Raw genomic sequence first — 54,164 nt, 5'->3', positions numbered from 1 at the left:
GCCTGGCACGCTGCTGAGTTGGACCACGGTGGGCAGCGGAGGCCGTGTGTATGGCGATTATGCGGGCACCTGGGGTTTTATTCGCTGGCTGGAGCAGGGGAAGCGTCAGCAACTGGATCACAGCCAGTGGATGCTGAGCTTTGCCACGGCCGATAAACGCCACCTGCAATGGGTATTACGCACGCAAATGCGCGATGGCCCTTTGGCGTTACTCCGCCTGCGCGGCTTCACCTTACCGGATGCGATCTTTAGCGTCGATGCCGGCTTGGCCGCACAGGTGCTGGCGCGAGATGAATAACTCAAGGACGGAGCAGTATCATGACAGGGATTGCGGTGTTAATCAGCGCCTGTGGCGCAGAAGACGTTGCCTTACGGGCAGAAGCAGAGCCGCGTATCCACGCCTGGGCGGGCTGGATCGCGCCGATCACCGATTTGGCCCCCACCGGGCAAGATCCGACGTATGACGACCATTTCCAGCAAATGCTTGCCGAGGTCAACAAACTCTCCGGTGTGGATACGGCGCTCATCATTGCGCTGGCCGAGCCGTTGCTGATCTCAGTCAGCAAAGATATTCGTGTGATCACATTTTACCTGTGGGCGCGGCTTCATCAGCAGGGAGAACAGGGTCTGGCCGAAGGTCTGGAACTGCTGGCCGCCGCATTGCAGCAATACGGTGAATTGTTGCATCCGCAGCGGCCTCGTAGCAGGCAGGGTGCATTGAGCTGGCTCAGCAGCGGCAGAATGCTGAACAGTCTCGCACTGTGGCCGGCAGTAGATGTGACGCTCATCCGGCGCATCTGCGCCGTGCTGTTGCGGGTACATGACCTGATCCGTGAAGAGGAGCGTCAGGCGCTGGTGCCGCTGATACAGGCCCTGGAGGTCCGACTGGCGCGCAGCGGCGGTGCGGATGCGCTGGTGCCGCAAAACAGCAGCGCACCGACAGAGGCTGACAAAAACCTTACGCCAATGTTGGCCCCCATTTCGTCGGGGCGCGATCTGCTTGACCAGGTCAGGCTTCTGGCACGTTATCTGCGTGAACAGCCCGAGGGATGGCTTGCCGCGCATCATCTGATGAAAAGTGTACGCTGGGACACACTTCATCATCTGCCGCCACTGGATGCCAGCGGCCGGACGCGTCTGGCTCCTCCGAAACCTGAGCATCTGGCACATCTGAAACGTCTGTGGTTGCAACAACGCTGGCAGGAGCTGCTGGACCTGACCGATTCACTCTTCGCGCAAAGCGTCAATCATGTCTGGCTGGATGTGCAATGGTACGTCTGGGAAGCGCTCAGCCGGGGCAACACCGACTCCCGGCTGGCAACCGTGGTTGAGCAGGATTTGTCGGCGTTGTTATTGCGTTTGCCGGGCCTGGAGTGTCTGACATTTTCCGATGGCACCCCTTTTGCCGATGAAGTGACGCTGAGCTGGATCGCCCGGCAGGTGAAAAACGATGCTTCTTATCGCGAACCTGTCGCTCAGTCATCTGCCAGTGGGCAGGAGGGAGACCTCCTCGCGCTGGAGAGTGAGGCGCTGACCATCGCCGATACGGAGGGCGCGGAAGCCGCACTTTGCTGGCTACAGCAGCGGCCCGGCGTCACCAGCCAGCGTGCCCGCTGGCTACTGCGTCTGTTGATGGCGAGGGTATGCGAACAGCTGGCTAAGCACGACATGGCGCTACATCTGTTGCGTGAATTAGACCGTAGTGCGGAGAGCCTTACGCTGGTGCACTGGTCGCCTGAATTGCTGTTTGAAGTCAGGGCCAGACGGCTAAAACTGCTCAGAACCCGGGCAGCTCGCAGCGAGAGTGACAAAGCCCGGTTGCAATCCGAGATGGAGAACTTGCTGGCCGGGCTGATTGCCCTTGATCCGGCGCACGCCGCAGTACTTTGCCGCTGACCTCCTCATCGACTCTTAGGCGAATTCCCTATGGAAAACTTAACCCTGCGATATTACGACGCTGAAATGCGCTACCTGCTGGAAGCCGGAGAAGAGTTTGCCCGCGCTCACCCGGAACAGGCAGCGAGGCTTAATCTGGATAAAGCCGGTGCGCGCGATCCTTTTGTCGAACGTCTGTTTGAAGGTTTTGCCTTCCTGATGGGACGGCTGCGGGAAAAGCTGGATGATGACTTACCCGAATTAACCGAAGGGTTGGTCAGCCTGCTGTGGCCACATTACCTGCGCACCATTCCTTCCTTATCTGTGGTGGAGTTTACCCCTGACTGGCGCTTGATGAAGGAACCGCTACGTATTGCTCGCGGCTTTGAAGTGTTGTCCCGCCCGATTGGCGAGCAAGGAACGCGTTGCCGCTATACCACCACCCGCGATATTGAACTGCTGCCGCTGATGCTGGAAAAGGTTGCTCTCACCAGCGACGCGCAGGGGCGTTCCATGATCCGCCTGCGCTTCAAGGGGGGCGAGCTGGCTGACTGGAGCAGCATGGATGTCAGTCATCTCTCGCTTTATCTCAACGCCGACGCGCCGCTGGCTTGTGCTCTGCACGAAGCGCTCACTATGCATGTCGCCAACATCAGACTGCGCCTGCCGGGAGAGAGTGATAGCCGGGTGGTGGCGGGGCATTTTAGCGCGCAAGGTTTTGACCCTGATGATCGGCTGTGGCCAGGCAGTGATAGCAGCTTTAGCGGCTATCAGTTGCTGTTGGAATATTTCACCTTTCGGGAAAAGTTTATGACGGTGGCCCTGCACGGGCTGGAGCAGGCCAGGCTCCCGGCGGTGCTGCCATGGTTTGAGCTGGAGGTGACGCTTGCCAGACGCTGGGAACATGATTTTATCTTTAGCGAAAAGCATTTGCGCTTGCATGTCGTGCCGGTCATCAACCTTTTTACACTGGAATCTGATCCCTTGACCATCGACGGTTTGCAGACGGAATACCTGCTGCGTCCGATGCGTGTGCAGGATGGGCATACCGAAATTTATTCGGTGGATGAGGTGATCTCCTCCCATAACTGTCCCTGGGTGCCGTTCACCAGCTTTCGCCACAAAGGTGGCATGCTGCGTCACACCGCGCCGGAGCATTACTACCATACACGGGTACGTCAGGGGCCATCCGGCTTACATGAAACCTGGTTAATCCTCGGCGGCGAAGCGTTTGATAACCAGAGCGTGCCGCACGACGAAAGCCTGTCGGTTAGCGTAACCGGCACCAACGGGCAATTGCCACGCCGGGCGTTACAAAGCACGTTACTGGATCAGGTGGTGAAATCCACCGCCACTCAAGTACAGGTACGTAATCTTTGTGCACCGACGCTGCCCTGTTATCCCCCCAATCGTGACCGCTTCCATTGGCGGGTTCTGAGTCATCTCGGCTCCAGCTTTCTGTGGATGATGGATAACGCCGACGTGTTGCGTGGCACGTTGGCACTGTATGACTGGACACACAGCGAGATGAACCGTCGCAGGCTGGAGGCCATTGTGCACGTTTGCCACCACGAGGTGTCGCGTTTTGAACAGGGTTATCTGCTGCGGGGGGTACAGATCGAGATCACCCTCGACAGCACCGGTTTTGCTGGCAGCGGCGATATCTGTCTGTTTGGCGAAATGCTCAGCCGCTTTTTTGCGTTGTATACCGATATTCATTTGTTTAACCGCCTGGTCCTGATTCTGCAACCCACCGGAGAACGCCTGCAATGGGAAGAGAAGCACAACCGTCGCATCCCAGGATGACACAATGGCTTGAGAGCGAACTGAACCGCCTGAATTTTTATCGCTTTTGTCAATTGGTTGAACATCAGCACCGTGACGCTCCGCCACTCGGCAGTACCAGCCATCCAGGCGATGATCCCATTCGCCTGTTGCCCCATGCTGGCATGGGTTTTCCTGCCAGCGAACTGAAGGCTCTGGAGTATGGCGAAGGACCACCGGTGGTGCGGACTACCTTTCTCGGACTGTATGGCGTAGATGCACCGTTGCCAGGGCGCTACCTCGATGACATCGCGCAGCACAGTGAAGGACACGAAGCGTTGCAGGGATTTCTCGACATCTTTAACCACCGCGTGCTGACGCAGTTCTACCGAATCTGGCGCAAATATTCTTACCCCGCCACCTTTGAAGAAGGGGGTACGGACAGTACCTCTCAATCCTTGTTGGGATTGATTGGGTTGGGCATTCCCGGCACCGGAAAACACATTGCGACGCCGATATCACGCTTTCTGGCGTTGTTGAGTGTTATGCGCCAACCCGGCAGAACGGCTGAGGGGATTGCGGCGTTGGTGCGCCTGCTTGCGCCACAGACGTCGGTTCAGGTGCAGCCGCATTGCCTGCGTCCGGTGCCGGTCAGCGATCCGCCGATCCTCACTGAGCAAGGATGTTTGCTTGATGGCAATCTCCCGCTGGGCGATGAAGTGATGGATGCCAGCAGCCAGATCCTGATTGATTTACAGACCGAATGTGCAGATGAAGCGCGGGGTTGGCTGCCTGAGGGGCTATTGTACCAGGACTTGCAGGTGATGCTGCGTGTGTATCTTGGCTGGCGTTATACCGCACGCATCAGACTCACGTTACATACCGGGCTGCTCGCGCCGCCAGCCCTCGGCACAACACCTTTCTGGCTGGGAATGACCGGTGTACTTGGCGTGGAGGGTGAATGCTGTCCTGCCGATATCCCCGCCACTTTTACCACCGAATTGGGCAGTTACACCGGCATGGAACCCGCCACCCCCTCACAAGGAAACCGACGTGTCGCCTACCATTTTACCTAACCTGGTGCTGTGCACCGTGGTGTTGAGCCTCTCTGCCTGTGGGTTACAGCAGAAAGTTGTTGATAGCACATCTTCCGCGTTTAACTCTATATTTTACAAACAGATAAAGACCCTGCATCTCGACTTTTCTGCCCGAGAAAGCCTCAACAGCGATAGCCGTGAACACCATCCGCTTTCTGAGCCAGTTATGGTGCGAATTTACCAGTTAAAAGCGCGGAAAACCTTTGATGGCACGGTGTATCAGCAACTGATAGATGAGGCTGCAGAGGTATTGCATGCAGACCTGTTGGCTGAGCGTGAGCTTATTATGACGCCCGGCGGGGATCTCGCGCTGAATATGCCGATGGAACCAGAGACCCGATTTGTCGCTGTTGTTGGCCTGTTTCAGTATCCCGATATGGCAAAAAATAGCTGGCGGCTGGTGCTGGAACGCAACGAGCTTAACCCGGATAAGCCGAGGGTGATTGAGCTGGATAGTCGGCATCTGATGCTGCGTGCGGAGAAGCCATCATGAGCCAGCCTTCGCTCTATGAATTGCTGAAAGGGGGATTTAGTGGTGGTCTGGCGTTGCATCAGGTCAGCGAGCAGAACCAGGTCATATTGTCCGTACTGGACAATATGCAACGCATTCTGAATACCCGTGCGGGATCACTGGCGCATATTCCTGATTATGGCCTGCCAGATATGACGCAAATTTTGGCGGGGATGCCCGCCACAGCCCAGCAGTTGGTTTTCACCTTCGTGCAGGTATTGCTGAAATATGAGCCGCGACTGGCAAAAATCGACGTTGTGGTGTTGGAGTCAAGCCAGCCTGGCGACCTGCGCTATGTTATTGAAGCCGAGATGAAACTGGTCGGGCTGGTGCGATTTGGCACAGTATTTATGCCGGAAGGGCGCGTGCTGATCCAGCATCTGCAACAACAGCAGTTTCTCGAAAACAAGCCTGTGTAACCGGTGCCGTGCAAATCTGGAAAAGGACAATCAACGGATGATGAGTGAACTTTCTCCCCAACGCATCCAGACTGGTGGCGATCCGCGCACCTTCAGTGAATACGCCACGTTGCGTGATGAGATCGGCAAGCTTTCCCACCCCGCCCGGCCTGATGTGGACTGGATACATGTCGAGCAGCTCTGCCTGGCACTGTTTGAACGGAATGGTGTGGAATTACAGAGCGCCGCTTGGTACACCCTGGCGCGAACGCACACCGCAGGCGCATGTGGGTTAAATGAAGGGCTTAGCATTCTGGAGGCGATTATTACACGCCAGTGGACGGCACTGTGGCCTCAGGCCATGCAGGCGCGCACGGATATCATCACTACGTTAGTCCGTCGGCTGCAAAATATTCTGCGGTGCTGGACGTTTCAGCGTGAGGACGAGCTATCCGAGTTATGTCGCAGTAAAAAATTATTAGAGTCACTGCGAGATACACTGACATGCAATGGCATGAGTGAGGCGGGGCAAACTGGCAGCCTTTACGAGCAGGTAAAGTCTGCGATCGCGCATCTTAAGGAAGGGGTGGTCACTATGCCGCAGGTTATCGCCCAACAAGCCCCGGAAATGCTGACCCGGAGAGTTTATGTGATTCAACCAGAGCAGGGAGTATTAAAGCCTTTTGTCAGTGGTGCCTGTTGCGCATTGCTGGCCGGGGCAATGGTACTGGGCGGCTTTGGCTGGCTGAGCTATGAGCAGATGCAGCAGCAGGCTCAACTGGCACAACAGCGCAGGGTAAAAGAAGCTATTCCTCTTGAGCGCCTTCAGAGTTGGCACCAAGGGATGACTGAGTTACAGCACTTGGCCGAACAACTTAATGGCCTGGATAAAACGCGCGGTAAATATCTGACAGTCAGTGAACTGAAATCGAGCATTTTCTCCGCCATGCAGGCATTTAATCAGCATCCGCCGGTTGAGGAACAACTGCGACGCTACGCCGAAGGCGAGGGGAATCAGAGCAGTGAACAGGTACAGACCGGGATGTTATTGAGGCAGTTGGAGTATCGGTATCGGTTGTTGCGGGAGGAGAAGGGGGAGTGATGGGGCGGGGCTGTTTGCTGAATTTAGTGGCCCCTGCTGGGTTTGAACCAGCGATCAAGCGATTATGAGTCCCAATTTGAAGTGAGGGAAAACAGTAACTTGATGATTTTTATGTTTTCTTTAGACTGAATAGAGATGGAAAGTGGCGGATAGCGTTGCGCTCTGCTGCCACTTTGCTGCCAATTCTAAGGGGAGTTAAGTTACTCAAACCTACCTTCAAAGAACGAGGAAACTGAAGATACAAATAAATAGATTGTCAGATAAAAGAAAGATCACGTCGTAAATGATATAATTATACTACAGCACCACGACATGACCTAAAGTTTAGCTTTTCCATTAACCATGGGTCACTAACATGTGCAACCAGTAGTGTTATCAGGGAACCAACCTCCCGCGGTATAATTTAAAATTACATCTTGCTTAATTACTTGGGTGTTACAAACCGTACAGTACTTCGAGTAAGTTAGATTTCTATAATCGGCACATGGTCTGGGATTTTTATTGTATGTAGACTGGCAGGTGTCACTTCTAACGAAGATGGTATTAGGGTTAATATATGGTGCTAGTTTTTGATAAACAATTCTGTTTGCTTCAGCTCCATGGTGAGGTGTCGTAACTATTAGGTTTTGACAATCAGATAAAAAATCAAGTGGTTGCTGAAATGAAAAGTTCGAATCAGCGCAAAAAAGTACACCCGCAGAAAGATCTTCATCATAAGCATAGAAAACCAGACTTTCCACATTAGCTTTTGTTAAACAAAGGAATTCAAGTGCCAATCTCTTTTTAGCATGAAATATTTCAATAGAATTTACAGGGCGAAAGTATTCTAAACCGCCACCGGATTCAGTTTCTGAGTATTCAAACCATCTTACTCTTGCTCCGGAATTGTAAGCTAGGGTAGCCAGCTTTAATATCTTTTTAGCAGCATTAATTGCACTATTAAATATTTCATTTCGACCAAAGGAAATTGTTTGTTGGTTGTTTTTTTATGTGAAAATGGATTTTTAGGGATGAGATGAGTTTCATTGATGAATCGATCGTGGTTTTTTTGATTAAATAATCTTTTCCTTTTTCATGTTCTGATTCCTCTGATTCCTCTGATTCCTCTGATTCCTCTGATTCCTCTGATTCCTCTGATTCCTCTGATTCCTCTGATTCCTTTAGTTTTTCGTTATCTTCTTCATTTTGTTTTATTTCATCAAGTATTTGTTCATCTTGAAGAGAGCTTGTTTCAATTCTAACTTCAGTGTTAATATAAGGTAATATAGGAGAGGGGGTTTCACTATCATCTTCTGATTTTTTATCTTCGGTGGGATTCATTTTGGAAATAATGTTTCCAATATTTTCAAGAGTCTTTGCGTCGTGTATTAAAAAATCATCATCTAGGTCAGAAATATTATCAATAAGTTCTTTAATAAAATCCCTTGGTTCATTTATCATGTCTTCGAGACGAGAGGTCCAACTACCGGGTAACCACACCTCTTCACACGATCTATTACTTTCAAAATAACCAATTAGTCCATTTACATGGTCTTCATCACTATGCGTACATACTAAAATATCGACATCATTTGATGTTGATGCTGAATATAACAGTGGTGGGAGTTTCTTTCTACTTGCACCGCCGTCAACTAAAAATCTTGTATTCTTATTTTCTAAGTAAAATGCATCCCCTTTTCCAACCTTAATTGCAATAAATCTGTTCATTGCTATATCCTTTTGTTTTTAATATGTTCTTCATTATAAATAATAAATTTTCTATTGAGCAGGCTTTCCTTTCTTTGAGGGGCAGTACAGCTAATTTTTCGTGTTTTTTATTTCGTTTCCATCACTAAAAATTGAGTTAAAGGGTTCAGTTTTTTTGCATCATCCAAATGATCAGGTGCAAAATGTGCATAGCGCATTGTTACCTTGATATCTGTATGGCCCAATATCCGTTGAAGCACAAGAATATTTCCACCATTCATCATGAAGTGTGAGGCGAATGTGTGGCGCAAAACATGCGTCAACTGGCCCGCAGGAGTCTCGATACCCGCCCTCTGCATAGCTTTTCTAAAAGCTGAATAGCACGTCGCAAAAAGCTGTTGCGCTTTCCTGCTCGATGGCAGTTCAGCCTGTAATTTTTCAGTTATCGGCACCGCTCGGTTTTTCTTGCCTTTAGTTTTCACGTAGATGATCTGACCGGCGCGAATTTGGTTCCCCTTTAAGCCTTCAGCCTCACTCCATCGTGCGCCAGTTGCCAGGCAGATTTTCACAATGGTAGTCAGATCTTTAGAACGGCTATTCTCACATTCAGCGAGGAGGGCTCTTATTTCCTCAATGGTAAGATAAGCCATCTCCGATTCACTGATTTTAAACTCGCGCACGTTTTCTAACGGGTTCGGTGCGGTCCATTCATCCAATCGGCGTAACTCGTTAAACATCGCCCGAAAGTACGCCAGCTCCAAATTGACCGTGCGAGGCGTTACCGTCTTCACTCGGGTGGAGCGGGTTATCTTCCCGCTTAACCGCTGCTCCCGATAAGACGCAAAAATTTTCGCGTTAAACTCGGTTGCGAGTGGGTTTCCCATCGCCTCGCAGGCGAACGCCATTGTGGTTCTCCGCTTCTCACCATCCGCTAACGTAATGCCATGCGTGTTGAACCACAATTCAACCAGCTCAATTACCCGCCGTTTATCCGCTTTTTCACCCAGCCAAGGCTTATCCTGAGCCTGTTCTTTTACGTATTTCTCATACGACAGAGCTTCCCCTTTTGTCGCGAACTGACGACGGATACGCTTTCCGTCACGTCCGCTGGGGAAAACCTGTGCCTGCCATTTGCCGGAGGGTAATTTACTAACAGCCATTTCTTTCCTTAAAAATATTCAGTGCGAGCGACGACCTTCCCCAGCACTCTGATCTCTTCTGCTTTGCACTCGAACGATGCTTTGCCGTTCTCGACGCGGATACGTCCACCGGGAAAGCGATAAAGCTCTTTCACACTGATAAGCCCATCAATCTCAATCAGCCATAAACCATCAGTGATTTCGGCTTCAGTTTCATCAACCAAGTACGTCTGTTTCTCAAATGTGATCAGCAACGGTGCGTGAATTTCACCTTGCAGAAGCTGTTCATCATACTCAACCCAATTGGATGACGAAAACTTCCCATTTGTGATGTTTTTGAGTTCGATTTTAGTTGATGGGTTATCCTGATTTGTGATGTTAGAATCCCCACGCCCATAAGTTAACCACTCCAAAGACGTACCCGTCTCCATCGCACAAATCAGAACCCAATCGGCAGGAAAATTCCCACGCATTATGCGGTTCGCCATTGTGCTTTGTGACACATCTAAGTGGCGGCACAGGGCCTGACGCGATGAAAAACCATATGCTTGAACGATACGTTCAATGGGATCTTTACCACCCACGGGTAAAGCTGGAGCTTTACGACTCGTAAAATCTTTCGTTGACCTTTCCAATTTGTGATCCTAATATTCACTCGTCGTATCAAGACGTGTTTAATAGTGATTAATAGAGTTGGCTATAACTCAACAGAGGATACTGCATCATGACCCGTAAACTTTCAATGCGCCCATCAATCAATCTTGTGATTTCTGAACCCTACATCACTGTGGAAGAGTTCTGCCGCCGTACTGGCTACAAGGAAGGGACTGTCCGCCAGATGTACCGCGAAAACCGCTTGCCAATCAGGAAGAAAGAGGGGGTTAACGAACTTATCCAAATCAACATGGTTGCTCTCATTATTGAAGCCGCAGCTGGCTGCGAAATCGCAATGCAAGCCTGATGTATCCATATTGGGATAACGAAAGGGAATAATCATGTTTGATTTTCGTGTTTCCACACATAGCCATTTTGATGAGGCGTGCCGGGCTTTTTCCGCAAAGCACAACATCATCCAGCTGGCTAAAAAGGCGGGACTTAATCCCCAAACGATTAGCAATAAGCTGAACCCCGATCAGGTGCACCAGCTTACTGTTCGCGAAATGCTGATTCTTACTGACCTCACTGAAGATTCAACGCTGGTCGATGGCGCGCTGGCACAACTGCAATGCCTGCCATGTGTTCCGGTGAATGAAATGGCGCAGGAAAATCTGCCCGATTATGTGCTCAAGGCAACCGCAGAAGTCGGACAGCTTGCCGCCGGTGTCGTCAGTCAGGAGAAACTAACGCCTGCAAGTCGTCGCAGCTTGGTCCAGAACGTCCATGCTGGGATTCGCTGTCTTACGTTAGCGGCTCTCGCAGTCCAGGCGCGTGTTCAATCAAACCCAGCATTGGCGGGAACGGCTGATGTGCTTAGTGGTCTTGGTGCATCTATCGGCATGGGGTGAATCATGGCTTTTTCCATTGCACCACTTCTCAAACGACAAAGCCCGTCCCATGCATACGGTCACGGTTGGATCGCGGGTGAGCAGGGCAGGCGCTGGCATCCGGCAAACTCTCAGGCCGAGTTGCTGGCAGTTTTAAGCGGAAACAGGAAGCAAAAATCATGGGTTACAAAGCTGAAAACATCACTGTTCAGATGAATGCCGGCCAGCGTGCCAATGCGCTGAATCATATATCAGCGCTGCGCACCATGATGTATGGCGATTGCGGTAATGAGTTAAAGCGTTTTATTAGCGATATGCGTAATAAACGCGATCAACAGTTTGAACAAAATAACCGTGCGCTGGGTGCGTTATTTTTCCTGGCGAATATCAGCAAAGAGCGTCACAGCGTTGAATATAGTGAGCTGACGAGTGACGAGATAGCAGCGCTGATTGGAGCAATGAATCACTTTCGTGCAGTCGTGAGCTTATTTCCCAAAAAGCTGACACTTCCAAATTAATTAACCCAACTCAAATAAATGGCGTAAACCCGCCGGGCATGTTTTTGCCCAAATTCTGGAGAATGAATTATGCGAAATATCGAAACCCGAAAACTCAAAGCTGATGAGGACGCGCTCAACGTTCTACTGAGTAAAGCAAAGAGTGAGCAGCGTAGTGATGATGCGCTGGCTGTTTCTGTTCGTCTTGCTGCTCTTGCAATCCATGCGCGCCAAAAAGAGCTAACGGCGACTGAAATTATTGAACTGCTGGATAAAGAGTCCACGCGTTTTGAAAACCAGTCTCATGAGCTGCACTAATGGCTGACTCAATGGATTTAGTGCAGCAGCGTGTGCAGGAGGAGCTGGCGCGCAATCTCGCAAACGCGACATTACGCCCAGCAGGGGCGAGTGAATTTTTCTGCCTGTCATGCGGTGACGAGATCCCCGAAGCACGCCGTCGTGCGCTGCCGGGTGTCTCAGTTTGTGTCACCTGCAAAGAAATCAGCGAGCTGAAAGGTGCACATTGTAAAAAGGCTGCGCCATGAGAGTGTCTATCAACAGTAGTTACTCTGTGCTAGCACTGGAATCAAACGAGCCAGGTAAGCCGCAGAAGCTGGCGCTGGAAAAGTCCGGTTGGCAGGAGATTGACGGTGTACGTGAGCAAGTGCCGGTCACTATGGCTGTCTATGACAGCCGTATTCTGCTAATCCGAGATCTGGCCTCAGACGTGATCGGTCAGTTGGTTTTCAGGGGCCAGATGAACAATGTCACGAGCTTTGTGGCGGAAACCCGCCGCATTGCCGAACTGGCCGAGTTTGCACTGTTGGAACTGGCAAAATCTCAGGCTAAGAATGGCTGAGTCTCTTTCCGGCTTACTTACTGGTGAACACCACGCCGTTAACCAGCAACGGCGTGATTTTTTTGGTATGTCTGCCCCGGCGGATATGTCCCTATCTGAGCGTCGTCTGTGGAACGTCAATCCTGATGATCACAGTTGGCGCAGTCAATATCTGCACGATATGCCGGACTATCTGGCCGGATACTTTGCTGATCGTTATACCCGCATCCTCTCAGGTAACAATGGCCGACGCCGTGCCAATGCGTTTCTACGCCAGACTATCGGCCAGAGTGTATTGCCACGCCTTCAGTTTGTCCGCAGTCGTTATCGTCTGGATGCCGCTGCACAGCATGAACTCCCCTTTATTAAACAGCTTGATCGCCTGCCTACGCTGGACCGTCAGGATGTTCGGGATCTCGCTTATAAAGTAGCTTCGTTCCTGTCGCTCAGTCTGGCTGAGTTTGTCGATAAGGTTTCTATGCCAAAGGAAACCGATGAACAGACCGTTACCTGTGTGGCTTATCGATATGTGGCAGAGCTGGCCACACTGACGGGAACGCAGCCGCCATACTGGGCCGAATTTAAAGGCTGCAAAGGTGATTTGCCTTTGCGCAAATCGCAATCCGGTTTGCTACGCATGATGGCACCGGAATGGTGGCGTGGACGTCTGAAACAGATGCGCGATCTGCAACGGGAACATATGGCGATTGCGGTTGGGCAGGTGCAGAAATCTGCTTCGCCTTATGTCTCGCGCGGCACCCTGGCGGAATGGGTTGAACAGAAGAAGCGTAACCGTGAGTTTTTTAAACGCTTTGACTTGGTGAACGAAGAAACCGGCGACCGCATTGCACTTGATGAAATGGTTAACCGTAGCACCGCGAATCCGGCCATGCGTCGCCGTGAACTGATGACCAGAATGCGCGGTTTTGAGGACATAGCCAACGAAACTGGCTGTGTGGGGGAGTTCTACACTTTGACCGCCCCATCGCGTTATCACTCGGTATATAGCCAGGGTGGCTTTATCTCTAAATGGAATGGCTCAAGCCCACGGGACACACAGCGTTATCTGTGCCGCGTCTGGTCACGTATTCGTGCTGCGATAGCGCGCGAGGACATTCACGTCTTTGGTTTCCGTGTCGTAGAACCTCACCACGATGGCACGCCACACTGGCACATGCTGCTTTTCATGCTGCCGGAACACCGTGAGCGCGTGCAGCAGATCATGCTTCACTATGCCTGTAAGGAAGACAGTAAAGAGCTAACCACGCCGCAGGCGCTGAAAGCCCGTTTTCATGCTGAACCTATCGACCCCACGAAGGGCAGCGCAACAGGCTATATCGCCAAATACATTTCCAAAAATATCGACGGTTATGCAATGGAGGGTGAAAAGGACGATGAAACCGGCGCGGATATGCGTGAAATGGCAAAGGCTGTTTGCGCATGGGCGTCACGCTGGCGTATTCGACAGTTTCAGCAGATTGGCGGTGCGCCGGTCACGGTATGGCGCGAACTGCGCCGCCTGGGCGATATCCGGTTGCCTAACGCAAAGATGGATGCGGTTCTGGCTTCGGCGTCGGTTGCGAGCTGCTGGGCATCTTACACGATGGCGCAGGGCGGCCCGTTGGTAGCGCGGGAGGATTTAGTGATCCGCCTTTGTTATGAAATCACCGAAATGGGCAACGACTACGCCGAAGACGTGCAGCGCGTGCAGGGGATTTACTCGCCTCATATTCATGACTCTGAAGTGTTCACCCGTCTGGTTAAGTGGGAAAAGGTTGCCAAATTGGCCGACGCGTCAGCGGAGGCTGGCCCTTCTGGCGGCATCGCCGCCCCTTGGAGTTCTGTCAATAACTGTACGGGGCCGCAGCGCCGACGGTTAGAGATGGAACTAAAAGCGCGAGGTTTTGAGGGGAATGAAGAGGAAATCAGCCTTCTCTCCAGAGGTTGTAGCCTGAATGCAGGTGCCAGTCGACGGCTTTTCTACCAAAACGGCAGATTGCAGGAGGCAGCATGGGAGCGGTGAGCTTATCGGGCCAATCCCATTGAAAGATAAAAAAGAGTTTCACATTGTGTCAGGTTTTATATACTGTACGCATATACAGTTATTGTGACGGAAGGAGGGAACATGCAGGATTTTCTTTTGGAGTCGGTCAAGCTCCAGCGTATTGATTTATTTCTAAAACTTGTTGCTCTGAGTGACTGCACTGAATCGGAAAAGAGCATGGCTATCGAATGGGTTGCAGAGCTGACTGATGAGCTTATGGCACGCCTTCGCAATCATGAATACAGCCGCTCAATGAACCAGTTGGAGTAGGAGTTCGTGGGGCTGATGATCCGCCTGCGAGTGTGCATGACTATGCTGCATGAAATCGCATGATCCAAAGAGGATCACATTTGCTTCGGTCCGCCAGAACTGGCGGGCTTTTGCTATGGTCATGCAGGTGCATGAAAACCACTACATAAAGCGGGCAGGCGTGGCGGGGGTACGAGCGCGCGCTCACATGCTTTCTGTTTACTACAGTCGTAATTCATTATATTTTTTAATCCAAGGAATTTTTTATGGGCTTGGAGAATGTAATGCCATTAACAAAAATGTGCTTCGAAAAGGTAAACCTGTCAGATCCGTTCTTCGATTCATTGAAAGATGATTATGAAGAGTTTGAAGACTGGTTCAAACGTAAGAGTGAACTTGAAGCTTATGTCTCACATAATGACTTAGGCTTGATTGATGGATTTCTATATTTAAAAGTAGAAAACCAAGTTTTAGATGACATGGTTCCAATGCATGAGATGAAAACACGTGTCAAACTTGGTACATTTAAAATAGATGCTCATGGCACAAAGCTAGGTGAGAGATTTATAAGGGTGATGTTTGATTATGCATGCAGGAATAGAATTGATGAGATTTATGTCACTATATTTGATAAACATGTTGGACTGATTTCTCTTCTTACTAAATATGGCTTTGAATTTGTTTCCAGGAAAAACAAAACTACAAAAGATGGTCAGGAAGGTGTATACTTTAAAACACTAATCTGGAGATGAGTTGTGAATTTAAAAAATTATCCAATGGTGAAACTTAATGGTAGGAATTTTCTGTTAAGTATATATCCGAGCTGGCATACAAGGTTATTCCCTGAGTCAATATTGAACAATGAAGACCCATCAACCATTAGGGATGTACCTTATACAAATAGTATTTTCAAAGTATTTCTCTCAGGAATAAAAGGTCTTGAAAACCTAAGAGCGGGAGATAACTTGTTAATTTATAGAACTGGCGATGGTCAAGGGCCGGCATTGTACCGTTCAGTTGCTACTTCTGTTTGCGTAGTTCAAGAGGTTAGGCATATAACTGAGTTTAGTTCATATTCTGAATTCAAAAACTATTGTGCACCACATAGTGTTTTTGAAGAGTATGAACTTCAGATGCTCTATAAAAAAAGAAATTATCCAAATGTATTAAAGTTTACCTATAACTTCCCTCTTGAAAAAAGAGTGATTAGGAAGGAGTTAATGGAAATTACAGGATATGGTAATGAACACTACTGGGGTTTTTTGAAGCTTTCAGATGTTCATTTTAAAAATATTCTTCTTGCCGGGGATGTATATGAAAGTCTTATTGTCAATTAAACCTGAGTTTGCTTACCTTATTCTAAGTGGGGTAAAGAAGTTTGAATTTAGAAAGTCCATCTTTAAAAGAAAAGATGTTAAGACCGTTGTTATTTATGCAACTATGCCTGTTGGTAAAGTGATTGGTGAGTTTGATGTTGGTGAGGTGATTTCTCTGGAGCCTCAAAAGCTTTGGCAAATAACAAAACCTTATGCAGGTATTACCAAAGATTTTTTTGATGACTATTTCAATGCTAAGAAGTTGGCCTTTGCAATATCGGTGGAAAACCCAAGAGAATATAAGAATCCAATAGCGATTGATGAGTTTCTTCCGGGAGCAATTCCGCCTCAATCATATAGGTATATTTAGTTGGGAATTTAAACTTATCTGGGCTGCATTATGATTGATTCTGTTTGCCGTTGGTTTCGTTCAAAATCTTTAAGTGTTCTTATTTTCTTAACTATATCTTTGACATTTGTTTGTGCTGGTTTTGCAGTATGGAAATACTGGTATCAGTTCCATGCTTTTGGATTAAGTGATTCCACCGAAAAATGGGGGCAGTTTGGGGACTTTATTGGTGGGGTATTAAATCCTTTATTAGGTTTAGCATCAATTATTATTGTTTGTGTTACACTTTATACAACCTCAAAGTTTGGCGCTAAACAGTCTTTTGAAACCTTACTATTTGAACTAATAAAAATTCATAGAGAAAATTTATTTTCAATAGAAATAGTTTATCCAGAGAACTCCGTCAAAGGCAGGCAATGCTTTGATGATTTCTTGGATGAGATTAGATGGAATTATGATCACGAAGTTTATGATGACACTGGTAACAATAGTGCGAACCGTTTAACTGATTCAGTTAATAAGTTTTTTGATGACTTTAATAATCAGAATGAGTTAGGCCATTATTACCGAAATCTTTATCTGATCTTTAAGCACATCGATGAGAGCTTTGTTCTTTCAAAAGTTGAAAAGACAAAATATGCAAAAATCGTCCGTGCACAGATGTCATCTGCAGAAACAAATTTTCTTTTTTTCAACTGTATGAGTAAAAGAGGTACAGCTTTCAAAAGGTTTATTGAAGAATATTCTTTACTTCAAGGTTTAAATTCCGAATTGCTTGGTAATCTCGGGGTCGATAATACAGTCTTATTCTCACTCTTTGACGGCAAGGCATATGAGGATCATTGAGGGGAAGTTAGAAAAAGACCAGCATCTAAAATGTTGGTCTCAAAAAAATTAAGAACAGGAAAATAGTTCCCACCGTTCTAAAAGAGCTTCAATTGATATTGAATGATTTAATTCTAATTTTACTCTTTCAAAATTTTTATATTCTGTTTTTTCCAAAATTTTAGAAATTTCAACTGTCAAGTCGTTAGGGTTTATCGCAATCAAATTTAGATCAAACAATGTATGGATATCTGCTCTGAGAAGTAAACCATTGCTAATGTGATTATGTGAGCTATTTCTGTAGGGGAATATGTGGGCGGCCTCAAGTATGTCTATTATTTCAGACCTGGTTACTGCGCACTTAGGATGCGATTTGATGAGGTTTTCCCGGAAAGACTTTTGTCCCCTTCTTTGTTTAATGCTTCGGTTAACGATGTCACGATAATCTTCTTTTGAAAAAATTGCAGGCGCTTCCATAGACTCATCCGGCGATAACTCCTCAAGATGATCATCAACTCCATTTAATAAATTCTTTGCCCATTCTAATTTTACTTCCTGAATTGATAGCTGTTTGTTGTGATTTAGTATTTTCCCTTCCAGTAATAGATATGGTTTTTTTATCTTCACAAATGATTTTGAGAAGTTTACTGTGTATTGTGTTACTGGGATGCTCTCTTTGTCTGCTTTTTCAAATTCATGACCATTGCTACATCTCCATTTTGGTGTTTTTTTATCTCTTGTTCTCAGCTTATCTGCATTGCAGCCAGGTGTAGGGCATTTGTTGATTTCTTTGAGAGTGTCTTTTTTTAGTATGGACTCAATTCTGGCTGCGCCTATGATTTCTTTTCTATTATAAATAACAACTAGATCTCCATCGCTTACTCTCTTGTGATTTGCAACTAAGTTGTCGTAAGTATAGCGTTTAGTAGGGTTGTCATCATAGCCGTTATTACCCTTATACCTAAGTTCACGCTTGTTAATTGTTTTAAATGCCCAAGCTTTGGTGATTTCTTTATCCACTTTACATCCCTTTAATCAAGTTTATATTCTTTGAATTTAATTATTTCACTACCTAACCAATTATTTAACTCGAGTAGACGTGATTGTAAAGGTAGTAATTCATTTCTTACGAATACTATACTGGCTTTCTCAATATCACCAAACCCCCCAACATTATTCGGCATGATCCCCATCATCTGCGGCGGCACACGGTGCGCTGCAAGCATGTCATCACGACTCACGTTCTTGATGTTCAGAAACTCATCCTTTGCCGCCACCTCTGACAACGGGATGATCTGAATGCCGTCTTTCTTCCCGCTGGGCGAATACATAAACAGATTGCGGAAGTTACCCGGCCCTTTAGCGCTTTTCATTGCCTTACGGATATTGTCCACGTCTTCCTGATTCTGCGCCGCGTCAGTCATGTACATGATAAAACCGGCGTGGCTGCCATTCAGGTAATATTTGCGGCGGAACAGTGTAGCCGACTCGTTTAACAGAGTGGACGGGATAGCCGACAGATATTCCGGCAGGCCGTACACTTCCTGATTCAAATCCGGCTCCATCAGGTGAAACACGCTGCCTTTCGTAAACTCATAGGGCTGCGTGTTCAGGCCATACTGCACAAACCAGTAGGTATCTAAATCCGTGCCGCGCCGGGTGAATTTCGCCAGTGATGGCTCAAGCGACAACACCCCGCCGAGGCGGTTAGTACGTTTCTCCAGGTACGCATTGCCGAACACCAGATAATCCTGCACAAAACGGCTAAACGCCTGCTGACTCAAAAGCGGGTGAGGGATAAAGGTACTGGTCAGAATATTGCGTTTTACATTGATGGGCGAACTGTGATGTACGGCTGCGCGGAACGTGCGCGCCAGCCCGTCAAAACTCACCGGTGGTTCATACCACCTGTCCATGACCACGCATTCCACGTAGTCCAGCAGTTCGCGGCGGTCCAGTACCGGCACCGGGTCACCGAAGGTAAACGCCTCTGCTGCCGTGCCGCCGCTCATCTGCTGTTGCTGCACGGGCTGCGTGCGCGTGCGGTTCCTGCGTTTACTCATTTAAAAAATCTCCATGATGTTTCGGGTGTGGGCGGCTTCGCCCTGTAGCGGTTCGTTTGCCAGTGCGTGCATGGTCGCCCAGGCTAAATCGGCGTGGCTGGCTTCTTCGCTGCGGCTGGCTTCATAAGTTGGCCGGTTGCCGCTGGCCGTGGTGGTCCGGCGGATTGCCATAAATGACTGCGCGATGTCGAGGTGTCCGGCGTCAAACTCCAGACGCCCACCGCTGATGATGTCAAATGCCTTCAGCACCAGGGCATTTTTGACATTGGGGTTATAGACAAATTCTTTCACCGCCGGGAAAAACATCTTCACGTTCTCGTAAACACCAAGGCCGACGCCGGTGGAGTCGATGCCGATATAGGTCACGTTGTATTGCTGCGTCAGTTTGCGGATGGATTCGGCCTGCGCGCGGAAGTCCATGCCGCGCCACTGGTGGCGCTCCAGAATGCGGAACTTGCCTCCCGGAACAGCAGGCGGCGCGATGACAACGCATCCGGCACTGTCGCCGTTCTGCGTACCCTTCGCCGGGTCGTAACCGATCCATACCTCGCGCCAGCCGAACGGGCGTAGTGCCAGTGCCTCAAAGTCGGTCCACACCTCCCAGCTGTCCACCATGCATTTCTGCAACAGTTGCAGCGGGAACACCGAGGCGAGATCGTCCACAAACTCGCACATCAGCAGGTTCTGGTATTCCGGCGGGCTGTACTCCATGCGCAGCTGGTCGAGGTCAAACAGGTTACATCCCCCACGCACTGCATCCTCCACGGTTACAATCTGGCGAAACTGGCCGTCATCACAGAATCGCCCCGGCGCAAGGTTCGGATGCGTCAGGTCGATGTCCACGCGGTCGGCTTTGGCGCGCCCTCGGTTGAACAGCGCGCCGGACCAGAACGGATAGGCACTGTGCGTCAGGCTCGACGGCGTGGAAAAATAGGTCTGTCGCCATTTTTTATGCAGTGCCATCCCGGACGCCACCTTGCGCAGTTCCTGGAATTTCGGTATCCAGAAATATTCATCCAGGTACAGATTGCCGTGATAGCTCTGAGCGGTGCGGGCGTTGGTGCCGAGGAAGTACAGGCCCGCGCCGTTAAAGAGTGTCATCGGGTCGCCTTTCAACTCCACATCCACCTCTTTGGCGAACTCGATAATGTACTGTTTAAAAACGTGTGCCTGCGCCTTACTGGCTGAGAGGAATATCTGGTTGCGCCCGGTGATCAGCGCGTCAATCAGCGCTTCGCGGGCAAAGTAGTAGGTGGCACCAATCTGGCGGGATTTAAGCACGTTGCGGATGCGGTGCTTATTGCCTGCATCCCACCACTGGCGCTGGTAGCCGAACATCGAACCGTGAAAAATCTCCTGGAGTTTCTCGATCTGTTCGTCGCTGAAAACATTCTTTTCCGGCGGCTTACGTGGCCCGCTGTTGCGGTTTGCCACCTTCGGGTTAAGGTCCGCTTCGTTTCCGCCGTTGTTAAACTTACCGATGCGGGCGTGCCGCTCTGACTGGCGCGCCAGCAGGTCAATTTCCTTGTAGTCCTTCCCTTCTTTCGTCTCCTTCATGACCAGCTGGCAGTAGCGTGCGGCGGTGGTCAGCTGCATCTGATCCAGCGGGCCGTAGTCGCCCCACCTGTCGCGCTTTTTCCAGCTGTGAACGGTTGCGGGTTTCTCTCCCAGCATTTCAGCAATGCGGGCAATACGGTATCCCTGAAAGTACAGCAGCATGGCCTGTCTGCGGGGATCGAGGTCTTCGGGGGCAAGTGTGTTCGTCATGGCACAACGATAAGGCGTTGACTCGTCGCTTTCGCTGACTGTCCTTTGTGCCAGTTACCTCACAATGCCCGCACGTTGTTTAGATACCCCTCCAGCCGCAAACATAAGGCTCTCAAGTGATTTACGACTTATTCCAACGGAGCCTGGCTCATGACAGTAAAAGCAAAACGCTTTCGCATCGGGGTGGAAGGTGCCACCACGGATGGGCGCGAAATTTCCCGTGAATGGCTGGTGCAGATGTCCGCCGCCTACAACCCGCAGGTGTATACCGCAACCATCAATCTGGAGCACCTCAAGTCCTACGCACCGGACAGCACCTTTAACCGTTACGGTACGGTGAGTGCGCTGGTTGCTGAAGAAATCACCGACGGCCCGCTGGCCGGGAAAATGGCGCTGTATGCCGACATCCTGCCGACGGACTCTCTCGTGGAGCTGGTGAAGAAAGGCCAGAAGCTGTTCACCTCTATGGAAGTCAGCACCAAATTTGCCGACACCGGCAAAGCCTATCTGGTTGGCCTGGCTGCCACCGATGATCCTGCCAGCCTCGGCACCGAGATGCTGGCGTTCAGCGCGAAGGCCGAGCAGAACCCGCTGGCGAAGCGTAAGCAGCACCCGGAAAACCTGTTTACCGCCGCCACCGAAACCCTGATCGAGCTGGAAGACGTGCAGGACGAAAAACCTGCCCTGTTTACCCGCATCAAAGCCATGTTCAGCAAACAGCAGCAGTCAGAGGACGCGCGTTTTAACGACGTACACCAGGCGGTTGAGCTGATTGCCAGCGAACAGCAGGAGTACAGCACCCGCACGGAAAAGGCTCTGGTTGGGCAGGAGGAACGTCTGAGCAAGCTGGAGCGCGAACTGGAAACGCAACTGGTCGAATTCACCGAACTGAAGGAGCAGCTGAGTCAGGAGGACAGCCGAAAAGACTATCGCCAGCGTTCGCCGGGCGGCACCGGTGCCAGCGAAAGCCTGACCGACTGCTGAGACAGATCACTTCGCATTACTTAACCGATTTCAGAGAAACTGACTGATGAAAAAAACTACTCGATTTAAATTCAATGCCTTCCTCATCCAGTTGGCGAAGATTAACGATGTGGCTGTGCCGGACATCAGCGCGAAATTCACAGTAGAGCCGTCCGTTGCACAGAAGCTCGAAAGCAAAATTCAAGAGTCTGCCGCTTTCCTGCAGATGATTAATATCATCCCTGTAGATGAGCAGTCAGGCGAGGTGCTGGGGCTGGGTGTGGGTTCGACTATTGCAGGCACCACGGATACTTCTTCGCAGGAGCGCCAGCCGACCGATCCGACTTACATTGATGGCACTGGCTATAAATGCACCCAGACCAATTTCGATACCGCGTTACCTTATGCGAAGCTGGATTTATGGGCGAAGTTTCAGGACTTTCAGACCCGCATCCGCGACGCCATCATTCAGCGTCAAGCGTTGGACCGCATCATGATCGGCTTCAACGGTGTGAAACGTGAGAAAACTTCAAACCGCTTAGAAAACCCGCTGTTACAGGACGTCAACATTGGCTGGCTGGAAAAAATCCGCCAGGAATCTCCGGTTCATGTCATTAAGGGCATCCCGCAGGATGACGGCAGTCTGTCATCTTCCATTCGCGTAGGTAAAAACGGTGACTTTGCAAATCTTGATGCACTGGTGATGGATGCGGTAAACCGCAAAATTGGCGTTCAATATCAGGACGACACCGATCTGGTAGTGGTATGTGGTCGCGGTCTACTGGCAGATAAATATTTCCCACTGGTGAATCAGCAGCAGCCAAACACAGAGGCTCTCGCCGCAGACCTCATCATCAGCCAGAAACGCATGGGGGGCCTACAGGCCGTGCGTGCGCCTTACTTCCCGGCTGATGCCTTACTGATCACCCGCCTCGATAATCTCTCCATTTACTGGCAGGACGAAAGCCGCCGCCGTGCCGTTATCGATAACCCGAAACGCGATCGTGTTGAGAATTTTGAGTCCGTCAACGAGGCATACGTGGTTGAAGATTACGAATGCGTTTGCCTGGTGGAGAACATTGAAATGGGCGAGTTCGCCGCACCGGCAGACAGCAGTGCAGAGGCATAAGCATGGTGATGAGTCCTTTTCAGCGACACACGCAATACGTGCTGGCACAGGAGGCCGCCCGTAAGGGCGGCAATAGCCATCACTTAAAAGGCTATGACCTGATGCTGATGCAGCTCGGCGAAGATCGTCGCCGCCTGAAAGGCATCCAGTCAACGGTCAAAAAGGCCGAAATCAAAGTGGAAGTTTTGCCGAAATACGCCGCCTGGGTGGAAGGCGTGCTGGCCGCCGATGGCGCGCAACAGGATGACGTGCTGATGTACGTGATGTTGTGGCGCATTGATGCCGGTGATTTCGCCGGTGCACTGGCGATTGGCCGCCATGCCATTAAACACGGCTGGGTGATGCCGCAGGGTTTTAACCGCAACGTGCCGACGCTGCTGGCGGAGGAAATGGCCGATGCCGCAAAGGCTGCCCTCCTGGCAAATACCCCTTTTGATGCTGACCTGCTGATGCAGACGCTTGATGTGATTGGCGATCTGGATATGCCGGACCAGTCACGCGCCCGTCTTCATAAATCCATTGGCAACGTGCTGACGGACTCGCAGCCCGTGTCCGCACTGAATCACTTACGCCGCGCCCTGCAACTGGATGAGAAATGCGGCGTGAAAAAAGAAATTGAGCAGCTGGAGCGGAAAATCCGTAACGCCAGCTGATAACCGGACGTGCCCACGCGCGGGGCGGCACGGGGTGGCGACAGGCAGCGCCGTATCAAAACCCCGTCCACCGCCCACCTATTCAGGAGAAACACAGCAATGAAATTCGTTGCGGCGGAGCAGGCGCAGGATACGCCCGAAATTATCCCCAATAACTCATTCTGGCCGGACGTTGATCTGGCGAAATTCCGCAGCGCCATGCGCGTTGACGGCACCGTGACGCCGGAGCGTCTGAAACAGGTGGTACTGACAGCCATGTCGGAAGTGAACGCCGAACTGTATGCGTGGCGGGAGCGTCAGGAGCTGGCCGGTTACAACCAGCTTGCCGACGTGCCGGGCGAGAAGCTAGCCGGGGAAAGTGCCCGCCTGCATCACTACCAGAATGCGGTGTGGTGCTGGACCCGTGCCGTGCTCAACGAGCGCTATCAGGACTATGACGCCACCGCCGCCGCCGTGAAGCGGGGTGATGAGCTGGCAGACGCCACCGGCGACCTGTGGCGGGATGCCCGCTGGGCCATCAGCCGCGTGCAGAACCTGCCGCACTGCACGGTAGAGCTTATCTGATGAAAGTGCGTGCGCAGCAGTACGACACGCTGGACGCACTCTGCTGGCGTCACTACGGGCGCACGCGGGGCATGACCGAACAGGTGTTACAGGCAAATCCGGGGCTGGCGGAACACGGTCCGATCCTTCCGCACGGGCTGGAGGTGGAGCTGCCGGACGTGACAACGGCGGCCACCGTGCAGGCCGTCCAGCTCTGGGACTGAACTATGTGGGAAAAAATCAGCACCTTCATCACCTGGTGCATTGCGGTGGTGATGGCGTGGTTGGGTGGACTGGACCTGAAGGACGTGTCCACCGTGGCCGGGGTGTTTATCGGTCTGCTGATGGCGCTTATCAGCTGGTACTACAAGCACAAAACCTATCAGTTACTGGCGCGCGGGCGCATCACACGGGAGGAGTATGAATCTGCAAACCGTTAAGCGATGTGTTGTTGGCGCGGTGCTGGCCATCGCCGCCACGCTGCCGGGATTTCAGCAACTGCACACCTCAGTGGAGGGGCTGAAACTCATTGCAGACGCCGAAGGCTGCCGCCTGAAGCCTTACCAGTGCGACGCGGGCAAATGGACCGACGGGATCGGCAACACGTCCGGCGTGGTGCCGGGCAGGAGCATTACCGAACGGCAGGCGGCGGGGAACTTCATCACCAACGTGTTACGCGTTGAGGCGGCACTGGCGCGCTGCGTGGCGGTCACTATGCCGCAGCAGGTTTATGACGCGCTGGTGTCGCTGGCGTTCAACGTCGGCACCGGCAACGTGTGCGGCTCCACGATGGTGGCACTGCTGAAAAAGGGGCGATGGCGGGATGCGTGTCTGCAACTGCCCCGCTGGGTGTATGTGCTGGGCGTATTTAATCAGGGGCTGGATAACCGGCGTCAGCGTGAACAGGCCTGGTGCCTGAAAGGAGTCCGGGGATGATTCGCGCTCTGGCAATGATCCTGTTGGTGGCGGTTGTGGCGCTGGGTGTGCAGTCCTGGCGACTCAGCAGCGCACATACAAAAATCGACGCGCAACAGTCAGCCATTGAGGCGCAGGGTAAAAAGTTAACGCAGAAAAACAGCCAGCTGATCGCGCTGAACATCCTGACGCAGACCAGCAGCCGGGCGCAGACGCAGCTTTATGCCGCCGCCGAGCAAAACACCAGGTTGCTCCGTGGCAGGCAGCGCACTATTGAGGAACTGAAACGTGAAAACGAAGAATTTCGCCGCTGGGCTGATGCCTCTCTGCCTGATGCTGTTATCCGGCTGCGGCAGCGACCGGCCCTCACCGGAGGTGAATCTTACCGTGAGTGGCTGTCCCAAAATCACCCGGTGCCGCCTGGAACAGGCAGGCCCGCGCAGTAACGGCGACCTGAACACTTTGCTGGACGAAACCGAAGCCGCTTGGGCGAACTGCGCCGACAAGGTGGACACCATTGTGAATTGCCAGGAAAAAGACGATGAACAAGCCGCAGTCCTTGCGCAGCGCCCTGACTAAGGCCGTTAAGTATGTTGCGGATAACCCGGACAGGCTGCACCTGTTCGTGGATAACGGTTCGCTGGTCGCTACCTCTGCCGCGTCAATATCATGGGAATACCGCTACACGCTGAATGTGGTGATAACGGATTTCAGCGGGGACCAGAATCTGTTGATGGCTCCGATCCTGTTCTGGCTACGCGACAACCAGCCGGATGCGTTGCAGAACGACGCCGAACGCGAAAAGTTGTTTACGTTTGAGGTGGATATTCTCGGCAATGACCGTTGTGATCTCAGCCTGAACCTGAAACTGACAGAGCGGGTGATCGCCCGCGAGGTGGACGGCACTATGCAGGTTGCGGCAGTCGATGAACCGAAAGTGGCCGAAGAGTTCTGGACGGTGAAACGTGGCTGAACTTCATAAAGTGGATGCCTGGCTGGATGCATTGCTGTCGCAACTGGAACCGGCGGCCAGGACAAAGATGCTGCGTGAAGTGGCACGCGATGTGCGCCGCATTCAGCAGACCAATATCACCGCACAGCGCGCGCCGGACGGGACCGCATGGGAACCGCGGCGTGTTACTGCCCGTAGCAAAAAAGGCCGTATCCGCCGTAAGATGTTTGCGAAGCTGAAGACGGCGAAGTATCTGAAGGCACAAGCTAACGTGAATGTGGCAGAAGTTGCGTTTGTTCCTGCTGTTCAGAGGCTGGCCAGAGTACATCACTATGGTTTGCGTGAAAAAGTGAGTCGGGAGGGGAATGCTGTAAAATATGCTGAACGCCCATTGTTGGGTATTAATAATGAATCGGAAAATTCGATTTTAGAAGCGCTTGTTAAATGGCTGCGATAATAAGCGCATACAAGATGGGTAACTATTTGTTGTTATCCTTGTTTTTCACCATGCTTTCTTTTGCATTTTTAATCGCATCAAGCAATCCAGTTATTATCTTTTCTTGTGGCAAAGAAGGTGTTTTTTCAAGGTTTATATTATGTGCGCGAAGCAATTCTAAGTTTTTTGAAAACATTTCATGTTCACCATTACTCATCATGTAAGCCATTTGCTGATTTTCATAATCAGAACCTAATTGCATATAATATTTTATGAAAATAAGAAGAACTCTCATGACGTACCCAATGAACATAAATACACTCAGGCTAATAACAAGTGAGGCAATGGATTCTGCGATTTTTTCGGAGGTGCTTTTAACTGGTTGTGAGTTAATTAACCAGTTGGCTGTAATCCTATTATCGATATCATTGCGAGTCATTTTTTCAATGTTCTTGTCAATGTTATTTTTAATGTCATCCAATTCACTTTCTGTCTCTCTTTTAGCTTTTGTGTCAATTTGAAATTGATCTTTAAATGTTCTCTGTACAAATTCTGCTAATTGTTTCTTATCGCTAGAATCAATTGCCGCACTAATGGCATTGGCTAAAGGAGAATTGGATGTGTTTTTTATGTTATATGCAACTAAAACCACTCCGGCCACAACGATTATAAGGAAATAAATAAGAACAAAGACATTGCGCCTTGTTTTTTTCGCTCTGGCATCAAGCGTGTTCAAAATGTAAAAATAATTAGCGCTGTCATCTTGTGAGGGAGCCATTTTTAATCCTTGTTAATCCCTTGTTTTCATTGTGTGGAAGTCAACACAAAGCCCATTCAAAGCATTTTAATGAGTTTTCATAGAATCTAACAGTATGAATACTCAACTCACCGAAATCATGCGCCTCATCACCAACCTGATCCGCACCGGCATCGTGTCCGAAGTGGACCCGGTTAACTGGCTGTGCCGGGTGAAAACGGGCGACCTTGAAACCAACTGGATTAACTGGCTCACCTGTCGCGCCGGGAATACCCGTACCTGGTGGAAACCCACCGTTGGCGAGCAGGTTGTGCTGCTGAGTCTTGGCGGCAATCTGGAAACCGCCTTTGCGCTGCCTTCCATTTATTCCGATGCCTTCCCGCCGCCGGACACTTCAGAGAACGGCAGCACTACCGTGTTTCAGGATGGCGGCTGGTTTCAGTATGAACCGGAAACCGGCCAGCTGCTGATTAAAAACATCAAAAGCGTCCTGATTGAAGCGGAGGACGGCGTTCAGTTCAAAACCGGCCAGTTTGGCGTGACTGCGGACCAGACGCAGATTAACAGCGATACCGTCATGAACGGTGATGTGACGCAGGGCGGCGGTGCGATGAGTTCCAACGGTGTTGTGGCAGACAAGCACAAACACGACGGCGTGAAACAGGGCGTCGACCTGTCAGGGGGGCCGCAATGACCATGTACATCGGCATGAACCGGCAGACCGGTGAAGCCATCACTGATATTGACCACATCCGCCAGTCCATGCGCGACATTCTGGTCACACCCGAAGGCAGCCGCATCGCCCGGCGTGAATACGGCTCTCTGCTTTCAGTGCTGATTGACCAGCCACAAAACGAGGTGGCGCGCCTCCAGGTGATGGCGGCAACCTACACCGCACTGAGCCGCTGGGAGCCGCGCGTGCGCCTGGACTCAGTGAATATCACCAGTGCCTTTGACGGTTCAATGGTGGTCGAGCTGACCGGCCAGCGGGTCGATGGCTCACCGGTGTCCATGTCCATTCCAACGGGGGTAAGCAGTGGCAGTAATTGACCTTTCACAGTTACCCGCACCGGAAGTGATTGAGGTGCCTGAATTTGAGGCGCTGCTGACTGAGCGCAAAGAGGCGCTGATCGCACTCTACCCGGCGGATGAGCAGGCGGAAATCCGGCGTGTGCTGGCGCTGGAATCTGATCCGATGGTGAAAATCCTTCAGGAAAACGCCTACCGGGAAATCCTGCTGCGCCAGCGCGTCAACGAAGCGGCGCAGGCCGTGATGGTGGCCTACGCACTCAGCAGCGATCTGGACCAGCTGGCCGCCGCTTATAACGTGGAGCGCCTCACCGTCACGCCCGCCGACACCGAAGCGGTGCCGCCGGTGGACGCGGTGATGGAATCGGATGACGCGATGCGCCTGCGGGTGCCCGCAGCCTTTGAGGGGCTTTCCGTGGCCGGTCCGACGGCAGCTTATGAGTTTCACGCCCGCAGCGCCGACGGTCGCGTGATGGACGTGTCCGCAACCAGCCCGGCCCCGGCGGAAGTGGTGATCACCGTGTTAAGCCGGGAGGGCGAAGGTAACGCGGCTGCTGATTTGCTGACTGTAGTGGACACTGCACTTAACGCCGAAAGCGTGCGTCCGGTGGCGGACCGTGTGACCGTTCAGGGTGCAGAGATATTCGATTACCGCGTGGAAGCCACGTTGCACCTGTTCGATGGCGTGGCTGCGGCCCCCTGTCTGGAGGCGGCGAACGCCGCGATGGACACCTATCTGGCTGACCAGAAAAAGCTGGGGCGCAGCGTGCGCCGTGAGTCCTACGGGGCGGTGTTGCGCGTGGCTGGTGTGGACTGGGTGGAAATCACTGAACCGGCAGCGGACATCATCATGGACCGCACTCAGGCCGGAAACTGCACGTCAGTGACGGTCACTGTGGCGGATGATGAGGTGAACGCATGAATCTGAACAGCAGCCTGTTACCGCCCGGCTCCTCAGCGCTGGAGCGCCGTCTGGCTGAAGCGTGCAGCGGCATTTCCGGGCTGGATGTGCCGTTGCGTGATCTGTGGAACCCGGCCACCTGTCCGATCGGCTTTCTGCCTTATCTCGCCTGGGCGTTTTCGGTGGACCGCTGGGATGAAAGCTGGGCGGAAAGCGTCAAGCGAAAGGTGGTACAGGACGCGTTTTACATCCATCAGCACAAGGGCACCATCAGCGCGGTGCGCCGCGTGGTGGAGCCGTTCGGTTTCCTTATCCGCGTCATTGAGTGGTGGAACTCCGGGGAAGCGCCGGGCACGTTTCGCCTGGATATCGGCGTGCAGGATCAGGGCATTACTGAAGAAACCTATCAGGAGCTGGAGCGGCTCATCAGTGACGCAAAACCATGCAGTCGTCACCTGCTGGGGATGTCCATCAATCTGCAAAGCGGCGGGCAGTATTTTATCGGCGCGGCCTGCTATGACGGTGACGACCTGACCGTTTACCCCTACACCCCTGACATCATTTCCGTCAGCGGCCCGGCCTATGCGGGCGCAGCGGTTCACGTTATCGACTTACTGGAAGTGGGACCATGACAAAATTTTATGCAATCGTGACAACCCTCGGTGCGGCAAAGATTGCCAATGCCGTGTCGCTCGGTACAAAGCTGAACATCACGCAGATGGCTGTCGGTGACGGGGGCGGCACAACACCCACGCCGAACGCCAGCCAGACGAAGCTGGTGAATGAGGCGCGCCGGGCGGCCATCAATTCCCTGACGATTGATTCCGCGAACGGCAGCCAGATTATTGCCGAACAGGTGATCCCCGAAACCGAAGGGGGATTCTGGATCAGGGAAATGGGCCTGTTTGACGCGGACGGGACGCTGATTGCTGTCTGCAACACGGCAGAGACGTACAAACCGCAGTTGCAGGAAGGCAGCGGACGCACGCAGCGCCTGCGCATGATCCTCATCGTCAGCAGCACCGATGCCATCACGCTGAAGGTGGACCCGTCCGTGGTACTGGCGACACGTCAGTATGTGGATGAGCAGGTGCTTGAGGTGCGGCAGTACGCCGACAGCCTGATGGCCGCGCACCTGAAAGCGACAGACCCGCATACGCAGTACGCGCCGAAGGCCAGCCCGGAACTGACCGGGATTCCCAAAGCGCCCACGGCTGCTGCGGGCAATAATTCCACGCAGCTTGCCACCACTGCCTTTGTCACCGCCGCGCTGGCGGCACTGGCGGGCAGTGCACCGGCGGCGCTGGACACGCTGAAAGAGCTGGCCGACGCGCTGGGTAATGATCCGAACTTCTCCGCCACGGTACTTAACGCGCTGGCCGGGAAAATGGACATTGCGAAAAACGGCAGTGACATCCCCAGTGCGGCCACGTTTATCAAAAATCTCGGTCTGGCAGACAGTACGGGGACCGTTGGCCGACTGATAAAGACCACCATTTTCATCTCATCCGGGACATTCACACCACAGGCGACAACGAAGAAAATTCGCGTGCGTGGCGTCGGTACAGGTGGCAACGGTGCCGGGAGTCCGGCAACCAGCGCTAACACCTGTGCAGCCTGCGGCGGTGGTGCGGGTGCCGGTTATGCGGAAGCCTGGTTCAGCACCTTCCCGGCCAGCATTCCGGTAACAATCGGTGCTGCCGGTGCCCTTACTTATGGCACCGGCAACCAGGGCGGAACGTGCTCGTTTGGCAGCCTGGTCACCATCCCCGGCGGGCTTGGCGGAGCAGTGGCATCCAACAGCACAACAGCGGCTTTTTCCGAGGCATCAGGCGGTGGCCGCACGTCGCCCACGCTGTTGGGGCAGGATTCAGGCATTGTCACTCCGGGACAGATTGGCGAATTTGGTAAAGTCTATTCCGGCTACTCATCCAGCGGGCGCGGCGGGCATTCCCTGCTCGGTTCTGGCGGTCCGATTGCCGTGGCCGGGTCAGGTTCTGCCGCATCGGGTAACGGCGGAAGTGGTTGCGGCGCTGGCGGCGGTGGTGCGGCATTATCCTACAGCGCGGCGGCTGTCCTTGGCGGCCTGGCATCCACAGGGGTATTCATTGTTGAGGAGTTCGCATAATGGATGAACAAACCTACACCTATGCAGTCATTGATGATGCAACAAAGTCAGTGGTTAACCGGGTCAGCTGGGACGGTGTCAGCGAATGGTCGCCGGGGACGGGTTTCACCGCGGTTCGTGTCGATGATCCGGCAGAAGCCGGGATTGGTGATATTTACCGGGACGGCATTTTCATCCACGCAGACGCAGTAACATCAGCAGAATAGAAAGCCCGCAAACAGGGGGCACACACCGCCCCCGCCATTCCCGTGATTCGCCTCTGACCGCTGTCGGTTGTGCCATCCCCCACACAACAGCAAGTAAGTGCGACAAACCGGCGTAGCGCCGACCATAACGGAACCCCTTAACCGGAGATTCGTTTTATGGCTCAGGATTACCACCACGGCGTGCGCGTTGAAGAAATCAACGAAGGCAGCCGAATCATTACCACCGTCAGCACGGCGATTGTGGGACTGGTCTGCACCGGCGATGACGCCGACGCGGCCACGTTCCCCCTTAACCGCCCGGTGCTGTTAACTGATGTGCTCACCGCCAGCGGCAAGGCCGGGGAATCCGGCACGCTGGCCCGCTCGCTGGATGCGATCGGTGACCAGTCCAAACCCGTCACCGTTGTGGTGCGTGTTCCCCAGGGGGAAACCGAAGCGGAAACCACGTCCAACATCATCGGCGGCGTGGTCAACGGACAGCGCACCGGCATGAAAGCGCTGCTGGCCGCACAGTCTGTCTGTGGCGTAAAGCCGCGCATTCTCGGCGTGCCGGGACATGATACGCAGGCCGTTGCGACTGAACTGCTGAGCGTGGCGCAGAGCCTGCGCGCGTTTTCCTACCTGTCGGCCTACGGCTGCGAAACCGTGGAAGAAGCCATTGCCTACCGTGCCAACTTCAGCCAGCGCGAAGGGATGCTTATCTGGCCGGACTTTATCAGCTTTGGCACCGTACTGAACGCAGACGCGGCGGCCTATGCCACCGCCCGCGCACTCGGGCTGCGCGCCAAAATCGACGAACAGACAGGCTGGCATAAGTCGCTCTCAAACGTCGGCGTGAACGGTGTTACCGGCATTTCAAAGGATGTGTTCTGGGATTTGCAGGACCCGGCGACGGATGCGGGCCTGCTGAACCAGAACGACATCACCACGCTGATCCGCAAGGACGGCTACCGCTTCTGGGGTTCCCGCTGCCTGAGTGATGATCCGCTGTTTGCGTTTGAGAACTACACCCGCACCGCGCAGGTGCTGATGGACACGATGGCCGAAGCGCAGATGTGGGCGGTGGATGGCCCGTTGAACCCGTCACTGGCGCGCGACATCATCGAGAGTATCCGCGCGAAGCTGCGCAGCCTGGTCAGTCAGGGCTATCTCATCGGCGCGGACTGCTGGCTGGATGAAAGCGTGAACGACAAGGACACGCTGAAGGCCGGGAAGCTGCTGATCGATTACGACTACACCCCGGTGCCGCCGCTGGAAAACCTGCTGCTGCGTCAGCGTATCACCGACCAGTACCTGGTGGATTTCGCCAGCCGCGTCAGCGCATAAGGAGACAGACCAATGGCATTACCCCGCAAACTCAAGCACCTCAACCTGTTTAACGCCGGTAACAACTGGCAGGGGCTGGTCGAATCCCTGACGCTGCCGAAAGTCACCCGCAAGTTTGAAAAGTATCGCGGTGGCGGCATGGCCGGTGCGGTGGATATCGATATGGGGCTGGATGACGGCGCGCTGGATACCGAATTCACCATCGGCGGCACCGAGTCCCTGCTGTTCAAACAGCTGGGAACGGCCACCGTGGACGGTATTCAGCTGCGCTTTACCGGTTCCCTGCAACGCGATGACACCAACGAAATTCAGGCGGTGGAACTGGTGGTGCGTGGTCGGCACAAGGAGCTGGATTCCGGCGAGTGGAAGACCGGTGAATCCAGCACCACCAAAGTGTCCGGCACCAACAGTTACGCGAAGCTGACCATCAACGGCGAAGTGCTCTATGAGATTGACCTCGTGAACATGATCCACATCGTTGACGGCACCGACCTGATGGAAGAACACCGTAACGCACTCGGCCTCTGATAACCCCGGCAGGGGAAACCCTGCCGCTCTTAACCTCTTTAGCGGGAAAAAATCATGACTGACAAAATCATCGAAAAAATCGTCGAACTGGACACGCCGATCCAGCGCGGCAAGGAAATTATCACTCAGGTGCTGCTGCGCAAACCGCAGTCCGGTTCCCTGCGCGGCACTCGCCTTCAGGCGCTGATGGACATGGATGTGAACGCCATGATGGTGGTGCTACCGCGTATCAGCGTACCGGCACTGCAACCGCACGAAATCGTGGAAATGGACCCGGCTGACCTGCTTTCCCTGTCGGTGGAGGTGGTCACTTTTTTGTTGCCGAAGTCGGCGCTGTCGGCTTTCCCGACGGCCTGACGGTAGACGATTTGGTGGCGGACATCGCCACGGTGTTTCACTGGCCGCCCTCCGTTACGGACGATATGCCTCTGCCCGAGGTGCTGGAGTGGCGGCACAGGGCAATTCTTCGCAGCGGAGCCGGTGACGATGAGTGACAAAAACCTGCGTATGCAGGTGGTATTAAGCGCGGTGGATAAAATCACCCGCCCCTTTCGTAACGCGCGTGACGGCTCTAAAGAGCTGTCCGCCGCCCTGAAGGCCAGCAAAGACAGCCTGAAATCCCTCAACGAGCAGGCAGGCCGCATTGATGGTTTTCGCAAAACCCGCGCCCAGCTTGCCATCACGGAAAAGAATCTGGCGACCGCCCGGCAGGAGGCGGCCGCGCTGGCAACACAGTTTGCCGCTACCAACCGGCCCACGGCACAACAGGCCAGAGTGCTGGAGCAGGCAAAGAACCGCGCCAGTGAGTTACAGCAGACCTTTAACGGCCTGCGCCTGTCCGTGCAGCGCCAGCGCGAGGCACTGAACGCCGCCGGGATCGATACAAAACAGCTGAGTGCCGCACAACGTCGTCTGAAGACGGATGCACAGGCGACCAGCGGAGCCATTGAACGCCAGCAGGGAGAGCTGCGTAAGCTGGGCGAACGCCAGCAGAAGCTGGCCGCCATCCGGGCGCGCCATGAAAAAACTACAGCGATGCGTAACAGCCTGGCCGGGAACGGTGCGGGCATGGTGGCAACCGGCGTAACAACCGGCATGACCATGCTGGCCCCGGTGCGGGCTTATGCCGAGTCGGAAGACGCCGCCACGCAGCTGGCCGCCTCACTGATGGGACCGGGGGCAAAGGTTGCGCCGGAGTTTGAGAAAATCAACCGGCTGGCCGTCAGCCTGGGCGACAAGCTGCCCGGCACCACGGCGGACTTTCAGAACATGATGACCATGCTGCGCCGTCAGGGCATGAGCGCACAGGTGATTTTGGGCGGGCTGGGTGAGGCAACCGCGTATCTTGGCGTGCAGCTGAAAATGGCCCCCACGGATGCGGCAGAGTTTGCCGCGAAGTTGCAGGATGCGACGCAGACCAGCGAAAAGGACATGATGGCGCTGACCGATATCATCCAGAAGGGATTTTATGCGGGCGTTGATTCGGAAAACATGCTTCAGGGTTACGCCAAAATCGGCAGCGCGATGGACATCATCAAGATGAAGGGACTGGAGGCGGCGAAGACCTTCGCGCCGCTGCTGGTGATGGCGGACCAGTCGAGCATGGCCGGTGAGGCGGCGGGTAACGCCTACCGCAAAGTTTTTCAGGGCATGATGGACGCGAATAAAGTCGCAAAGACCAATGCGGCGCTGAAAGGGACGGGGGTGAAATTCGATTTCACCAACGGCAAGGGGGAGTTTGGCGGCATCGATAAGATGTACGGACAGCTGGCGCAGCTGCAAAAACTCAGCACGCAGCAGCGGCTGACAACGCTGAAAACGATGTTTGGCGACGATGCGGAGACGTTGCAGGTGCTGAACATCATGATAACCAAAGGCGTGGATGGCTATCGGGAAACCGCCGCAAAGCTGGAGAATCAGGCATCACTGCGCGAGCGCGTGGACGCCTCGCTTAACACCCTGGGCAACAAATGGGAAGCCGCCACCGGTTCGTTTACCAACTCAATGGCCGCCATCGGGGAAACCGTTGCGCCTGCGCTGAAACAGCTGGCCGACTGGCTGGGGAACCTCGCCGGTGCACTGGGTGAATTCGTTAAGCAGCACCCGCAGCTGACGGCAGGGCTGTTCAAGCTGACTGCCGGATTTGCCATTGCTGCCACTGCGGTGGGGGCGCTGTCGCTGGCTGCGGCGGCGATCCTCGGCCCGATGGCGATGCTACGTCTCAGCTGCGGCGTGCTGGGTATCAAAGCCGTGAGCGCGTTTAGTCTTATCCGGGGTGCAATGGGCCTCGTGGGTAATGCCATTCTGTGGCTGGGGCGGCTGATGATGGCAAACCCCATTCTGGCGGTTGTCGGCTTGATTGCTGCCGGTGCGCTTTATATCTGGCAGCACTGGGACACGCTGGGGCCAAAATTCCTCGCACTGTGGGAAGGCATTAAAAACTTTACTGCGGCGGCGTGGGAAGGAATCAAAGGGGCGGTTTCGGGGGCATGGGAGTTTATAAAGTCGGTATTTATGAATTACACCCTGCCGGGGCTGATTTATAAAAACTGGGATGCTATTCGCGCAGGTATCGCCGGGGCGTGGGACAGCATCAAAGCGGCAATCGCCGGTAAATGGGAAGAGATTGTCGATACTGCCAGGGCGTTGCCCGAACGTTTTCAGGAGGCCGGTTCACAGATGATTGATGGCCTGCTGGCAGGTATCAGTCAGAAGTGGGAAGCGCTGAAAAGTAAGCTGTCTTCCCTCACCGATTACCTGCCGGACTTTCTGAAGCTGGGCGGGGATAAAACTGCCGTGCCGGTTGTGCCTGGTCGCAGCGAGAAATCCGCAACCGGCTTTGCCGGGCTGTATGACAGCGGCGGGTTTATCCCGTCCGGGCAGTTCGGCATCGTGGGCGAGAACGGGCCGGAAATTGTGAACGGCCCGGCCAGTATCATCAGCCGCCGCCGCACCGCTTCGCTGGCCGCCTCTGCCGCACTGGCAATGGGTGTTGCCGCCACGCCAGCCGCTACCCGCCCGGTTCATCCGATGGCCCTGCCCGCGAAAGCGCAGACCGCAGTAACAGGCGCAGCCGGTGCCGGGCAGTCCGGGCCGCCGATCATCATGCGGGGTAAATACGATATCCATATTGTGCAGCAACCGGGGCAGAACAGGGGCGACCTGCTGGATGAGCTGATGCGCAGGCTGGAAGAAAAAGAGCGCAACGCGCAGGCACGGGCGCGCAGTTCCTACAGTGACCGGGGAGGATTTGATTCATGATGATGACGCTGGGTTTATTCGTTTTTATGCTGAAGACGGTCCCTTACCAGCAGCTGCAACTCCAGCGCAGCTGGCGGTTTCCGTCCAACAACCGGGTTGGCTTTCGCCCTTCCGTGCAGTTCCTCGGACCGGATAACGACACCGTGACGCTGTCCGGCGTGCTGCTGCCGGAAATCACCGGCGGGCGGCTGTCGCTGTTTGCGCTGGAGCAGATTGCCGAGCTGGGGCGTGCGTGGCCGCTGATTGAGGGCAGCGGAACGATTTACGGCATGTTCGTGATTGAGAGCCTGAGCCAGACCAAAGCGGAGTTTTTCAGTGACGGCGTATGCCGCCGTATCGAGTTCACGCTCACGCTAAAACGTACCGATGAGTCGCTGGGTGAGATGTTCGGCAGCCTCAGCGACCAGCTGACGGCAATCAAAAGCGCGGCCACCAGTGCCGCCGGTCAGTTAACGTCTGCTGTGGGTGGGCTGCTGTCATGACCGGTGCAGAATGGGTAACAGGGGCCGCTAACGCGCCCGCGTTCCGGCTGACGCTGGAAGGGGCTGACATCACGCAGAAGATAGAGAAGCGGCTTATTAGCCTCACGCTCACGGATAACCGGGGCTTTGAAGCGGACCAGCTGGATATTGAGCTGGACGACGCCGACGGCCAGTTACAGCTGCCGCGCCGGGGCGTGGTGCTCACGCTGGCGCTGGGCTGGCAGGGGCAGCTGCTGACACCGAAAGGCAGTTACACCGTGGACGAAATCGAGCATACCGGCGCGCCTGACCGGCTTGTACTCCGTGCGCGCAGCGCGGATTTTCGCGAAACGCTGAACACCCGGCGTGAAAAGTCATGGCATGACACCACCGTGGGCGACATGGTGAAAGAGATTGCGGGCAGGCACAAGCTGGAGATGGCGCTGGGTGATGATGTGGCAAAGATGGCGATTGACCATCTGGACCAGACCAACGAATCCGACGCCAGCTTTCTGATGCGGCTGGCCCGGCAGTGTGGCGCGATTGCCTGCATCAAAAACGGCAACCTGCTGTTTATCCGTCAGGGCCAGGGCAAAACGGCCAGCGGTAAAGTGCTGCCGGTGATGACGTTGCAGCGCAAAGACGGAGACAGCCACCGCTTTACCCTGGCTGACCGTGACGCCTACACCGGCGTGATTGCCAGCTGGCTGCATACGCGTGAACCGGAAAAGAAAGAAGTGACAAAGGTGAAGCGCCGCCGCAAAACCAGCACGGCAACGAAGAAAGAGCCGGAAGCTAAACAGGGCGACTACCTGATTGGCACGGATGAAAACGTGCTGGTACTGAGCCGGACCTATGCCACCAGGGCAAATGCCGAACGTGCCGCCAAAATGCAGTGGGAGCGTCTGCAACGTGGTGTGGCGACGTTTTCCATTCAGCTGGCGCGGGGGCGGGCCGATCTCTATACGGAAATGCCGGTAAAGGTAAGCGGGTTTAAACAGCAGATCGATGGCGGGGCATGGATTATCACAACGTTGACGCACAGCCTGGGTGATAGCGGATTTACCACCAGTATGGATCTTGAAGTAAAAATTGATTCGCTTGAAATGGAATGAATGCTATCGCAAAAGGGAAATAATGATTAATATCCATCTCAATTGGGATTGTGGAGGCGTTAAAATGATGAATTGTCCACTGTGCGGGAATGCCGCACATACACGAAGCAGCTTTCAGGTATCGGCAACAACCAAAGAACGTTATAACCAGTGCCAGAACATCAATTGCAGTTGTACCTTCAAATCTCATGAGACAGTGTCAGAGATCATCATGAAGCCCGGCAGCGTTAAACCTGTACCACCGCATCCTGGAAGAAACCAGCAGCAACCACTGTGGTTGTGATTGTTGCGGTGTTCTAAAGGGTATTAGCTCAGACTTTCAGTGGTACTTGTTACGGCACAGAGCTTAACCTAAGCTGATAGAAATCTCTGTGCCAAGAATAGACGTTACCTCTTTTGGTTGTACCTAATGTTGAAACGAAGTTTTTTACGACATATCGATACAAAATAAAAAGTTAGGATTAAACTTAGCGTGTCTAAAGAAATATGGAAATGCTCGTAAAAAATATATAATAAAATCAATGGTATTCAACGGATTTAAGTTCTAGGTATCGAGCAGTGATTTACTATTGCTTAGTACAGTAAGAAATTAGTGGGCTAATTTACTTAACAAAACTATGCATCTATTCCATTTCTAATCTATATACTTAGTTATCTTTACACGAGTAGTTATAGAGATACAATGGTTCTTTCTATGCTATGTGGCTTGATTTAACTAGAATTTATTTAAGTCAGGACACAATGACTTCTGTGACAGTCAATTGGAGATAGGATATGGGTTATTTACTGTTTGAAAGTGAAGAGGCTGGCTTTAAAACTGTACTAATTAGATTGCATGAGGCTCTGGAGGAAGCTGGTGTAGATAAAAACGGGAAAACCAACATTAGCATACATATAAGTGGGGAGAATGAAAAACAAATTTATTTTGAACTTGAGGAAATTCAAGAATTGTTAGATATATTAAAATTGAATACCGATTGATATTTTTTATCTTTAAATAGGTACGATGGGCAAGGTGGTAAAATGATACTATCTGGGGCACTCAAAACATATAGCGAAAATGAACGTAATATTGATGTTAAACAAGCAATAGAAAACGCCAATGGTTATTTGCATGAGTTGGGTTTTGATGTTTCCATCAAAACTTATGGAAGCGTAATAAAAACAACTCAATGCGAAATAATTAATGAGGCTGGAAGATATTCAAATGGGCTTGGTAAAGGTATTGGTGATCAAGCTATTGCATCAGGTATGTATGAGGCAATAGAGCATCTGCATTCTATATTTTCAATTCCTCCCAATGATTTGTCTGTAGAGAAATTAGATCTTGATGGTGCAGATAATAGGTTGCAATTATCCACACCAGACTTCAAAAGAATTTTTGGAAGTAACGATGTTTTTTTCTCCCGAAAAAAATACAATTCTTTTAATTCTTCAGAAGATCCCCTTTCATTCCCATATTTTCTAACTAACCCATATTTTAACCCAAGTGATTCAAAGGAGATAAACGCGTTAAATAAATTTTCAGCAAAGAGGTATAGCACTAATTCAGGTACGGCTTGTGGAGCTTCATTGGATGAAGCAATACTCCATGGTCTTCTGGAGATTGTTGAGCGGGATGCTATTGGAATAGAGCTTATCAGGACTATTTTTCGTAAGGCCGCAGCGCCAGTAAGAAGGATAAATTTATTAAATCTCCCATCACAACTTCACAGTTTAATATCAGTCATTGAAAGTGAAACTAAAGGGAGGGTAATAATTTGGGATATAACAAATGATCTAAATATACCTGTGGCTCTTGCATCTTTATCTGTTGAAGGCGAGGGGCGTTACTTTGGATCTGGATCATCACTTTCATTTGATTATGCGATAGAAAGGGCTTTGTTGGAAACCGTCCAGTCGTTTCATGCACATACTTTTAATGGTAAATTGAAACCTGGCTTAGGCGATTTGGATTTTAGTAGACTACCGAACTATACTCGTTGCTTATTAGATAAAGGATGCTTTGGTTATCTGGGAGGAGAGGAGTTAATTGAGGATTATGAAAAAAACAAAATAAATAATTCAATATCCTCAATGCCAATTAAGAACCAAATTAATACAATTATTGATAGATTGAAATCTGCTGATATTAGTGCTTACTGGTCTGTTTTAGAAAGAGGTTCAGTATTTGTTGTTCATATAATTGCACCTAAACTTGAGCGATTTCATCTAGTCGCTCGTGGTGTACCAGTGGCACCAAGTCATAGGGGGAGAAGTTATTTGAGTTTAAGCTGACCAGTTCCAAGATTAGTTATAACCCTCAGTTAGTAATGTCGACTCCTTCACTCTACAACTTTTATTGTTTTTAATCTCAATATAGAATTTCATAACTTGACTGAGCCAGACCGTGTTATGACTGAAGGTGTGAAAAATAATCGTTGAGCACAGCAATGTTACAATGCCTGGTATGATATCTCCACATTAATCTATGCATCGTGATGTATTATATAATGCTTTCATCATTTGTGATGAATAACTGGGAACATCCGCTGTTCGCTCAAAGGAGACTGTCAGATCAGATTGCACCCTGTCCACGGAAACTGTCAGTTCGAGCCTGTGCGAATGCATCTAAATTGCCCGTGCAGCACGGGCTTTTATACTTCAGGTATCTCACCTGTTTTTACAAAATCAGCAAATTGTTCTTCATCAAGGATTACCACACCTTTCATACGTGCCGCTGTAACTTTGGTCGGCCCCGCATTGTAGCCACAGCATAACAATTGAAGATTTTGAGTCACCGAACTTCTAACCGTCATACCGTTCGCCGTTGCGCACTCAATTAACCGTTCTTTGTCAGCCTTTTTGAATCCTGTAAAGCAGATGTCGAATGTGACTTCTTTAGGGGGGCTTAAAGTAAAAAGGTGGCGGTAATTTTCAGGAGAGAATGCACCAACAGATTCAGAGGCTAATGATCCAGACTCGGTCTGTTTAAGAATACGGTCTTTCCTGTAAGTTTTGAGCATATGCGTGTTAATGCAAACACCCTGAATATGTTCTTCGCTGTGGCTAACTTGTACCAGTGAATGAGCCTTTATATGGCCTCGGGCATTGATATAAACAAAGTGCATTTCTTCCATGTGATCACCTTTTGGGGCTGTGTGAAACGAGCAGCGGTAGCCATAAGGCACGAATGGCGGTGGTAGCAGAAGGGTGGGTGAAAAAAATCTGCTGCCATTTTGCTGCCAATCGATTTTTTGGCTACAAAAAAACCGCTTCAGATAGCGGTTCAAGTGCATGATTAATATCACTAAATTTGGTGGCCCCTGCTGGGTTTGAACCAGCGACCAAGCGATTATGAGTCGCCTGCTCTAACCACTGAGCTAAGGGGCCAGCGGAGCGGGGATTATAAAGTATCTCGCCAGGGCAATCCAGCCATTGATAGCTGGTTGCTCAAAATTAGCACAGCCTCTGACCCTTTGATATCCATAAGAAAATTCGTAGATCCTTTGCCCGTTGCGACAAAGATCCCCTCATCCGCAGACGAATCTGAAGCAGGGCGAGAATACCCTGCCTCTCGTTACCCTCATGCCTGTTGATAGCGCGACGCGGGTTTGTTCAGCGATAAATAGGGTTGCAGCGCCAGTCGGGCGTTATCAAAATCTTGCCACAGGCCCGTGTTTTCCAGTGATGGAATGGTGACCAGCTCACCCGCATCCAGTCCGCTCAACGCCGCGCTCACCAAATCGTCTACCTCCATCAGCATTTCTGCCGGGAATGTCGTAATCGGTGTGCCTGAACGATCGAAAATTTCGGTACGTGTTGCCCCTGGCAGCACCGCCTGGACATGGACGCCGCTCTCCGCCAGCTCGCGTTGCAACGCGCGGGTCAGGGTTAAGACAAAGGATTTTGTGGCGTCATAAGCACCGTTAAAACGTTCATGAATCAATGCCAGCACCGATGCAATGTTGATGATGGTGCCGTGACCGCGAGCGCGAAATGCCTGGGCTGCGACGTGCGCTAACTGCGTGGGGGCCACAATATTCAACGCCAGCATGGTTTGAATACGTGCGATATCCGCGTCAATGAATTCGCCCTCGACGCTCATACCCGCGTTATTCAGCAGCAGGGTGATTTGGTGGTTATCACGAATTTCCTGTTCAACACGCTGCAAATCCTGCGGGTTGGTGAGATCGGCCGGGAGAACGGAGACTTCCACCCCTGCTGATTCCCGCAAGCTTTGCGCCAGCGCGTTCAGGCGGGCGGCATCGCGTGCGACCAGAATCAGGTTGTAACCGCGAGCGGCCAGTTGTTTTGCATAAGTCGCGCCAATACCGCTGGATGCGCCGGTGATCAAAGCCAGTTGAGATGATGACATGGTCGGTTCCTCTAAATGATGGTTATCATATTTGACGTGATAAATATGACGGTCATAATATTTTTCGTCAAGCTGGAATATGATGGTCGTAATAATTACTATGATTGTCGTAACTGATGAGCGGGAGGGAAGGGAGATGGAAAAGCTGAGTCACAAAGCGCGCACGCGCCAGCGCATTCTTGATGAGGCGGCGAAAGTGATGCGTGAGTGTGGCACTGAAAGCATTGGCGTAGCCGCGCTGATGAAGCGTGTCGGTTTAACGCATGGTGGCTTCTATGCCCACTTCGCATCGCGTGATGCCCTGGTGGAGGCCGTGATTGAGCAGATGTTTGCTGACTCCGCGCTGCGTTTGGCTGAGATTGTACAGATCAAAGACCCGGCCCAGCGGCTGGAACAGCTGATCGATAATTATCTCTCCGATCAACATCGTGCGATGCCGGGTGAAGGATGCCCTCTCCCCGCACTGGCCAGCGAAATGGCGCATTTGCCGCTGGAGGCGCGTAAGCTATTTTCCCTGCGACGTGAAGTGGTGCGTCAGCGTCTGGCCGAACCCTTGCAGCAGTTGGGAACTCCTCGGGCTGATAGCCTCGCCGCCAGTATGCTGGCCGAGATGGTCGGGGCAATGGCGCTGGCACGTGCTTGTCCGGACGATACTGAGGCGCAGCATATCCTGGCTGACAGCCGTCAGTCGGTGAAGCAACGTGCTGGGTTGGCGCTGGCATGAGTGATCACAACATTCGCGATATTATCGCCCCGCATTTGCAGGTACTGTTCTGCGGTATCAATCCGGGCCAATCCTCGGCGCATACCGGTTTCCACTTTGCGCATCCAGGGAATCGCTTCTGGAAGGTGATCCATCTGGCGGGATTTACTCATGAGCAGCTTAAGCCAGAGCAGGAACAGCGATTGCTGGAAACCGGTTGTGGCATCACCATGTTGGTGGAGCGTCCTACCGTGCAGGCTACGGAGCTGGCGGGTGACGAACTGCGTGATGGCGGTAGTCGATTGCAGGAAAAAGTTCTGCGTTATCAGCCGCGTGCGCTGGCTGTGCTGGGCAAAGATGCCTTCCAGCGCGCGTTTCGCCAACGTAAGGTGGAGTGGGGCGAGCAGCAGCAGATGCTCGGTGATACCCGCCTGTGGGTGTTGCCTAATCCGAGTGGTCTGAATCGAGCTTCGCTGGAGGAGATGGCTGCCGCCTATCGTCAGTTGCGTGAATCGCTACCGCTGAGTTGAAGGCAATAAAAAACCCCGGCAAGCCGGGGTTTTTTGATGTTGACTGAATCAGTCGTCAAGGAAGCTACGCAGTACTTCGGAACGGCTTGGATGGCGCAGTTTACGCAACGCCTTGGCTTCAATCTGACGGATACGTTCACGCGTTACGTCGAATTGTTTGCCTACCTCTTCCAGCGTATGGTCGGTATTCATATCAATACCAAAACGCATACGCAGCACTTTCGCTTCACGCGCAGTCAGACCCGCCAACACGTCGTGCGTTGCGGAACGCAGGCTCTCCGAAGTAGCAGAGTCCAGCGGCAGTTCCAGCGTGGTGTCTTCGATAAAATCGCCCAGATGCGAATCTTCATCATCACCAATCGGCGTCTCCATGGAGATCGGCTCTTTAGCGATTTTCAGCACTTTGCGGATTTTATCTTCCGGCATCAGCATGCGCTCAGCCAGTTCTTCCGGCGTCGGCTCGCGACCCATCTCCTGCAGCATCTGGCGCGAAATACGGTTGAGTTTGTTGATGGTCTCAATCATATGCACCGGAATACGGATGGTACGCGCCTGGTCGGCGATAGAACGGGTGATGGCCTGACGGATCCACCAGGTGGCGTAAGTTGAGAACTTATAACCACGACGATATTCAAACTTATCAACCGCTTTCATCAGGCCGATGTTGCCTTCCTGAATCAGGTCGAGGAACTGCAAACCACGGTTGGTGTATTTCTTGGCGATTGAAATCACCAGACGCAAGTTAGCTTCCACCATCTCTTTCTTCGCACGACGCGCTTTGGCTTCGCCGATAGACATGCGACGGTTGATGTCTTTAACCTGCTCAATGGTCAGGCCGGTCTCTTCTTCGATTTGCAGCAGTTTCTGCAGGCAACGCATCACGTCATCCTGCACTTCCAGCAGTTTTTCTGACCACGGCTTGTTCATTGCCAGCGCGGCTTTGAACCAGCTTTCACTGGTTTCGTTACCGGTGAACAGGGTGATAAAGTTTTTCTTCGGCATTTTGCACAGTTCAACACACAGCTTCATGATGATGCGTTCCTGAGTACGCACACGCTCCATCATTTCACGCATGTTGTTCACCAGGTAGTCGAACTGCTTCGGTACCAGGCGGAACTGTTTGAACACTTCAGAAAGATTCTGAATTTCGGCAACCGCGTCCGCATGGCTGCGGCCTTTGGCTTTGATCACTGTACGGGTGGTTTCGTACTGGGTACGCAGCTCGACGAATTTTTCGCGCGCCAGTTCCGGATCGATAGAGTTATCGTCGTCAGAGCTGTCGTCGTCGCTCTCTTCGTCATCTTCATCGTCGTCATCGCGGTCTTCTTCAGACAGCTCAGAACCAACGTGAGTTGCGGTCGGTGCCAGATCTTCTTCAGCGTTCGGATCGACAAAGCCGGTGATCAGGTCGGACAGACGTGATTCGCCCGCTTCAACACGATCGTACTGATCGAGCAGATAAGTGATCGCTTCCGGATATTCTGCAACGGAGCACTGAACCTGGTTGATGCCGTCTTCGATGCGTTTAGCGATGTCGATTTCGCCTTCGCGCGTCAGCAGTTCAACAGTACCCATTTCGCGCATATACATGCGCACCGGGTCGGTGGTACGGCCAATTTCAGATTCAACGCTGGACAACACCTGAGCGGCGGCTTCCGCAGCATCTTCATCAGTATCGGCACTGTTTTCATTCAGCATCAGATCATCGGCATCAGGGGCTTCTTCCACCACCTGAATACCCATATCGTTAATCATCTGGATGATGTCTTCGATCTGATCGGAGTCGACGATATCTTCCGGCAGATGGTCATTGACCTCAGCATAGGTCAGATAGCCCTGCTCCTTACCACGGGTGACAAGTAGCTTAAGCTGTGACTGCGGGTTTTGCTCCATAAGACGGTATCCACACTTCTGTTAATTAGATTGGTGTCGGTCGGCAGCGAGCCAACAATAACAGTGAAGGCGTTGTGTTTTTGCCGCTGCCTTCGTCGCGGCCAGGGCTTTTGCCCTTCTATAATCGGCACTTAAGCCGCTTGGATTCTTTTTTCGGGCCTGGCTTCTCGTCAGGTTCCGCTAATGCTTATCGCCCCGGTTCCCTGCCATTTTAACGGTATCGGCAACCAGAGCGCTTAAAACGATTATTTCTTTGCCAGTGCCTGGCTTAATGCCCAGAATTCACGGCGTTCGGCAGCACTTAATCCTTCAGTACGATCGCGCGCGATAAGCGCTTCAAGCCGCTGTTCCAGTGCGGAATCGTAGAGACTCGCCAGAGAGTCCTGAAATACTGCTTCTGCCTCTTCATCCACTATCATGTGGTTCCAGGTAGCCAGTGTTTCAAGTGTCTGACTAAAATTTGTCCCGCGATATAACTCTAGTAGCTGTCCGGTCGTCAGGCCAGGATTCTCAGAACAACGGCTGACTAACTCCACAAACAAGGGTAAACCCGCCATTTTTGACTGTTCAAGACCTTCAAGAGCAGGCACCATCGTGGCGAATTGCGGATTCTGCACCAGCAATGCCACCAGTACACGCATGGTGGTGCGCTTCAACGGTGGTGCAGTGGGTGCGGCTCCACTATCGGCCTGTTTCGGCAGTAGCTTCTCTAACTGGTTATCGTCAAGAATACCGAGTTTATTACCTAATTCCTGACGCATATAAATACGCAGGGTTTCGCCCGGGATCTGGCTGATCAACGGCAGCGCCAGCGTACTCAGGCGTGCTTTACCGTCGCGCGTGCTCAGATCAACCTGCGGCAGCAGGCTGTCGAACAGAAACGTGGAGAGCGGCATCGCCTGCTCCATCCGCGCTTCAAACGCCGCTTTACCCTCTTTGCGCACCAGCGTGTCCGGGTCTTCGCCATCAGGCAAAAACATAAAGCGTAGCTGACGACCGTCATTCATGTAGGGCAGTGCGGTTTCGAGCGCGCGCCAGGCGGCTTCACGACCTGCACGGTCACCGTCGTAACAGCAAATCACGTTTTCGGTCGAGCGAAACAGCAGCTGGATATGCTCGGCGGTGGTCGAGGTGCCCAGCGAGGCAACGGCATAATCAATGCCGAACTGCGCGAGGGCCACCACATCCATATAACCTTCCACCACCAGCAGACGCGCGGGTTGCGGATGGTTTTTCTGCGCTTCATACAGGCCATACAACTGACGGCCTTTATGGAAAATCGGCGTTTCCGGCGAGTTCAGGTATTTCGGCGTATCGTTGCCCAGCACCCTGCCGCCAAAACCAATCACCCGTCCGCGTTTATCACGAATCGGAAACATGATGCGATCGCGGAAGCGATCATACGTCCGGCCTTTGTCATTGCTGACCAGCATGCCGGCTTCCATCAGTGACTCGCGATCGTCCTGCTGCTGGCCGAAGCGTTTGAGCGCGTTATCCCATCCCGGTGGTGCATAACCAATAGCGAAGTGATCAATCACTTGCTGGCTAAGGCCGCGGGTAGCGAGATACTGCTGAGCGGGCTGTGCCTGCGGCTGGCGCAGACTCTGCTGATAAAAGGTGTTCAGACCTTCCAGCAGCTGATAAAGGCTTTGGCGCTGATGGCGTTCCATCTGGCTGGGGCCGTTACCCGCTTCATAGGGCACTTCAAGGCCGTGCTGGGTGGCCAGTTCCTCAATGCTTTCAACAAATTCCAGACGATCAAAATTCATCAGGAAGTCGATAGCATTGCCGTGGGCACCACAGCCGAAGCAGTGATAAAACTGCTTATCGCCGTTTACAGTGAAAGAGGGCGTCTTTTCGTTATGGAATGGGCAACACGCGTGATAGTTCTTACCCTGCTTTTTCAGCTTTACGCGGGCATCGATAAGATCCACGATGTCCGTGCGGGCAAGTAAGTCATTGATAAATACGCGTGGAATTCGTCCAGCCATAAGCCCCGATTTTTCAGCTCATAAACGGCAACAAGCCGCGCTTCCTTTCGGAAAGCACGGCCTCTTACTTGACTCTGTCTGCGTTGATCACGCGGCGGAGGCGAACCTCCGAAAGATATTAGTACAGACGAGTGCGGCGTGCGTTTTCGCGAGCCAGTTTCTTGGCATGACGCTTAACAGCAGACGCTTTAGCGCGCTTACGTTCGGTAGTCGGTTTTTCATAGAACTCACGACGACGAACTTCAGCCAGAACGCCTGCTTTCTCGCAGGAACGCTTGAAGCGACGCAGTGCTACGTCGAACGGCTCGTTTTCACGTACTTTAATTACCGGCATGTAACTCTCACCTCGATAAAATTCGGTTTTGCTGCTGGCTGCGGCGCCAGCACATTTCAAAATGGTGCATAATTCTACTCCAACCGCGGTTGGCTTGTAAAGCACCAAGGACAAATTGAAACCAACAGGGGCGTTTGCCATTGCGGCTGCCGGTTTTTTCAGGCCGTGGAGTATAGCGCACTCTTTGCGCGGCGGAAAAACACTTTTTCCAGCCCAAAGTTGTCCGGCCGGTGATCTCCCTGTGATACACTGCGCGCCGCAAGAAGAGGGTATGAAAAGCTATGCGAGTTCTGGGTATTGAAACGTCCTGCGATGAAACCGGCATCGCGATTTATGACGATGCGTCCGGTCTGCTGGCAAATCAATTATATAGCCAGGTAAAATTGCATGCCGATTACGGTGGTGTGGTGCCGGAACTGGCATCGCGCGATCACGTGCGGAAAACGGTGCCGTTGATTCAGGCGGCGTTAAAACAGGCCGGATTACAGCCGCAGCAGATTGATGCCGTGGCCTATACCGCCGGACCTGGTCTGGTCGGTGCCCTGTTAGTGGGGGCGACTGTTGGACGTGCGCTGGCCTTTGCCTGGAATGTACCCGCGGTACCTGTCCATCATATGGAAGGCCATCTGCTGGCCCCGATGCTGGAAGATAACCCACCGGACTTCCCGTTTGTGGCGCTGCTGGTATCAGGCGGACACACCCAACTGATCAGTGTCACCGGGATTGGTGAATACACGTTGTTAGGCGAATCCATCGATGATGCGGCGGGTGAAGCCTTCGACAAAACCGCCAAGCTACTGGGTCTCGACTATCCGGGCGGACCGATGCTGTCGCGGATGGCGCAGCAGGGCACGCCAGGTCGTTTCACCTTCCCGCGTCCGATGACCGATCGTCCGGGCCTGGATTTCAGCTTCTCTGGCCTGAAAACTTTTGCCGCTAACACCATCCGCGAACATGCGGGAGATGAGCAGGCGCGTGCCGACATTGCCCGAGCTTTCGAAGACGCGGTCGTGGATACCCTGATGATCAAATGCAAACGCGCGCTGGATCAGACCGGTTTCAAACGTCTGGTGATCGCCGGTGGCGTGAGTGCCAACCGCACGTTGCGTGAGCGGATGGCTGAGATGATGCAGGTGCGTGGTGGCGAAGTCTTTTACGCCCGCCCGGAATTCTGCACCGACAACGGCGCGATGATTGCCTACGCGGGCATGGTCCGTCTGAAAGGCGGTACACGCGGTGAGTTGGGCGTCAGCGTCCGACCGCGCTGGCCGTTAGCCGAATTACCCGCCATCTGAAAAAAAACCGGCATCGCGCCGGTTTTTTTATTCCTTCGTCTTCTTCTTCTTTCGTTTCCAGATCTTGTTTTCCTGACCTCGCCACAGGCGTTGGATGTTGTCATGATGGCGCAACAGAATCAGGCAGGACAGCATCGAGACGGGAAAGGTGAATTGTGGCTTAAACCACCAGACGTAAAACGGCGCGATTAGCGCGCTGACAATCGCCCCCAGCGACGAGTAACCACTTAACAACACCGTCAGCAGCCAGGTGCCGGTCATTAACCCGGTCAAATCCCAGCCAATTGGCGCGATGGCACCAAATGCCGTCGCCACGCCCTTACCGCCGCGAAAACGAAAAAATACCGGATAGATGTGGCCGAGACAGGCGGCGATGGCCGTCAGGCCAAGGTAGAGCGGAGCAACATGCAGCAGATACGCAATCCATACCGGCAACATGCCCTTGGCGATATCGAAGATCAGCACGGCAGCGGCCGGTGCTTTCCCCCCAATGCGCAGCACGTTAGTGGCACCGGGATTACCTGATCCCTGAGTGCGTGGATCGGGCAGGCCAGCGAGTTTGCATACCAGTATCGCGCTGGAAATGGAGCCGCAAAGATACGCGAAAATAATCATACCAAGCGCGATAGCACTCATAGTTCCATACCGTTCCTGTAGGGTCGTTTTGTTCTCGGTAAGTGTGGATAATACGCATAATCCGCCGGAAGTGGTATCCGGCATAGCCAAAAACAGAGACTACATCATGGATATCGTATTTATCGAGCAACTCACCGTGTTCACCACCATTGGCGTTTACGACTGGGAGCAGGGCATGCAGCAGAAGCTGGTGCTCGATGTCGAAATGGCGTGGGACAACCGTCAGGCGGCGGCCAGTGACGATGTTGATGATTGCCTCAGCTATGCTGACGTCACCGAGGCGATCTTAAACCACCTCAACGGCCAGCGTTTTGCCCTGGTTGAGCGCGTGGCGGAAGAAATTGCGGATCTGTTGATGAACCGTTTCAAAACGCCCGGCGTGCGCATTCGCGTAGGCAAACCGGGGGCTGTAGCGCAGGCAGCAACGGTTGGCGTGCGAATTGAGCGCGGGACTATTCCTAAATAAATCCGATGTGATTGCCATCACAATGAAACCAAACCAAATTATGGTGTGTCTCAGTTGCAGCCGCCGCGCTTAGTGCGGCTTAGTTGCCGGAAACCTTAAGGTTTCCTTCAGACTGGCGCAGGCATAATTTAAGGCGGTAGGCAGATGCGACCGCCTTTTTACTGTTTAAAACGGATAGAGGAAAATGTTGATGGCAGATATTCATCAGCTTTGGGTAGCTGCAATCCTGGGGATAGTGGAAGGTCTGACCGAGTTCCTACCGGTCTCATCCACTGGCCACATGATTATTGTCGGCCACCTGTTAGGCTTTGAGGGTGAAACCGCCGAAACCTTTGAAGTGGTGATTCAGCTCGGTTCCATTCTTGCTGTTGTGGTGATGTTCTGGCGTCGGCTCTTTGGCTTAATCGGTATTCACTTTGGTGAAGTCAAACATGAAGGTACGGGTAAAGGTCATTTGACCCTGATCCACATTCTGCTGGGTATGGTCCCGGCGGTCGTGATTGGTTTGGTGTTGCACGATCAAATCAAAACGCTGTTTAACCCCATTAACGTGATGTACGCGTTGGTCGTGGGCGGTGTACTGCTGCTGGCGGCGGAATTCCTCAAACCGAAGCAACCGAAAGCGGTGGGTATTGATGACATTACCTATCGTCAGGCCTTTATGATTGGTTGCTTCCAGTGTCTGGCTCTCTGGCCGGGTTTCTCTCGCTCGGGTGCGACCATCTCCGGCGGCATGCTGATGGGCGTGAGTCGCTATGCGGCATCGGAATTCTCGTTCATTCTGGCCGTGCCGATGATGATGGGCGCGACGGTGCTGGATCTCTACAAGAGCATGAGCTTCCTGACGATGCAGGATCTGCCGATGTTCGCGGTCGGTTTTGTGACGGCGTTCGTGGTGGCATTGATTGCGATCAAAGCCTTCCTGGAACTGATTAAACGTATCTCGTTTGTTTCCTTCGCCATCTACCGCTTTATCATTGCGGGCGTGGTGTACATGCTGTTCACGTAATACCTTGCGCGGCCAGCTCAGGCTGGCCGCGTGTCGATCAATCCTTCCTGTACCGCTTTGATACGCCGACGCGTTAATTCTTCCCGCACTTCCGGACCTTTAAATCCCGCCTCTACGACGGCTTTGGTCGGGACGGCCTGCGCCAGTGCAAAGGCCGTGCGTAGATAATCCCCTTGTGGATAGGCGTTGCTTTCCAGCCCGGCACGACCACGCGCATCGGCTTCGCTGGTGAGCGCGATCTGCTCCACGCGTTGCGGCCTGCGCCAGGCATCGACACGATCAAACAGCGCAATCAATGCCTGCGCCGACTGACGCTCAATGGTGTGCACCATATCGTGAAATTCGGCGACGATCAGCGCCAGATCGCGTATCGCATTGGGAACTCGCAGCCGTTCGCACAGTGCGGCCACAATCGGTACCCCTGCCACACCGTGACCATGGTGACTCGGCCACTTTTCAGGTGGCGTAACGGCTTTGCCTGCGTCGTGGAATAGCGTCGCAAAACGGACATCCAGCTCATCGGAGAGCGCGGCGGCCAGGGTTAAGGTCATCAGCGAATGGATGCCAGTGTCGATCTCCGGATGCCATTTAACGGGCGCGGGGATACCAAACAAATTATCGAGTTCCGGGAACAGCACCTGCAAGGCACCGCAGTCACGCAGCACCTGGAAATAGACCTGTGGATTGTGTGTCAGCAGCGCTTTTTCCGTTTCCTTCCAGACGCGTTCTGGTGTGAGATGCGCCAGTTCACCGCTGGCGGTCATGTCGCGCATCAGCGCCTGGGTTTCTTCGGCAATACGAAAATTGAGGTGCGCGAAACGGGCCGCAAAGCGCGCCACGCGTAACACGCGCAGAGGGTCTTCATTAAAGGCGCTGGAAACATGGCGCAGGGTGCGGTTAGCCAAATCGCGTTGGCCGCCGTAAGGATCGATCAACGCGCCGTTGTCGGCCTGAGCGATAGCATTGATGGTGAGATCGCGACGTTGCAGATCCTGCTCCAGCGTGACGTCCGGTGCAAACCAGGTGACAAAGCCGGTGTAGCCATTGCCGGTTTTACGCTCAGTCCGAGCCAGCGCATACTCTTCACGGCTTTGCGGATGCAAAAAAACCGGAAAATCCCGGCCAACTTGCTGAAAGCCCTGCGCCAGCATCGCATCAGGTGTGGTACCGACCACGACCCAATCTTTATCTTTTACCGGTAAACGCAACAGCGCATCGCGCACTGCGCCACCGACCAGAAACGTCTTCACTCAACTACTCCAGGGGTCAACTGCCTTTGCGCGGCATCCACGCATCTGACTTTAATTGTTACATAGTTTGGCCAAAATTCGGACATGCCAAAGAGGGCATCTTACGATCCCCTCTGGAAAAAGAACAAGGATGGGGTTAGTTCATCCAGCGATTGTTCTTTTTGCGACGCGGCACCATGTGCGGTAAAACCAGACCCAGCAACAAGCCAACACCTAACACGCCGCCGCCATACATAAACCACTGCATGATGATGGTGCGCTGTTTATCATCCAACTGGACGTTGGCGGCACTGACTTTTTTCTGTGCGACGATCAGCTCGTTTTTCAGCTTCTGATTTTCGTCTTTCAGATCGTTGATGGTGCTGTCGCTGTTGGCCACCTTATTCTGCATTTCTGACGTGCGCTGGTTCCAGCTGTTGTCGATATTCTGCAGTTTATCGGTGAGATCTTTCACCTGCTGTTCCAACTGTGGCACACGGGTGCGCAAGCTGGGATCGGTACTCAGCTGTGACAGTGGAATCCAGGTGGTGCGACCCTGAGAGTCCTGGATCTGACCGTATTGGCTGTCGTTGTTGGTTTGCAACAACTGCACTTCCTCCCCGGCATTCAGCTTGCCAACCAGACGATATTGATCGCCAGGCCCGCTGCGTACCCAGGTGGATAATTCATCGGAAATATAACGCTTTTCGGCAGCATGTGCTGGCGTGATGGCGCTGAAAGCCAGCAAAGAAAGAGCGGCAAAAGTAATTTTTTTCATTCGATATCAAAGTTTGGTAAAGGCATAAAAACACTGGCACAGTCTGGAGAGGCTTCTCAAAAATCTGAATGAGAACTATCCTGGTCTCAATCTGGTGCGAAAAGGGTCGTAAAAGCAAAAGAAACCCAAGACAGCGCGCATTCAGTGCATTACTCTTCGCCAGATTAACTTCTAAAGTGCCAGCAGCGTATTCAAAAAAATTATGACCATCGAAATCGAATTAAAGTTCATTGCCACCCCGGAAGCGGCCGAAAAACTTGCCACCACGCTGGCGGCCATGCCTCATCAGCATGTGGCGGCACGTGAGCTGACCAACATCTATTTTGAAACCGATGACAACCAGCTACGTCGTTGGGATATGGGGCTGCGCATTCGTGGCGTTGATCAACGTTATGAAATGACGCTCAAAGCGTCTGGCAAAACCGTAGGTGGGTTGCATCAGCGGCCGGAGTACAACGTCGACCTCAACGCACCGGAGCTGGATATCGCGTTACTGCCTGACGACATCTGGCCGCAGGGCACCGATGTTGCGGCGTTACAGCAGCGGCTGGAACCGTTATTCAGCACCCATTTTCAGCGCGAGATGTGGCTGGTGCAGTTTCTCGACAGCGAAATCGAAGTGGCGTTTGACCGTGG

The 54,164-nt window shown here is 52.5% G+C and carries 68 protein-coding genes and 1 tRNA gene (2 of these 69 cut by a window edge); 53 read left to right on the top strand and 16 right to left on the bottom strand.

The features are described 5' to 3' along the window. The 7 genes in view from PAT9B_RS17420 to PAT9B_RS17390 are tightly spaced (at most 37 nt apart) and all read left to right on the top strand, a layout consistent with a single transcriptional unit that may run on beyond the window. Positions 1-298: the final stretch of an ImcF-related family protein gene (locus PAT9B_RS17420; protein WP_013510600.1), read on the top strand. The gene continues 3,059 nt to the left of window position 1, outside the view; the window shows 298 of its 3,357 coding nt (coding positions 3,060-3,357); its start codon lies beyond the left edge, outside the window; the stop codon is at positions 296-298. A 20-nt stretch (positions 299-318) separates the two neighbouring features. After that, complete coding sequence (tssA, locus tag PAT9B_RS17415) at positions 319-1,896, top strand: type VI secretion system protein TssA (protein WP_013510599.1); 1,578 nt, start codon at positions 319-321, stop codon at positions 1,894-1,896. Between the two features lie 30 nt (positions 1,897-1,926). Beyond that, positions 1,927-3,681: a type VI secretion system baseplate subunit TssF gene (gene tssF / locus PAT9B_RS17410; protein WP_013510598.1), complete on the top strand. Its 1,755-nt coding sequence runs from the start codon at positions 1,927-1,929 to the stop codon at positions 3,679-3,681. Further along, on the top strand, positions 3,645-4,715 hold the full coding sequence (gene tssG, locus PAT9B_RS17405; protein WP_013510597.1) for a type VI secretion system baseplate subunit TssG: 1,071 nt from the start codon (positions 3,645-3,647) through the stop codon (positions 4,713-4,715). Before tssF ends, tssG begins: the two co-directional genes overlap by 37 nt. Beyond that, positions 4,693-5,229: a type VI secretion system lipoprotein TssJ gene (gene tssJ, locus PAT9B_RS17400; RefSeq protein WP_013510596.1), complete on the top strand. Its 537-nt coding sequence runs from the start codon at positions 4,693-4,695 to the stop codon at positions 5,227-5,229. The genes tssG and tssJ overlap by 23 nt, the downstream gene beginning before the upstream one ends. Further along, positions 5,226-5,666 carry a type VI secretion system baseplate subunit TssE gene (gene tssE, locus PAT9B_RS17395; protein ID WP_013510595.1) on the top strand — a complete coding sequence of 147 codons (441 nt, stop codon included), beginning with the start codon at positions 5,226-5,228 and terminating at the stop codon, positions 5,664-5,666. Before tssJ ends, tssE begins: the two co-directional genes overlap by 4 nt. Before the next feature lie 37 nt (positions 5,667-5,703). Then, the gene (locus PAT9B_RS17390) at positions 5,704-6,747 is read left to right on the top strand and encodes a VasL domain-containing protein (protein ID WP_013510594.1); all 1,044 of its coding nucleotides are present in this window, start codon (positions 5,704-5,706) and stop codon (positions 6,745-6,747) included. A 948-nt stretch (positions 6,748-7,695) separates the two neighbouring features. Here PAT9B_RS17390 and PAT9B_RS30300 read toward each other — a convergent pair. The 3 genes from PAT9B_RS30300 to PAT9B_RS17375 form a co-directional block, all read right to left on the bottom strand. Further along, positions 7,696-8,454: an MBL fold metallo-hydrolase gene (locus PAT9B_RS30300; RefSeq protein ID WP_013510593.1), complete on the bottom strand. Its 759-nt coding sequence runs from the start codon at positions 8,452-8,454 to the stop codon at positions 7,696-7,698. Positions 8,455-8,561: 107 nt separating this feature from the next. After that, positions 8,562-9,593, bottom strand: coding sequence for a tyrosine-type recombinase/integrase (locus PAT9B_RS17380; protein ID WP_013510592.1), 1,032 nt, complete (start codon positions 9,591-9,593; stop codon positions 8,562-8,564). An 8-nt stretch (positions 9,594-9,601) separates the two neighbouring features. Further along, positions 9,602-10,207, bottom strand: a complete 606-nt coding sequence (locus PAT9B_RS17375) for a phage repressor protein CI (protein ID WP_013510591.1) — start codon at positions 10,205-10,207, stop codon at positions 9,602-9,604. An 89-nt stretch (positions 10,208-10,296) separates the two neighbouring features. On the opposite strand from PAT9B_RS17375, the gene PAT9B_RS17370 reads away from it, so the two are divergent. From PAT9B_RS17370 to PAT9B_RS17320, 13 genes are all read left to right on the top strand, one after another. Continuing rightward, positions 10,297-10,533: a hypothetical protein gene (locus PAT9B_RS17370; RefSeq protein ID WP_013510590.1), complete on the top strand. Its 237-nt coding sequence runs from the start codon at positions 10,297-10,299 to the stop codon at positions 10,531-10,533. A 34-nt stretch (positions 10,534-10,567) separates the two neighbouring features. After that, on the top strand, positions 10,568-11,077 hold the full coding sequence (locus PAT9B_RS17365) for a phage regulatory CII family protein (protein WP_013510589.1): 510 nt from the start codon (positions 10,568-10,570) through the stop codon (positions 11,075-11,077). Positions 11,078-11,080: 3 nt separating this feature from the next. After that, on the top strand, positions 11,081-11,272 hold the full coding sequence (locus PAT9B_RS29805; protein ID WP_071883913.1) for a phage filamentation protein Fil family protein: 192 nt from the start codon (positions 11,081-11,083) through the stop codon (positions 11,270-11,272). Then, positions 11,236-11,574 carry a DUF5347 family protein gene (locus PAT9B_RS17360; RefSeq protein ID WP_013510588.1) on the top strand — a complete coding sequence of 113 codons (339 nt, stop codon included), beginning with the start codon at positions 11,236-11,238 and terminating at the stop codon, positions 11,572-11,574. The genes PAT9B_RS29805 and PAT9B_RS17360 overlap by 37 nt, the downstream gene beginning before the upstream one ends. A gap of 69 nt (positions 11,575-11,643) precedes the next feature. After that, on the top strand, positions 11,644-11,871 hold the full coding sequence (locus PAT9B_RS17355; RefSeq protein ID WP_013510587.1) for a DUF2732 family protein: 228 nt from the start codon (positions 11,644-11,646) through the stop codon (positions 11,869-11,871). After that, positions 11,871-12,098, top strand: coding sequence for a TraR/DksA family transcriptional regulator (locus tag PAT9B_RS17350; RefSeq protein ID WP_013510586.1), 228 nt, complete (start codon positions 11,871-11,873; stop codon positions 12,096-12,098). Before PAT9B_RS17355 ends, PAT9B_RS17350 begins: the two co-directional genes overlap by 1 nt. Then, complete coding sequence (locus PAT9B_RS17345) at positions 12,095-12,412, top strand: DUF5405 family protein (protein WP_013510585.1); 318 nt, start codon at positions 12,095-12,097, stop codon at positions 12,410-12,412. Before PAT9B_RS17350 ends, PAT9B_RS17345 begins: the two co-directional genes overlap by 4 nt. Next, entirely contained in the window at positions 12,405-14,414 is a 2,010-nt protein-coding gene (locus tag PAT9B_RS17340; protein ID WP_013510584.1) for a replication endonuclease, read from the top strand. Before PAT9B_RS17345 ends, PAT9B_RS17340 begins: the two co-directional genes overlap by 8 nt. 102 nt (positions 14,415-14,516) lie before the next feature. Further along, positions 14,517-14,705 (top strand): hypothetical protein, encoded by a 189-nt coding sequence (locus tag PAT9B_RS17335; RefSeq protein WP_013510583.1) that lies wholly within the window; start codon positions 14,517-14,519, stop codon positions 14,703-14,705. Positions 14,706-14,950: 245 nt separating this feature from the next. Continuing rightward, a complete protein-coding gene (locus tag PAT9B_RS30980; protein WP_223300451.1) occupies positions 14,951-15,436 on the top strand; it encodes a GNAT family N-acetyltransferase in 486 nt (161 codons plus the stop codon). Positions 15,437-15,439: 3 nt separating this feature from the next. After that, positions 15,440-16,021 (top strand): hypothetical protein, encoded by a 582-nt coding sequence (locus tag PAT9B_RS30975; RefSeq protein ID WP_071883911.1) that lies wholly within the window; start codon positions 15,440-15,442, stop codon positions 16,019-16,021. Next, positions 15,999-16,370, top strand: a complete 372-nt coding sequence (locus PAT9B_RS17325; RefSeq protein ID WP_013510582.1) for an ASCH domain-containing protein — start codon at positions 15,999-16,001, stop codon at positions 16,368-16,370. The genes PAT9B_RS30975 and PAT9B_RS17325 overlap by 23 nt, the downstream gene beginning before the upstream one ends. 30 nt (positions 16,371-16,400) lie before the next feature. Next, positions 16,401-17,195: a putative phage abortive infection protein gene (locus PAT9B_RS17320; protein WP_013510581.1), complete on the top strand. Its 795-nt coding sequence runs from the start codon at positions 16,401-16,403 to the stop codon at positions 17,193-17,195. A 48-nt stretch (positions 17,196-17,243) separates the two neighbouring features. On the opposite strand, the gene PAT9B_RS17315 is transcribed toward PAT9B_RS17320, so the two are convergent. From PAT9B_RS17315 to PAT9B_RS17305, 3 genes are read right to left on the bottom strand one after another with little or no spacing between them, the layout of a single operon-like run. After that, positions 17,244-18,194 (bottom strand): HNH endonuclease, encoded by a 951-nt coding sequence (locus PAT9B_RS17315; protein ID WP_013510580.1) that lies wholly within the window; start codon positions 18,192-18,194, stop codon positions 17,244-17,246. A gap of 11 nt (positions 18,195-18,205) precedes the next feature. After that, positions 18,206-19,237 carry a phage portal protein gene (locus PAT9B_RS17310; protein WP_013510579.1) on the bottom strand — a complete coding sequence of 344 codons (1,032 nt, stop codon included), beginning with the start codon at positions 19,235-19,237 and terminating at the stop codon, positions 18,206-18,208. Beyond that, complete coding sequence (locus PAT9B_RS17305) at positions 19,238-21,004, bottom strand: terminase ATPase subunit family protein (RefSeq protein ID WP_013510578.1); 1,767 nt, start codon at positions 21,002-21,004, stop codon at positions 19,238-19,240. 150 nt (positions 21,005-21,154) lie between these two features. On the opposite strand from PAT9B_RS17305, the gene PAT9B_RS17300 reads away from it, so the two are divergent. The 11 genes from PAT9B_RS17300 to PAT9B_RS17255 all read left to right on the top strand — a co-directional run bounded on the left by PAT9B_RS17300 (position 21,155) and on the right by PAT9B_RS17255 (position 26,616). Beyond that, positions 21,155-21,988: a GPO family capsid scaffolding protein gene (locus PAT9B_RS17300; RefSeq protein WP_013510577.1), complete on the top strand. Its 834-nt coding sequence runs from the start codon at positions 21,155-21,157 to the stop codon at positions 21,986-21,988. Positions 21,989-22,034: 46 nt separating this feature from the next. Next, positions 22,035-23,096 (top strand): phage major capsid protein, P2 family, encoded by a 1,062-nt coding sequence (locus PAT9B_RS17295; RefSeq protein WP_013510576.1) that lies wholly within the window; start codon positions 22,035-22,037, stop codon positions 23,094-23,096. Between the two features lie 2 nt (positions 23,097-23,098). Then, positions 23,099-23,749 (top strand): terminase endonuclease subunit, encoded by a 651-nt coding sequence (locus tag PAT9B_RS17290; protein WP_013510575.1) that lies wholly within the window; start codon positions 23,099-23,101, stop codon positions 23,747-23,749. A gap of 99 nt (positions 23,750-23,848) precedes the next feature. Further along, entirely contained in the window at positions 23,849-24,313 is a 465-nt protein-coding gene (locus PAT9B_RS17285; protein WP_013510574.1) for a head completion/stabilization protein, read from the top strand. Further along, on the top strand, positions 24,313-24,516 hold the full coding sequence (locus PAT9B_RS17280; RefSeq protein ID WP_013510573.1) for a tail protein X: 204 nt from the start codon (positions 24,313-24,315) through the stop codon (positions 24,514-24,516). The genes PAT9B_RS17285 and PAT9B_RS17280 overlap by 1 nt, the downstream gene beginning before the upstream one ends. A gap of 3 nt (positions 24,517-24,519) precedes the next feature. Beyond that, positions 24,520-24,732 (top strand): HP1 family phage holin, encoded by a 213-nt coding sequence (locus PAT9B_RS17275; RefSeq protein ID WP_013510572.1) that lies wholly within the window; start codon positions 24,520-24,522, stop codon positions 24,730-24,732. Then, entirely contained in the window at positions 24,713-25,228 is a 516-nt protein-coding gene (locus PAT9B_RS17270; protein WP_013510571.1) for a lysozyme, read from the top strand. Before PAT9B_RS17275 ends, PAT9B_RS17270 begins: the two co-directional genes overlap by 20 nt. Next, positions 25,225-25,653 carry an Rz-like lysis system protein LysB gene (lysB, locus tag PAT9B_RS17265; RefSeq protein WP_013510570.1) on the top strand — a complete coding sequence of 143 codons (429 nt, stop codon included), beginning with the start codon at positions 25,225-25,227 and terminating at the stop codon, positions 25,651-25,653. Before PAT9B_RS17270 ends, lysB begins: the two co-directional genes overlap by 4 nt. Then, on the top strand, positions 25,541-25,786 hold the full coding sequence (gene lysC, locus PAT9B_RS31155; RefSeq protein ID WP_255360046.1) for an Rz1-like lysis system protein LysC: 246 nt from the start codon (positions 25,541-25,543) through the stop codon (positions 25,784-25,786). Before lysB ends, lysC begins: the two co-directional genes overlap by 113 nt. After that, the gene (locus tag PAT9B_RS17260; RefSeq protein ID WP_013510569.1) at positions 25,749-26,180 is read left to right on the top strand and encodes a phage tail protein; all 432 of its coding nucleotides are present in this window, start codon (positions 25,749-25,751) and stop codon (positions 26,178-26,180) included. The genes lysC and PAT9B_RS17260 overlap by 38 nt, the downstream gene beginning before the upstream one ends. After that, positions 26,173-26,616 (top strand): phage virion morphogenesis protein, encoded by a 444-nt coding sequence (locus PAT9B_RS17255; protein WP_013510568.1) that lies wholly within the window; start codon positions 26,173-26,175, stop codon positions 26,614-26,616. The genes PAT9B_RS17260 and PAT9B_RS17255 overlap by 8 nt, the downstream gene beginning before the upstream one ends. 22 nt (positions 26,617-26,638) lie before the next feature. Here PAT9B_RS17255 and PAT9B_RS17250 read toward each other — a convergent pair whose 3' ends face one another. Continuing rightward, positions 26,639-27,373, bottom strand: a complete 735-nt coding sequence (locus PAT9B_RS17250) for a hypothetical protein (RefSeq protein WP_013510567.1) — start codon at positions 27,371-27,373, stop codon at positions 26,639-26,641. 94 nt (positions 27,374-27,467) lie between these two features. On the opposite strand from PAT9B_RS17250, the gene PAT9B_RS17245 reads away from it, so the two are divergent. The 16 genes from PAT9B_RS17245 (at position 27,468) to PAT9B_RS29770 (ending at position 40,584) form a co-directional block, all read left to right on the top strand. Next, positions 27,468-28,046, top strand: coding sequence for a phage baseplate assembly protein V (locus PAT9B_RS17245; protein WP_013510566.1), 579 nt, complete (start codon positions 27,468-27,470; stop codon positions 28,044-28,046). After that, on the top strand, positions 28,043-28,402 hold the full coding sequence (locus PAT9B_RS17240; RefSeq protein ID WP_013510565.1) for a GPW/gp25 family protein: 360 nt from the start codon (positions 28,043-28,045) through the stop codon (positions 28,400-28,402). The genes PAT9B_RS17245 and PAT9B_RS17240 overlap by 4 nt, the downstream gene beginning before the upstream one ends. Continuing rightward, on the top strand, positions 28,389-29,303 hold the full coding sequence (locus PAT9B_RS17235) for a baseplate J/gp47 family protein (protein WP_013510564.1): 915 nt from the start codon (positions 28,389-28,391) through the stop codon (positions 29,301-29,303). The genes PAT9B_RS17240 and PAT9B_RS17235 overlap by 14 nt, the downstream gene beginning before the upstream one ends. Next, positions 29,300-29,914, top strand: coding sequence for a phage tail protein I (locus tag PAT9B_RS17230; protein ID WP_013510563.1), 615 nt, complete (start codon positions 29,300-29,302; stop codon positions 29,912-29,914). The genes PAT9B_RS17235 and PAT9B_RS17230 overlap by 4 nt, the downstream gene beginning before the upstream one ends. After that, positions 29,911-31,410, top strand: coding sequence for a phage tail protein (locus PAT9B_RS29785; protein WP_013510562.1), 1,500 nt, complete (start codon positions 29,911-29,913; stop codon positions 31,408-31,410). Before PAT9B_RS17230 ends, PAT9B_RS29785 begins: the two co-directional genes overlap by 4 nt. Next, positions 31,410-31,616, top strand: a complete 207-nt coding sequence (locus PAT9B_RS17220) for a hypothetical protein (protein ID WP_013510561.1) — start codon at positions 31,410-31,412, stop codon at positions 31,614-31,616. The genes PAT9B_RS29785 and PAT9B_RS17220 overlap by 1 nt, the downstream gene beginning before the upstream one ends. Before the next feature lie 156 nt (positions 31,617-31,772). Next, the gene (locus PAT9B_RS17215) at positions 31,773-32,942 is read left to right on the top strand and encodes a phage tail sheath protein (RefSeq protein ID WP_013510560.1); all 1,170 of its coding nucleotides are present in this window, start codon (positions 31,773-31,775) and stop codon (positions 32,940-32,942) included. Positions 32,943-32,954: 12 nt separating this feature from the next. Further along, on the top strand, positions 32,955-33,470 hold the full coding sequence (locus tag PAT9B_RS17210) for a phage major tail tube protein (protein WP_013510559.1): 516 nt from the start codon (positions 32,955-32,957) through the stop codon (positions 33,468-33,470). A 54-nt stretch (positions 33,471-33,524) separates the two neighbouring features. Then, on the top strand, positions 33,525-33,827 hold the full coding sequence (locus PAT9B_RS17205) for a phage tail assembly protein (RefSeq protein WP_013510558.1): 303 nt from the start codon (positions 33,525-33,527) through the stop codon (positions 33,825-33,827). 14 nt (positions 33,828-33,841) lie between these two features. Beyond that, positions 33,842-33,964, top strand: a complete 123-nt coding sequence (locus tag PAT9B_RS29780; RefSeq protein WP_013510557.1) for a GpE family phage tail protein — start codon at positions 33,842-33,844, stop codon at positions 33,962-33,964. Continuing rightward, positions 33,957-36,731, top strand: a complete 2,775-nt coding sequence (locus PAT9B_RS17200) for a phage tail tape measure protein (protein ID WP_013510556.1) — start codon at positions 33,957-33,959, stop codon at positions 36,729-36,731. Before PAT9B_RS29780 ends, PAT9B_RS17200 begins: the two co-directional genes overlap by 8 nt. After that, the gene (locus tag PAT9B_RS17195) at positions 36,728-37,213 is read left to right on the top strand and encodes a phage tail protein (RefSeq protein WP_013510555.1); all 486 of its coding nucleotides are present in this window, start codon (positions 36,728-36,730) and stop codon (positions 37,211-37,213) included. The genes PAT9B_RS17200 and PAT9B_RS17195 overlap by 4 nt, the downstream gene beginning before the upstream one ends. Beyond that, positions 37,210-38,307: a phage late control D family protein gene (locus tag PAT9B_RS17190; protein ID WP_013510554.1), complete on the top strand. Its 1,098-nt coding sequence runs from the start codon at positions 37,210-37,212 to the stop codon at positions 38,305-38,307. The genes PAT9B_RS17195 and PAT9B_RS17190 overlap by 4 nt, the downstream gene beginning before the upstream one ends. Before the next feature lie 64 nt (positions 38,308-38,371). Continuing rightward, positions 38,372-38,590 carry an ogr/Delta-like zinc finger family protein gene (locus PAT9B_RS29775; protein WP_013510553.1) on the top strand — a complete coding sequence of 73 codons (219 nt, stop codon included), beginning with the start codon at positions 38,372-38,374 and terminating at the stop codon, positions 38,588-38,590. 491 nt (positions 38,591-39,081) lie between these two features. Beyond that, positions 39,082-39,288 carry a hypothetical protein gene (locus PAT9B_RS17185; RefSeq protein ID WP_013510552.1) on the top strand — a complete coding sequence of 69 codons (207 nt, stop codon included), beginning with the start codon at positions 39,082-39,084 and terminating at the stop codon, positions 39,286-39,288. 42 nt (positions 39,289-39,330) lie between these two features. Continuing rightward, the gene (locus PAT9B_RS29770) at positions 39,331-40,584 is read left to right on the top strand and encodes a YcaO-like family protein (protein WP_013510551.1); all 1,254 of its coding nucleotides are present in this window, start codon (positions 39,331-39,333) and stop codon (positions 40,582-40,584) included. 359 nt (positions 40,585-40,943) lie between these two features. On the opposite strand, the gene PAT9B_RS17180 is transcribed toward PAT9B_RS29770, so the two are convergent. From PAT9B_RS17180 to PAT9B_RS17170, 3 genes are all read right to left on the bottom strand, one after another. Next, positions 40,944-41,426 carry a BRCT domain-containing protein gene (locus PAT9B_RS17180; RefSeq protein ID WP_013510550.1) on the bottom strand — a complete coding sequence of 161 codons (483 nt, stop codon included), beginning with the start codon at positions 41,424-41,426 and terminating at the stop codon, positions 40,944-40,946. Between the two features lie 177 nt (positions 41,427-41,603). Then, positions 41,604-41,679: transfer RNA gene (locus tag PAT9B_RS17175), tRNA-Ile, on the bottom strand. Between the two features lie 193 nt (positions 41,680-41,872). Beyond that, positions 41,873-42,664: an SDR family oxidoreductase gene (locus PAT9B_RS17170; protein WP_013510549.1), complete on the bottom strand. Its 792-nt coding sequence runs from the start codon at positions 42,662-42,664 to the stop codon at positions 41,873-41,875. 136 nt (positions 42,665-42,800) lie between these two features. Between PAT9B_RS17170 and PAT9B_RS17165 the strand changes: the two genes are divergently transcribed. After that, positions 42,801-43,388, top strand: a complete 588-nt coding sequence (locus tag PAT9B_RS17165; protein ID WP_013510548.1) for a TetR/AcrR family transcriptional regulator — start codon at positions 42,801-42,803, stop codon at positions 43,386-43,388. After that, on the top strand, positions 43,385-43,897 hold the full coding sequence (gene mug, locus PAT9B_RS17160; RefSeq protein ID WP_013510547.1) for a G/U mismatch-specific DNA glycosylase: 513 nt from the start codon (positions 43,385-43,387) through the stop codon (positions 43,895-43,897). Before PAT9B_RS17165 ends, mug begins: the two co-directional genes overlap by 4 nt. Positions 43,898-43,945: 48 nt before the next feature. Here mug and rpoD read toward each other — a convergent pair whose 3' ends face one another. The 3 genes from rpoD to rpsU all read right to left on the bottom strand — a co-directional run bounded on the left by rpoD (position 43,946) and on the right by rpsU (position 48,115). Further along, on the bottom strand, positions 43,946-45,790 hold the full coding sequence (rpoD, locus tag PAT9B_RS17155) for an RNA polymerase sigma factor RpoD (protein ID WP_013510546.1): 1,845 nt from the start codon (positions 45,788-45,790) through the stop codon (positions 43,946-43,948). A gap of 245 nt (positions 45,791-46,035) precedes the next feature. Further along, positions 46,036-47,781, bottom strand: coding sequence for a DNA primase (dnaG, locus tag PAT9B_RS17150; RefSeq protein WP_013510545.1), 1,746 nt, complete (start codon positions 47,779-47,781; stop codon positions 46,036-46,038). Between the two features lie 118 nt (positions 47,782-47,899). Beyond that, entirely contained in the window at positions 47,900-48,115 is a 216-nt protein-coding gene (gene rpsU, locus PAT9B_RS17145; protein WP_001144069.1) for a 30S ribosomal protein S21, read from the bottom strand. 281 nt (positions 48,116-48,396) lie between these two features. Here rpsU and tsaD point away from each other — a divergent pair, with 281 nt between their 5' ends. Next, positions 48,397-49,410 carry a tRNA (adenosine(37)-N6)-threonylcarbamoyltransferase complex transferase subunit TsaD gene (tsaD, locus tag PAT9B_RS17140; protein WP_013510544.1) on the top strand — a complete coding sequence of 338 codons (1,014 nt, stop codon included), beginning with the start codon at positions 48,397-48,399 and terminating at the stop codon, positions 49,408-49,410. Between the two features lie 27 nt (positions 49,411-49,437). Here the strand turns inward: tsaD and plsY are convergent, their stop codons facing one another. Further along, on the bottom strand, positions 49,438-50,046 hold the full coding sequence (gene plsY / locus PAT9B_RS17135) for a glycerol-3-phosphate 1-O-acyltransferase PlsY (RefSeq protein ID WP_013510543.1): 609 nt from the start codon (positions 50,044-50,046) through the stop codon (positions 49,438-49,440). A 106-nt stretch (positions 50,047-50,152) separates the two neighbouring features. Between plsY and folB the strand changes: the two genes are divergently transcribed. Both folB and bacA read left to right on the top strand, forming a co-directional pair. Next, positions 50,153-50,512 carry a bifunctional dihydroneopterin aldolase/7,8-dihydroneopterin epimerase gene (folB, locus tag PAT9B_RS17130; RefSeq protein ID WP_013510542.1) on the top strand — a complete coding sequence of 120 codons (360 nt, stop codon included), beginning with the start codon at positions 50,153-50,155 and terminating at the stop codon, positions 50,510-50,512. A gap of 190 nt (positions 50,513-50,702) precedes the next feature. After that, a complete protein-coding gene (gene bacA / locus PAT9B_RS17125; protein WP_013510541.1) occupies positions 50,703-51,521 on the top strand; it encodes an undecaprenyl-diphosphate phosphatase in 819 nt (272 codons plus the stop codon). Between the two features lie 17 nt (positions 51,522-51,538). Here bacA and PAT9B_RS17120 read toward each other — a convergent pair whose 3' ends face one another. Both PAT9B_RS17120 and PAT9B_RS17115 read right to left on the bottom strand, forming a co-directional pair. Next, positions 51,539-52,771 carry a multifunctional CCA addition/repair protein gene (locus PAT9B_RS17120; RefSeq protein ID WP_013510540.1) on the bottom strand — a complete coding sequence of 411 codons (1,233 nt, stop codon included), beginning with the start codon at positions 52,769-52,771 and terminating at the stop codon, positions 51,539-51,541. A gap of 136 nt (positions 52,772-52,907) precedes the next feature. Next, positions 52,908-53,528 carry a TIGR04211 family SH3 domain-containing protein gene (locus tag PAT9B_RS17115; protein WP_013510539.1) on the bottom strand — a complete coding sequence of 207 codons (621 nt, stop codon included), beginning with the start codon at positions 53,526-53,528 and terminating at the stop codon, positions 52,908-52,910. Positions 53,529-53,730: 202 nt separating this feature from the next. On the opposite strand from PAT9B_RS17115, the gene PAT9B_RS17110 reads away from it, so the two are divergent. After that, positions 53,731-54,164: the start of an inorganic triphosphatase gene (locus PAT9B_RS17110; RefSeq protein ID WP_013510538.1), read on the top strand. It continues 877 nt past the right edge of the window; the window shows 434 of its 1,311 coding nt (coding positions 1-434); its start codon is at positions 53,731-53,733; its stop codon lies beyond the right edge, outside the window.

It is taken from the genome of Pantoea sp. At-9b (assembly GCF_000175935.2).
Classification (GTDB): domain Bacteria; phylum Pseudomonadota; class Gammaproteobacteria; order Enterobacterales; family Enterobacteriaceae; genus Pantoea.
The sequence above is the reverse complement of the archived record's forward strand: the minus strand, read 5'-3'. Positions and strand labels throughout refer to the sequence as shown.

Bases quoted from the DNA above. Each gene is read 5' to 3' on its own strand.
- tssA (WP_013510599.1), top strand. From the start codon at position 319: ATGACAGGGATTGCGGTGTTAATCAGCGCCTGTGGCGCAGAAGACGTT.
- tssF (WP_013510598.1), top strand. From the start codon at position 1,927: ATGGAAAACTTAACCCTGCGATATTACGACGCTGAAATGCGCTACCTG.
- tssG (WP_013510597.1), top strand. From the start codon at position 3,645: ATGGGAAGAGAAGCACAACCGTCGCATCCCAGGATGACACAATGGCTT.
- tssE (WP_013510595.1), top strand. From the start codon at position 5,226: ATGAGCCAGCCTTCGCTCTATGAATTGCTGAAAGGGGGATTTAGTGGT.
- PAT9B_RS17390 (WP_013510594.1), top strand. From the start codon at position 5,704: ATGATGAGTGAACTTTCTCCCCAACGCATCCAGACTGGTGGCGATCCG.
- PAT9B_RS30300 (WP_013510593.1), bottom strand. From the start codon at position 8,454: ATGAACAGATTTATTGCAATTAAGGTTGGAAAAGGGGATGCATTTTAC.
- PAT9B_RS17380 (WP_013510592.1), bottom strand. From the start codon at position 9,593: ATGGCTGTTAGTAAATTACCCTCCGGCAAATGGCAGGCACAGGTTTTC.
- PAT9B_RS17370 (WP_013510590.1), top strand. From the start codon at position 10,297: ATGACCCGTAAACTTTCAATGCGCCCATCAATCAATCTTGTGATTTCT.
- PAT9B_RS17365 (WP_013510589.1), top strand. From the start codon at position 10,568: ATGTTTGATTTTCGTGTTTCCACACATAGCCATTTTGATGAGGCGTGC.
- PAT9B_RS29805 (WP_071883913.1), top strand. From the start codon at position 11,081: ATGGCTTTTTCCATTGCACCACTTCTCAAACGACAAAGCCCGTCCCAT.
- PAT9B_RS17360 (WP_013510588.1), top strand. From the start codon at position 11,236: ATGGGTTACAAAGCTGAAAACATCACTGTTCAGATGAATGCCGGCCAG.
- PAT9B_RS17355 (WP_013510587.1), top strand. From the start codon at position 11,644: ATGCGAAATATCGAAACCCGAAAACTCAAAGCTGATGAGGACGCGCTC.
- PAT9B_RS17350 (WP_013510586.1), top strand. From the start codon at position 11,871: ATGGCTGACTCAATGGATTTAGTGCAGCAGCGTGTGCAGGAGGAGCTG.
- PAT9B_RS17345 (WP_013510585.1), top strand. From the start codon at position 12,095: ATGAGAGTGTCTATCAACAGTAGTTACTCTGTGCTAGCACTGGAATCA.
- PAT9B_RS17340 (WP_013510584.1), top strand. From the start codon at position 12,405: ATGGCTGAGTCTCTTTCCGGCTTACTTACTGGTGAACACCACGCCGTT.
- PAT9B_RS17335 (WP_013510583.1), top strand. From the start codon at position 14,517: ATGCAGGATTTTCTTTTGGAGTCGGTCAAGCTCCAGCGTATTGATTTA.
- PAT9B_RS30980 (WP_223300451.1), top strand. From the start codon at position 14,951: ATGGGCTTGGAGAATGTAATGCCATTAACAAAAATGTGCTTCGAAAAG.
- PAT9B_RS17325 (WP_013510582.1), top strand. From the start codon at position 15,999: ATGAAAGTCTTATTGTCAATTAAACCTGAGTTTGCTTACCTTATTCTA.
- PAT9B_RS17320 (WP_013510581.1), top strand. From the start codon at position 16,401: ATGATTGATTCTGTTTGCCGTTGGTTTCGTTCAAAATCTTTAAGTGTT.
- PAT9B_RS17310 (WP_013510579.1), bottom strand. From the start codon at position 19,237: ATGAGTAAACGCAGGAACCGCACGCGCACGCAGCCCGTGCAGCAACAG.
- PAT9B_RS17305 (WP_013510578.1), bottom strand. From the start codon at position 21,004: ATGACGAACACACTTGCCCCCGAAGACCTCGATCCCCGCAGACAGGCC.
- PAT9B_RS17300 (WP_013510577.1), top strand. From the start codon at position 21,155: ATGACAGTAAAAGCAAAACGCTTTCGCATCGGGGTGGAAGGTGCCACC.
- PAT9B_RS17295 (WP_013510576.1), top strand. From the start codon at position 22,035: ATGAAAAAAACTACTCGATTTAAATTCAATGCCTTCCTCATCCAGTTG.
- PAT9B_RS17290 (WP_013510575.1), top strand. From the start codon at position 23,099: ATGGTGATGAGTCCTTTTCAGCGACACACGCAATACGTGCTGGCACAG.
- PAT9B_RS17285 (WP_013510574.1), top strand. From the start codon at position 23,849: ATGAAATTCGTTGCGGCGGAGCAGGCGCAGGATACGCCCGAAATTATC.
- PAT9B_RS17280 (WP_013510573.1), top strand. From the start codon at position 24,313: ATGAAAGTGCGTGCGCAGCAGTACGACACGCTGGACGCACTCTGCTGG.
- PAT9B_RS17275 (WP_013510572.1), top strand. From the start codon at position 24,520: ATGTGGGAAAAAATCAGCACCTTCATCACCTGGTGCATTGCGGTGGTG.
- PAT9B_RS17270 (WP_013510571.1), top strand. From the start codon at position 24,713: ATGAATCTGCAAACCGTTAAGCGATGTGTTGTTGGCGCGGTGCTGGCC.
- lysB (WP_013510570.1), top strand. From the start codon at position 25,225: ATGATTCGCGCTCTGGCAATGATCCTGTTGGTGGCGGTTGTGGCGCTG.
- lysC (WP_255360046.1), top strand. From the start codon at position 25,541: ATGCTGTTATCCGGCTGCGGCAGCGACCGGCCCTCACCGGAGGTGAAT.
- PAT9B_RS17260 (WP_013510569.1), top strand. From the start codon at position 25,749: ATGAACAAGCCGCAGTCCTTGCGCAGCGCCCTGACTAAGGCCGTTAAG.
- PAT9B_RS17250 (WP_013510567.1), bottom strand. From the start codon at position 27,373: ATGGCTCCCTCACAAGATGACAGCGCTAATTATTTTTACATTTTGAAC.
- PAT9B_RS17245 (WP_013510566.1), top strand. From the start codon at position 27,468: ATGAATACTCAACTCACCGAAATCATGCGCCTCATCACCAACCTGATC.
- PAT9B_RS17240 (WP_013510565.1), top strand. From the start codon at position 28,043: ATGACCATGTACATCGGCATGAACCGGCAGACCGGTGAAGCCATCACT.
- PAT9B_RS17230 (WP_013510563.1), top strand. From the start codon at position 29,300: ATGAATCTGAACAGCAGCCTGTTACCGCCCGGCTCCTCAGCGCTGGAG.
- PAT9B_RS29785 (WP_013510562.1), top strand. From the start codon at position 29,911: ATGACAAAATTTTATGCAATCGTGACAACCCTCGGTGCGGCAAAGATT.
- PAT9B_RS17220 (WP_013510561.1), top strand. From the start codon at position 31,410: ATGGATGAACAAACCTACACCTATGCAGTCATTGATGATGCAACAAAG.
- PAT9B_RS17215 (WP_013510560.1), top strand. From the start codon at position 31,773: ATGGCTCAGGATTACCACCACGGCGTGCGCGTTGAAGAAATCAACGAA.
- PAT9B_RS17210 (WP_013510559.1), top strand. From the start codon at position 32,955: ATGGCATTACCCCGCAAACTCAAGCACCTCAACCTGTTTAACGCCGGT.
- PAT9B_RS17205 (WP_013510558.1), top strand. From the start codon at position 33,525: ATGACTGACAAAATCATCGAAAAAATCGTCGAACTGGACACGCCGATC.
- PAT9B_RS17200 (WP_013510556.1), top strand. From the start codon at position 33,957: ATGAGTGACAAAAACCTGCGTATGCAGGTGGTATTAAGCGCGGTGGAT.
- PAT9B_RS17195 (WP_013510555.1), top strand. From the start codon at position 36,728: ATGATGATGACGCTGGGTTTATTCGTTTTTATGCTGAAGACGGTCCCT.
- PAT9B_RS17190 (WP_013510554.1), top strand. From the start codon at position 37,210: ATGACCGGTGCAGAATGGGTAACAGGGGCCGCTAACGCGCCCGCGTTC.
- PAT9B_RS29775 (WP_013510553.1), top strand. From the start codon at position 38,372: ATGATGAATTGTCCACTGTGCGGGAATGCCGCACATACACGAAGCAGC.
- PAT9B_RS17185 (WP_013510552.1), top strand. From the start codon at position 39,082: ATGGGTTATTTACTGTTTGAAAGTGAAGAGGCTGGCTTTAAAACTGTA.
- PAT9B_RS29770 (WP_013510551.1), top strand. From the start codon at position 39,331: ATGATACTATCTGGGGCACTCAAAACATATAGCGAAAATGAACGTAAT.
- PAT9B_RS17180 (WP_013510550.1), bottom strand. From the start codon at position 41,426: ATGGAAGAAATGCACTTTGTTTATATCAATGCCCGAGGCCATATAAAG.
- PAT9B_RS17170 (WP_013510549.1), bottom strand. From the start codon at position 42,664: ATGTCATCATCTCAACTGGCTTTGATCACCGGCGCATCCAGCGGTATT.
- PAT9B_RS17165 (WP_013510548.1), top strand. From the start codon at position 42,801: ATGGAAAAGCTGAGTCACAAAGCGCGCACGCGCCAGCGCATTCTTGAT.
- mug (WP_013510547.1), top strand. From the start codon at position 43,385: ATGAGTGATCACAACATTCGCGATATTATCGCCCCGCATTTGCAGGTA.
- rpoD (WP_013510546.1), bottom strand. From the start codon at position 45,790: ATGGAGCAAAACCCGCAGTCACAGCTTAAGCTACTTGTCACCCGTGGT.
- dnaG (WP_013510545.1), bottom strand. From the start codon at position 47,781: ATGGCTGGACGAATTCCACGCGTATTTATCAATGACTTACTTGCCCGC.
- rpsU (WP_001144069.1), bottom strand. From the start codon at position 48,115: ATGCCGGTAATTAAAGTACGTGAAAACGAGCCGTTCGACGTAGCACTG.
- tsaD (WP_013510544.1), top strand. From the start codon at position 48,397: ATGCGAGTTCTGGGTATTGAAACGTCCTGCGATGAAACCGGCATCGCG.
- plsY (WP_013510543.1), bottom strand. From the start codon at position 50,046: ATGAGTGCTATCGCGCTTGGTATGATTATTTTCGCGTATCTTTGCGGC.
- folB (WP_013510542.1), top strand. From the start codon at position 50,153: ATGGATATCGTATTTATCGAGCAACTCACCGTGTTCACCACCATTGGC.
- bacA (WP_013510541.1), top strand. From the start codon at position 50,703: ATGGCAGATATTCATCAGCTTTGGGTAGCTGCAATCCTGGGGATAGTG.
- PAT9B_RS17115 (WP_013510539.1), bottom strand. From the start codon at position 53,528: ATGAAAAAAATTACTTTTGCCGCTCTTTCTTTGCTGGCTTTCAGCGCC.